General features: G+C 71.2%; 58 protein-coding genes. 30 read left to right on the forward strand and 28 right to left on the reverse strand.

Going from position 1 to position 55,467, the window contains the following annotated elements; translation table 11 throughout:
• Positions 1–25: 25 nt before the first annotated feature.
• The gene (locus ABGB01_RS26570; RefSeq protein WP_347776257.1) at positions 26–1,243 is read right to left on the reverse strand and encodes an MFS transporter; all 1,218 of its coding nucleotides are present in this window, start codon (positions 1,241–1,243) and stop codon (positions 26–28) included.
• Between the two features lie 59 nt (positions 1,244–1,302).
• Between ABGB01_RS26570 and ABGB01_RS26575 the strand changes: the two genes are divergently transcribed.
• Positions 1,303–2,268, forward strand: coding sequence for a DUF5937 family protein (locus ABGB01_RS26575; protein ID WP_347776258.1), 966 nt, complete (start codon positions 1,303–1,305; stop codon positions 2,266–2,268).
• 56 nt (positions 2,269–2,324) lie between these two features.
• On the opposite strand, the gene ABGB01_RS26580 is transcribed toward ABGB01_RS26575, so the two are convergent.
• Positions 2,325–3,347 (reverse strand): terpene synthase family protein, encoded by a 1,023-nt coding sequence (locus tag ABGB01_RS26580; RefSeq protein WP_347776259.1) that lies wholly within the window; start codon positions 3,345–3,347, stop codon positions 2,325–2,327.
• An 8-nt stretch (positions 3,348–3,355) separates the two neighbouring features.
• Positions 3,356–3,901, reverse strand: coding sequence for a hypothetical protein (locus ABGB01_RS26585; RefSeq protein ID WP_347776260.1), 546 nt, complete (start codon positions 3,899–3,901; stop codon positions 3,356–3,358).
• Positions 3,902–4,088: 187 nt separating this feature from the next.
• Here ABGB01_RS26585 and ABGB01_RS26590 point away from each other — a divergent pair, with 187 nt between their 5' ends.
• Entirely contained in the window at positions 4,089–5,450 is a 1,362-nt protein-coding gene (locus ABGB01_RS26590) for a glutamine synthetase family protein (protein ID WP_347776261.1), read from the forward strand.
• Between the two features lie 113 nt (positions 5,451–5,563).
• Here ABGB01_RS26590 and ABGB01_RS26595 read toward each other — a convergent pair whose 3' ends face one another.
• Both ABGB01_RS26595 and ABGB01_RS26600 read right to left on the reverse strand, forming a co-directional pair.
• The gene (locus tag ABGB01_RS26595; protein WP_347776262.1) at positions 5,564–6,181 is read right to left on the reverse strand and encodes an AAA family ATPase; all 618 of its coding nucleotides are present in this window, start codon (positions 6,179–6,181) and stop codon (positions 5,564–5,566) included.
• A gap of 125 nt (positions 6,182–6,306) precedes the next feature.
• A complete protein-coding gene (locus ABGB01_RS26600) occupies positions 6,307–6,960 on the reverse strand; it encodes an ion channel (RefSeq protein WP_347776263.1) in 654 nt (217 codons plus the stop codon).
• Between the two features lie 514 nt (positions 6,961–7,474).
• Between ABGB01_RS26600 and ABGB01_RS26605 the strand changes: the two genes are divergently transcribed.
• Positions 7,475–8,188 carry a hypothetical protein gene (locus ABGB01_RS26605; protein WP_347776264.1) on the forward strand — a complete coding sequence of 238 codons (714 nt, stop codon included), beginning with the start codon at positions 7,475–7,477 and terminating at the stop codon, positions 8,186–8,188.
• Between the two features lie 40 nt (positions 8,189–8,228).
• On the opposite strand, the gene ABGB01_RS26610 is transcribed toward ABGB01_RS26605, so the two are convergent.
• Positions 8,229–9,410 carry a mandelate racemase/muconate lactonizing enzyme family protein gene (locus tag ABGB01_RS26610; RefSeq protein ID WP_347776265.1) on the reverse strand — a complete coding sequence of 394 codons (1,182 nt, stop codon included), beginning with the start codon at positions 9,408–9,410 and terminating at the stop codon, positions 8,229–8,231.
• A gap of 79 nt (positions 9,411–9,489) precedes the next feature.
• Between ABGB01_RS26610 and ABGB01_RS26615 the strand changes: the two genes are divergently transcribed.
• Positions 9,490–10,170: a type 1 glutamine amidotransferase gene (locus tag ABGB01_RS26615; protein WP_347776266.1), complete on the forward strand. Its 681-nt coding sequence runs from the start codon at positions 9,490–9,492 to the stop codon at positions 10,168–10,170.
• 74 nt (positions 10,171–10,244) lie between these two features.
• Entirely contained in the window at positions 10,245–13,172 is a 2,928-nt protein-coding gene (locus ABGB01_RS26620; protein WP_347776267.1) for a bifunctional [glutamine synthetase] adenylyltransferase/[glutamine synthetase]-adenylyl-L-tyrosine phosphorylase, read from the forward strand.
• A 114-nt stretch (positions 13,173–13,286) separates the two neighbouring features.
• Here the strand turns inward: ABGB01_RS26620 and ABGB01_RS26625 are convergent, their stop codons facing one another.
• The gene (locus tag ABGB01_RS26625; protein WP_347776268.1) at positions 13,287–14,639 is read right to left on the reverse strand and encodes a PLP-dependent aminotransferase family protein; all 1,353 of its coding nucleotides are present in this window, start codon (positions 14,637–14,639) and stop codon (positions 13,287–13,289) included.
• Between the two features lie 118 nt (positions 14,640–14,757).
• Here ABGB01_RS26625 and ABGB01_RS26630 point away from each other — a divergent pair, with 118 nt between their 5' ends.
• The 8 genes from ABGB01_RS26630 (at position 14,758) to ABGB01_RS26665 (ending at position 21,344) form a co-directional block, all read left to right on the forward strand.
• The gene (locus ABGB01_RS26630) at positions 14,758–15,699 is read left to right on the forward strand and encodes a hypothetical protein (RefSeq protein WP_347776269.1); all 942 of its coding nucleotides are present in this window, start codon (positions 14,758–14,760) and stop codon (positions 15,697–15,699) included.
• Positions 15,696–16,496: a deaminated glutathione amidase gene (locus ABGB01_RS26635; RefSeq protein ID WP_347776270.1), complete on the forward strand. Its 801-nt coding sequence runs from the start codon at positions 15,696–15,698 to the stop codon at positions 16,494–16,496. Before ABGB01_RS26630 ends, ABGB01_RS26635 begins: the two co-directional genes overlap by 4 nt.
• A complete protein-coding gene (locus ABGB01_RS26640) occupies positions 16,489–17,427 on the forward strand; it encodes an ABC transporter substrate-binding protein (RefSeq protein ID WP_347776271.1) in 939 nt (312 codons plus the stop codon). Before ABGB01_RS26635 ends, ABGB01_RS26640 begins: the two co-directional genes overlap by 8 nt.
• Positions 17,424–18,332 (forward strand): amino acid ABC transporter permease, encoded by a 909-nt coding sequence (locus tag ABGB01_RS26645; RefSeq protein WP_347776272.1) that lies wholly within the window; start codon positions 17,424–17,426, stop codon positions 18,330–18,332. The genes ABGB01_RS26640 and ABGB01_RS26645 overlap by 4 nt, the downstream gene beginning before the upstream one ends.
• Before the next feature lie 8 nt (positions 18,333–18,340).
• Entirely contained in the window at positions 18,341–19,093 is a 753-nt protein-coding gene (locus ABGB01_RS26650) for an amino acid ABC transporter ATP-binding protein (protein ID WP_347776359.1), read from the forward strand.
• 5 nt (positions 19,094–19,098) lie between these two features.
• The gene (locus ABGB01_RS26655) at positions 19,099–19,638 is read left to right on the forward strand and encodes a GNAT family N-acetyltransferase (RefSeq protein ID WP_347776273.1); all 540 of its coding nucleotides are present in this window, start codon (positions 19,099–19,101) and stop codon (positions 19,636–19,638) included.
• 233 nt (positions 19,639–19,871) lie between these two features.
• On the forward strand, positions 19,872–20,564 hold the full coding sequence (locus ABGB01_RS26660) for a phenylalanine--tRNA ligase beta subunit-related protein (protein WP_347776274.1): 693 nt from the start codon (positions 19,872–19,874) through the stop codon (positions 20,562–20,564).
• A 300-nt stretch (positions 20,565–20,864) separates the two neighbouring features.
• A complete protein-coding gene (locus ABGB01_RS26665) occupies positions 20,865–21,344 on the forward strand; it encodes a hypothetical protein (protein WP_347776275.1) in 480 nt (159 codons plus the stop codon).
• 119 nt (positions 21,345–21,463) lie between these two features.
• Here ABGB01_RS26665 and ABGB01_RS26670 read toward each other — a convergent pair whose 3' ends face one another.
• Positions 21,464–22,093: a hypothetical protein gene (locus tag ABGB01_RS26670; protein WP_347776276.1), complete on the reverse strand. Its 630-nt coding sequence runs from the start codon at positions 22,091–22,093 to the stop codon at positions 21,464–21,466.
• Positions 22,094–22,170: 77 nt separating this feature from the next.
• On the opposite strand from ABGB01_RS26670, the gene ABGB01_RS26675 reads away from it, so the two are divergent.
• From ABGB01_RS26675 to ABGB01_RS26685, 3 genes are read left to right on the forward strand one after another with little or no spacing between them, the layout of a single operon-like run.
• Positions 22,171–22,374, forward strand: a complete 204-nt coding sequence (locus tag ABGB01_RS26675; protein WP_347776277.1) for a hypothetical protein — start codon at positions 22,171–22,173, stop codon at positions 22,372–22,374.
• A gap of 44 nt (positions 22,375–22,418) precedes the next feature.
• Complete coding sequence (locus ABGB01_RS26680) at positions 22,419–23,402, forward strand: tyrosine-type recombinase/integrase (RefSeq protein ID WP_347776278.1); 984 nt, start codon at positions 22,419–22,421, stop codon at positions 23,400–23,402.
• 9 nt (positions 23,403–23,411) lie between these two features.
• Positions 23,412–24,431 (forward strand): hypothetical protein, encoded by a 1,020-nt coding sequence (locus ABGB01_RS26685; protein ID WP_347776279.1) that lies wholly within the window; start codon positions 23,412–23,414, stop codon positions 24,429–24,431.
• Positions 24,432–24,689: 258 nt separating this feature from the next.
• Here ABGB01_RS26685 and glnA read toward each other — a convergent pair whose 3' ends face one another.
• Together glnA and ABGB01_RS26695 are read right to left on the reverse strand one after the other, a co-directional pair.
• Positions 24,690–26,114, reverse strand: coding sequence for a type I glutamate--ammonia ligase (glnA, locus tag ABGB01_RS26690; RefSeq protein WP_132512635.1), 1,425 nt, complete (start codon positions 26,112–26,114; stop codon positions 24,690–24,692).
• Between the two features lie 94 nt (positions 26,115–26,208).
• On the reverse strand, positions 26,209–26,376 hold the full coding sequence (locus ABGB01_RS26695) for a hypothetical protein (RefSeq protein WP_347776280.1): 168 nt from the start codon (positions 26,374–26,376) through the stop codon (positions 26,209–26,211).
• Positions 26,377–26,444: 68 nt separating this feature from the next.
• Between ABGB01_RS26695 and ABGB01_RS26700 the strand changes: the two genes are divergently transcribed.
• The 3 genes from ABGB01_RS26700 to ABGB01_RS26710 are packed head-to-tail and all read left to right on the forward strand — an operon-like array spanning position 26,445 to position 28,519.
• Positions 26,445–26,906, forward strand: a complete 462-nt coding sequence (locus tag ABGB01_RS26700; RefSeq protein WP_347776281.1) for an RDD family protein — start codon at positions 26,445–26,447, stop codon at positions 26,904–26,906.
• A 58-nt stretch (positions 26,907–26,964) separates the two neighbouring features.
• Positions 26,965–27,603, forward strand: coding sequence for a helix-turn-helix domain-containing protein (locus ABGB01_RS26705; RefSeq protein ID WP_347776282.1), 639 nt, complete (start codon positions 26,965–26,967; stop codon positions 27,601–27,603).
• Positions 27,581–28,519, forward strand: coding sequence for a hypothetical protein (locus tag ABGB01_RS26710; RefSeq protein ID WP_347776283.1), 939 nt, complete (start codon positions 27,581–27,583; stop codon positions 28,517–28,519). The genes ABGB01_RS26705 and ABGB01_RS26710 overlap by 23 nt, the downstream gene beginning before the upstream one ends.
• Here the strand turns inward: ABGB01_RS26710 and ABGB01_RS26715 are convergent.
• From ABGB01_RS26715 to ABGB01_RS26775, 13 genes are all read right to left on the reverse strand, one after another.
• Entirely contained in the window at positions 28,500–29,264 is a 765-nt protein-coding gene (locus tag ABGB01_RS26715) for a class I SAM-dependent methyltransferase (RefSeq protein WP_347776284.1), read from the reverse strand. The genes ABGB01_RS26710 and ABGB01_RS26715 overlap by 20 nt on opposite strands.
• Positions 29,264–29,944 (reverse strand): DUF4191 domain-containing protein, encoded by a 681-nt coding sequence (locus ABGB01_RS26720; protein WP_132595668.1) that lies wholly within the window; start codon positions 29,942–29,944, stop codon positions 29,264–29,266. The genes ABGB01_RS26715 and ABGB01_RS26720 overlap by 1 nt, the downstream gene beginning before the upstream one ends.
• A gap of 202 nt (positions 29,945–30,146) precedes the next feature.
• Positions 30,147–30,971 (reverse strand): alpha/beta hydrolase, encoded by an 825-nt coding sequence (locus ABGB01_RS26725; RefSeq protein ID WP_347776285.1) that lies wholly within the window; start codon positions 30,969–30,971, stop codon positions 30,147–30,149.
• The gene (locus ABGB01_RS26730; RefSeq protein WP_347776286.1) at positions 30,947–31,333 is read right to left on the reverse strand and encodes a VOC family protein; all 387 of its coding nucleotides are present in this window, start codon (positions 31,331–31,333) and stop codon (positions 30,947–30,949) included. Before ABGB01_RS26730 ends, ABGB01_RS26725 begins: the two co-directional genes overlap by 25 nt.
• Positions 31,334–31,492: 159 nt before the next feature.
• Positions 31,493–32,452: a helix-turn-helix domain-containing protein gene (locus tag ABGB01_RS26735; protein ID WP_347776287.1), complete on the reverse strand. Its 960-nt coding sequence runs from the start codon at positions 32,450–32,452 to the stop codon at positions 31,493–31,495.
• Positions 32,453–32,793: 341 nt separating this feature from the next.
• Entirely contained in the window at positions 32,794–33,723 is a 930-nt protein-coding gene (lipA, locus tag ABGB01_RS26740) for a lipoyl synthase (RefSeq protein WP_347776288.1), read from the reverse strand.
• A gap of 52 nt (positions 33,724–33,775) precedes the next feature.
• On the reverse strand, positions 33,776–34,762 hold the full coding sequence (locus ABGB01_RS26745) for a hypothetical protein (protein ID WP_347776289.1): 987 nt from the start codon (positions 34,760–34,762) through the stop codon (positions 33,776–33,778).
• Between the two features lie 59 nt (positions 34,763–34,821).
• Positions 34,822–35,514 (reverse strand): lipoyl(octanoyl) transferase LipB, encoded by a 693-nt coding sequence (gene lipB / locus ABGB01_RS26750; RefSeq protein ID WP_347776290.1) that lies wholly within the window; start codon positions 35,512–35,514, stop codon positions 34,822–34,824.
• Positions 35,515–35,551: 37 nt separating this feature from the next.
• On the reverse strand, positions 35,552–36,289 hold the full coding sequence (locus tag ABGB01_RS26755) for a peptidase E (protein WP_347776291.1): 738 nt from the start codon (positions 36,287–36,289) through the stop codon (positions 35,552–35,554).
• Positions 36,290–36,331: 42 nt separating this feature from the next.
• The gene (locus tag ABGB01_RS26760) at positions 36,332–37,225 is read right to left on the reverse strand and encodes a TIGR01777 family oxidoreductase (protein WP_347776292.1); all 894 of its coding nucleotides are present in this window, start codon (positions 37,223–37,225) and stop codon (positions 36,332–36,334) included.
• A gap of 278 nt (positions 37,226–37,503) precedes the next feature.
• Positions 37,504–38,943 (reverse strand): 2-oxoglutarate dehydrogenase, E2 component, dihydrolipoamide succinyltransferase, encoded by a 1,440-nt coding sequence (gene sucB / locus ABGB01_RS26765; RefSeq protein WP_347776293.1) that lies wholly within the window; start codon positions 38,941–38,943, stop codon positions 37,504–37,506.
• 38 nt (positions 38,944–38,981) lie between these two features.
• Positions 38,982–40,346, reverse strand: a complete 1,365-nt coding sequence (gene lpdA / locus ABGB01_RS26770) for a dihydrolipoyl dehydrogenase (RefSeq protein WP_347776294.1) — start codon at positions 40,344–40,346, stop codon at positions 38,982–38,984.
• Between the two features lie 50 nt (positions 40,347–40,396).
• Positions 40,397–41,866, reverse strand: coding sequence for a leucyl aminopeptidase (locus tag ABGB01_RS26775; RefSeq protein WP_347776295.1), 1,470 nt, complete (start codon positions 41,864–41,866; stop codon positions 40,397–40,399).
• 105 nt (positions 41,867–41,971) lie between these two features.
• Here ABGB01_RS26775 and ABGB01_RS26780 point away from each other — a divergent pair, with 105 nt between their 5' ends.
• The 3 genes from ABGB01_RS26780 to ABGB01_RS26790 are packed head-to-tail and all read left to right on the forward strand — an operon-like array spanning position 41,972 to position 44,228.
• Positions 41,972–42,319 carry a GntR family transcriptional regulator gene (locus ABGB01_RS26780; RefSeq protein ID WP_347776296.1) on the forward strand — a complete coding sequence of 116 codons (348 nt, stop codon included), beginning with the start codon at positions 41,972–41,974 and terminating at the stop codon, positions 42,317–42,319.
• A complete protein-coding gene (locus ABGB01_RS26785; protein ID WP_347776297.1) occupies positions 42,316–43,281 on the forward strand; it encodes a DUF1648 domain-containing protein in 966 nt (321 codons plus the stop codon). The genes ABGB01_RS26780 and ABGB01_RS26785 overlap by 4 nt, the downstream gene beginning before the upstream one ends.
• Positions 43,278–44,228 (forward strand): CPBP family intramembrane glutamic endopeptidase, encoded by a 951-nt coding sequence (locus tag ABGB01_RS26790; RefSeq protein WP_347776298.1) that lies wholly within the window; start codon positions 43,278–43,280, stop codon positions 44,226–44,228. Before ABGB01_RS26785 ends, ABGB01_RS26790 begins: the two co-directional genes overlap by 4 nt.
• On the opposite strand, the gene ABGB01_RS26795 is transcribed toward ABGB01_RS26790, so the two are convergent.
• Positions 44,217–45,014: an adenosylcobinamide-GDP ribazoletransferase gene (locus tag ABGB01_RS26795; RefSeq protein WP_347776299.1), complete on the reverse strand. Its 798-nt coding sequence runs from the start codon at positions 45,012–45,014 to the stop codon at positions 44,217–44,219. The two genes, ABGB01_RS26790 and ABGB01_RS26795, sit on opposite strands and share 12 nt — an antisense overlap.
• 104 nt (positions 45,015–45,118) lie before the next feature.
• On the opposite strand from ABGB01_RS26795, the gene ABGB01_RS26800 reads away from it, so the two are divergent.
• Positions 45,119–45,919: an ATP-binding cassette domain-containing protein gene (locus ABGB01_RS26800; protein WP_347776300.1), complete on the forward strand. Its 801-nt coding sequence runs from the start codon at positions 45,119–45,121 to the stop codon at positions 45,917–45,919.
• A gap of 133 nt (positions 45,920–46,052) precedes the next feature.
• Here ABGB01_RS26800 and ABGB01_RS26805 read toward each other — a convergent pair whose 3' ends face one another.
• Positions 46,053–47,135 carry a bifunctional adenosylcobinamide kinase/adenosylcobinamide-phosphate guanylyltransferase gene (locus ABGB01_RS26805; protein ID WP_347776301.1) on the reverse strand — a complete coding sequence of 361 codons (1,083 nt, stop codon included), beginning with the start codon at positions 47,133–47,135 and terminating at the stop codon, positions 46,053–46,055.
• A 58-nt stretch (positions 47,136–47,193) separates the two neighbouring features.
• On the reverse strand, positions 47,194–47,775 hold the full coding sequence (locus ABGB01_RS26810; RefSeq protein WP_347776302.1) for an SCO2322 family protein: 582 nt from the start codon (positions 47,773–47,775) through the stop codon (positions 47,194–47,196).
• Positions 47,776–47,965: 190 nt separating this feature from the next.
• Here ABGB01_RS26810 and ABGB01_RS26815 point away from each other — a divergent pair, with 190 nt between their 5' ends.
• Positions 47,966–48,172 carry a hypothetical protein gene (locus ABGB01_RS26815; protein ID WP_347620821.1) on the forward strand — a complete coding sequence of 69 codons (207 nt, stop codon included), beginning with the start codon at positions 47,966–47,968 and terminating at the stop codon, positions 48,170–48,172.
• Positions 48,173–48,237: 65 nt separating this feature from the next.
• Here ABGB01_RS26815 and ABGB01_RS26820 read toward each other — a convergent pair whose 3' ends face one another.
• Positions 48,238–49,239 (reverse strand): aldo/keto reductase family protein, encoded by a 1,002-nt coding sequence (locus tag ABGB01_RS26820; protein ID WP_347776303.1) that lies wholly within the window; start codon positions 49,237–49,239, stop codon positions 48,238–48,240.
• 57 nt (positions 49,240–49,296) lie between these two features.
• Between ABGB01_RS26820 and ABGB01_RS26825 the strand changes: the two genes are divergently transcribed.
• Entirely contained in the window at positions 49,297–50,316 is a 1,020-nt protein-coding gene (locus ABGB01_RS26825; protein WP_347776304.1) for an SMI1/KNR4 family protein, read from the forward strand.
• Positions 50,317–50,361: 45 nt separating this feature from the next.
• Here the strand turns inward: ABGB01_RS26825 and ABGB01_RS26830 are convergent, their stop codons facing one another.
• Entirely contained in the window at positions 50,362–50,946 is a 585-nt protein-coding gene (locus tag ABGB01_RS26830) for a DUF3043 domain-containing protein (protein WP_347776305.1), read from the reverse strand.
• A 150-nt stretch (positions 50,947–51,096) separates the two neighbouring features.
• Between ABGB01_RS26830 and ABGB01_RS26835 the strand changes: the two genes are divergently transcribed.
• Genes ABGB01_RS26835 through ABGB01_RS26855 form a run of 5 tightly spaced genes read left to right on the forward strand, consistent with a single transcriptional unit; the run spans position 51,097 to position 55,431 of the window.
• Positions 51,097–51,921: a PspA/IM30 family protein gene (locus tag ABGB01_RS26835; protein ID WP_347642598.1), complete on the forward strand. Its 825-nt coding sequence runs from the start codon at positions 51,097–51,099 to the stop codon at positions 51,919–51,921.
• Positions 51,918–52,196 carry a hypothetical protein gene (locus ABGB01_RS26840; RefSeq protein WP_132519798.1) on the forward strand — a complete coding sequence of 93 codons (279 nt, stop codon included), beginning with the start codon at positions 51,918–51,920 and terminating at the stop codon, positions 52,194–52,196. The genes ABGB01_RS26835 and ABGB01_RS26840 overlap by 4 nt, the downstream gene beginning before the upstream one ends.
• Positions 52,197–52,200: 4 nt before the next feature.
• The gene (gene htpX / locus ABGB01_RS26845; RefSeq protein ID WP_347776306.1) at positions 52,201–53,100 is read left to right on the forward strand and encodes a zinc metalloprotease HtpX; all 900 of its coding nucleotides are present in this window, start codon (positions 52,201–52,203) and stop codon (positions 53,098–53,100) included.
• Positions 53,101–53,106: 6 nt separating this feature from the next.
• Positions 53,107–53,667 carry a hypothetical protein gene (locus tag ABGB01_RS26850; RefSeq protein ID WP_347776307.1) on the forward strand — a complete coding sequence of 187 codons (561 nt, stop codon included), beginning with the start codon at positions 53,107–53,109 and terminating at the stop codon, positions 53,665–53,667.
• Positions 53,668–53,715: 48 nt separating this feature from the next.
• The gene (locus tag ABGB01_RS26855) at positions 53,716–55,431 is read left to right on the forward strand and encodes an alpha/beta fold hydrolase (protein WP_347776308.1); all 1,716 of its coding nucleotides are present in this window, start codon (positions 53,716–53,718) and stop codon (positions 55,429–55,431) included.
• Positions 55,432–55,467 lie beyond the last annotated feature (36 nt).

Below are 55,467 nucleotides of genomic sequence, written 5' to 3' on the forward strand. Positions count from 1 at the left end.
AGCGACGAAAAGTGACATATGTCGCTCAGCGGCGCCGGATCGCCGGTCCGAGCGCCAGCATGCCGAGCGCCGACACCGCCCCGACGCCGCCCATCGTGAACCACAACGCCTTCGGCCCCAGCTCCAGCAGCGGGCCGCCGAGCAGCGGCGCCAGCACGGCGGCCAGCGACCACGCGAACCCGAACACCCCCGAGTACCGCCCGCGCAGATGCGCGGGGGCGAGCATGGCCACGACGGCGCCGGGGACGCCGGCGACGATGATCTCTCCCGCCGTCCACACCGCGATCGTCGCGGCCAGCCCGGTCGTGCTGGTGACGTACGCCGTCATCGCGAACCCCAGCCCCATCAGGGCCACGCCCGTCGCGAACGTGCGGGCGGCGTCCCTGCGTCCCAGCCACGCCGACACCAGCGGCTGCACGAGGACGATGAGCACCCCGTTCAGCGCCATGGCCAGCCCGAACTGGCCAGGCGAGAGCTTCACGACCTCCGTCATCGCCACCGGCAGCATGGTCATCGTCTGCGCGTAGACCAGCGCGTGGCCCAGCACGACCAGCGTGAACCCCACCATCACCCGGTCGCGCAGCACCACGGCGAAGCCGCCGGCCGACTCCGGCGCGGTCTCCGGCCTGGTCTCCGGCACCGCCCGCCACACCAGCGCGGCGAAGACCACGCAGGACACCGCGTCGATCCAGAACAGCCAGACGAACCCGAGCTCGGCCAGCCGGCCGCCGGCCGTCATGCCGACCGCGTAGCCGAGGTTGATCCCCCAGAACAGCAGGCCGTACGCCCGTGGCCGTTCCGCGGGGGAGATCAGGTCGGCGACCAGGGCGTTCGACGCGGGCCTGTAGACGTCGATCACCAGGCCGAGCGCGAACATGGAGGCCAGGATCGCCGGCAGCGTGGAGCTGTAGCCGAGCGCCAGCATGCTCACGGCGGTGGCCAGCATGCCGCCCGACAACGTGGCCCTGCGCCCGATCCGGTCCGTGAGCACCCCGGCGAGCAGCTGCGACAGCAGCGAGCCCGCACCGTAGACGCCCATCACGAGGCCGGCCGCGGCCAGCGACAGGCCGCGGCTCTGCGTCAGGTAGACGCCGGTGAAAGGGACGACCATGGTGCCCAGGCGGTTCACCAGGGTGCCGCCCCACAGGGCCCAGAACGGGCGGGGCAGCCCGCCCACCATGGACTGGAGGAAGGACGGCTTCCCCTGCGGGTCTGACGGCTTCTCGGTGGCGATGTCTGACACGCAAGAAATCGTGATATTTCAATCTTTGGGGTGCGAACGATTTAGGGGAGACTAAAAGCATGTCGGTTTCCTGGGCGCTCACCCCTGAGGACGTCGCCCGCATCCGGTTCGCGTTCTCGCCCATGTGGGAGCTCGTCACGAGCCTGCGCACCCTCCAGAGGCCCGCCCGGCAGTCACTCCACCTGCCGTGGATCAAGGCCGTCCGGCCCCGGCTCGCGGGGCTCGACCTCAGCGAGCTGTTCGCGCTCGTCCCGCCGACCGGCTACCTGGCCGACTTCATCACTCCACCGCCCGACACGCCGATGCCCGACTTCGCCGCCGAGCTCGACCGGGTCAGGCGTACGCCGCCCGAGACGGCCCGGCGGGAGGCCCTGCGGGTCGAGGGGACCGACCGGGCGGTGATCGAGCGGTTCACGGCCGACCCCGAGGCGGGCGTGGCCAGGGTCGCGCGGGCGCTGGAGGCGTACTGGGAGACGTGTTTCGCGGAGTTCTGGCCGCGCGTGTACGGGCTGCTGGAGCGCGACGTGCTGCGCCGCTCCCGCCTGCTGGCCGAGGGCGGCGCGCGCCAGTTGTTCGCCACGCTCGACCCCGCCGTCACCTGGACGGGGGAGAAGCTGCTCATCGACCGGCCGTGGTGCGCGGACGAAGCGGTGCGCGGTGTCGGCCTGGTGCTGGTGCCCAGCGCGTTCTGGTGGCCGTCGGTCGGAGTGATCGCGCCGCCGTACCAGCCGATGCTCGTCTATCCCGTGCTCGGCGTGGGCACGCTGTGGGAGCAAGGGCCGCCGCCCGCGCCGGGCGCGCTGGCCGCGCTGATCGGCAGGAGCAGGGCGCAGATCCTCCTCGCGCTCGCCGAGCCCGCCACCACCTCGGCCCTGGCCGCCCGCATGTCGCTCACCCCGGGCGCCGTCAGCCAGCACCTCGGCGTGCTCAGCGACGGCGGGCTCGCGGTGGGGATGCGGGTCGGCAAGCAGGTCGTCTACCGCCGCACCCCCACGGGCGACATGCTCGCGTGCGGCGCCGCCTAGCGCCCGGACGCGGTCCCGGGCGCCCTCCAGTACGGACGCGCGCCCGTGAACGTGCGTCAGGCGTAACGCTGTGACTCCAGGAGCCAGTCGAGGTGGGCGCGCGGCGCCGCCAGGTAGGCGCAGGCGACCTTGCTGACGTCCCTGGCCGCCTTCGGCGCGAGATCCGCGAGCGGCAGCCGCCTGGCCGCCTCCTGCATGTCCAGACATCGATCGGCGATCCGGTCCAGCACCCACGCGGTCGCCTCCCGCTCGCCCAGCCCGAGCTGGCGCATCGCGAGCACGACGAAGTTGTGCACGTCGCCGCGCTCCTTCGGCCGGGAGGCGACGTCGTTGCACCACGCGGTGACGTCGCTGCAGGCGTCCACCAGCCGGCGCCAGGGCTCCCCGTCGTGGACCCAGCCCGGCACCTCCACCCGCAGGCACGGCTCCACCAGGTCGTACAGGTAGGGCCCCACCGTGCCCCTGCGGAGCTCGGGATATTCCTCCAGCGTCGGCATCCGGCCGGCCGCCCTGTTGTCGGCCTCCGTGCGGCACGCGTCGTGCTGGCGCTGCAGCCCCACCGCGAACCTCGACCGCCACCGGTCGCTCATCCGCGCGCTCGTCACCCGCCACAGATCGGCGAAGGCCGCCTCCAGCGGATGGCCGGCCGCGCCCCTGAGCATGCCGTCGAAGATGTCCAGCCGGCACGACCCCTCGTCCAGCTCGTCGTCCAGGTGGAACAGCCACGTCAGCCATTGCGCGAACAACGCCGCCGCGGCCGCGTCGAACTCGGCGAAGGCCCGGCCCGCCATCCGGTGGAAACCGACGCCGGGGTCGGCGCGCAGGCCGGTGCGCCTGGCCCAGTCGATGACCGCGGCCTCGATCGCGTACACGGCCGGGTGCATCCGGCACGGCGCCGCCATCGCGGGCACCCGCTCGGTGAGCGGCAGCAGCGCCACGGCGGCCGAGTGGCCCCTGCGCGGCAGGGGCAGCATGGACGTCAGCGCGGAACGCAGCGCGGTGCGCACCGTGGCGAACACGGTGGTGCTCGCGGTGGTGTTCACGCTCGTCTTCACGGTCGTCTTCACGGTCGTCTTCACCGGGGTCTTCACAGCGGTCCGAAGAGCCAGTTGCCCGCGGCGTTGGGGTCGCCGCTCCTGTAGTAGTCGGAAGCGGCCTGGACCAGCCCGTCCACGGTGAGCGTGCCCCTGCCCTCCCTGTCGAGCCGGTCGAACGCCTCGTCCACGTCGTCGTAGGCCACTCCGAACGCGCACAGCAGCGTACGGAACTCGGCGGGGCCGACCTCCCCGTCGCCGTCGACGTCGCACAACTCCGCCACCGCCACCGTCGCCGGCCTGAACACCGGGTCGTAGCGGTCGCCGGTGACGAACGCCGCCGTCATCCCCTTGCGGAAATCCTCCCGCGCGATGCCGGAGTCGCCGTCGCGCTCGAGCGCCAGCGACAAGGTGGACCAGATGCCGTCGAAGCCGCCGACAAGGCTCGCCCCGGTGACCGAGGTGGGGGACTCCCCGAAACCCACCAGAATGCGGGCGCCCAGACCCAGCAGGTCCTCACGCTCGACGACGCCGTTGCCGTTAGCGTCGATGTGGTCGAACGCTCGATCGAGCTTGTGATTGAGCAGGTCGATAGCCACCAATGCCTCCCCCGAGACTGACTGCGTGATCACAGTAAGTCGGGGCGGGCCCTTTGTCAGCGAGGCTCGCACCGGCTTGTTCACGGGCCCCTTCACGGGGCCCCTCCCCGGCACCCCCCGTAACGTGTGCGAAACACGGGCACGGCATGCTGGTAGGAGACCCGTACTGTCGTCTTGAGGGGATGCCGTGGACCGCCAGCAGGAGTTCGTGCTCCGCACGCTCGAGGAACGCGACATCCGGTTCATCCGGCTGTGGTTCACCGACGTGCTCGGCTTCCTCAAGTCCGTCGCGATCGCCCCCGCCGAGCTGGAGGGCGCGTTCGCCGAGGGCATCGGCTTCGACGGCTCGGCCATCGAGGGCTTCGCCCGGGTCTACGAGTCCGACATGCTCGCCAAGCCCGATCCGGCCACGTTCCAGATCCTGCCCTGGCGCAGCGAGACGCCCGGCGCGGCGCGCATCTTCTGCGACATCCTCATGCCCGACGGCTCGCCGTCGCACGCCGACCCCCGCTGGGTGCTCAAGCGCACGCTCGCCAAGTGCGCCGACATGGGCTTCACCTTCTACACCCACCCCGAGATCGAGTTCTTCCTGCTGAAGAACCGGCCCGAGCCGGGCGGGCGGCCAGAGCCGATCGACTCGGGCGGCTACTTCGACCACACCCCCCACAGCGCCGGCCACGACTTCCGGCGCCAGGCGATCATGATGCTGGAGTCGATGGGCATCTCGGTGGAGTTCAGCCACCACGAGGGCGCGCCCGGCCAGCAGGAGATCGACCTGCGCTACGCCGACGCGCTGACCACGGCCGACAACATCATGACCTTCCGCCTGGTCATGAAGGAGGTCGCGCTGGAGCAGGGCATCTGGGCGTCGTTCATGCCCAAGCCGTTCACCGAGCACCCGGGCTCCGGCATGCACACCCACATGTCGCTGTTCGAGGGCGACCGCAACGCCTTCTACGAAGCAGGCACCGACTACCGCCTGTCCAAGATCGGCCGCTCGTTCATCGCCGGGCTGCTCAAGCACGCCGCCGAGATCACCGCCATCACCAACCAGTGGGTCAACTCCTACAAGCGGCTCTGGGGCGGCGCCGAGTTCATCGCCGGTCAGGGCGGCGAAGCGCCCTCCTACGTGTGCTGGGGCCACAACAACCGGTCCGCGCTGGTCCGGGTGCCGATGTACAAACCGCACAAGGGCGGCTCGACGCGCATCGAGTTCCGCTCGCTCGACTCGGCGTGCAACCCCTATCTGGCGTTCGCGCTGATCCTGGCGGCCGGGCTGAAGGGCATCGAGGAGAGCTACGAGCTGCCGCCCGCGGCCGAGGACAACGTGTGGACGCTGACCAGCGCCGAGCGGCGGGCCCTCGGCATTCAGCCGCTGCCCGGGTCGCTCGACGAGGCGATCGCCGTCATGGAGCGCAGCGAGCTGGTGGCCGAGACGCTGGGCGAGCACGTCTTCGACTTCTTCCTGCGCAACAAGCGGGCCGAGTGGCGCGACTACCGCCGCACCGTCACCGAGTTCGAGCTCGGCCGCTACCTGCCCGTGTTGTGAGGATGCCCGTCCAGAGGCGGAGCCTGCTCAGCCTTGGAACTGTGGTGAGCACACACGAACGGCCCGCGCCCGGATCGACACGCCGCGTGGAAAAATATGGCCGCGTCCTGCTGTCATCCGTCGTGGTCGGGTGACGATCCGGTGATCCGGATCTCCCGCAGGCGGTCGCCGTCGCCGCCGTCGAAGGTGATCGCCTCCAGCAGGGCCGCCTCCGCCCTGTCGACGATCAGCCCGCCCGCCGCGGGCTTGGGGTCGCCGCCCTTCACCCGCGCGACCAGGCCGGCCCATCGCCGCTGATGGCGGGCGAACGTGCGCGGCGCCACCACCCGGCCCCTGGCCCGCTGCCCGGCCAGCGCCGCCTCCGGCGACGCGTCCAGCAGGAGCAGGTGCAAGCGGGCGTGGTGCCGCCGCGCCAGCCACGCGAAGCCTCTCAGCACGTACGGGGCGCAGCCCCGGTTGTGGGCGATGACCGAGCGGCCGCCGGCGAGCGCCCCCCGGATGCGGCCCACATGGGTGGCGAACACCAGGGCGCGGCGCACCGAGCCGGGCATCCAGCCGAGCCTGCCGTGCCAGTGTCGCTTGGCCTGCGCCGAGTCGATCACCACGACCGCGCCCGCGGCGACGGGCAGGCTCTCGTCGCCGCCCAGGCCGTACAGGCGGTGGAGCAGGGTGGTCTTGCCCGCGCCCGGGAGCCCGGTCAGGATGACCAGGGATCCGGGCGGGTATCGCAATCTCGACCCTTGCACAGGCCCACCCCCGAATGATCAACGTACAGGTCCCCGTGCCGTGCCGGCGAGGGGACCGCGTGCCTTAGAGACTCGTCGAAGCCGGGCCATGGCGCGCGGCATGGCCGGCATCAGCGGGCCAGGCGTGTGGTCAGGGAGTCCAGCCGATCGTGCAGCCGGGCCTGGTCGTCGCGGAGGCCTGCCAGCTCGTCCACCGCCCCGCGCAGCTCGCTGATTTCGGAGAGGATCTGCGCCACGTCGGCCTCGGTACGCCGCTCCCTGGCGGCGTTGTGCTCGAACCGCTCGACGAACCAGGACGCGATGGCCGCGGTGACCACACCGAGCAGGGCGATCCCCGCCAGCATCAGCCCTGACGCCAGCAGCCTGCCCTCCGGGGTGACGGGGAAGCGGTCGCCGTACCCGACGGTGGTCATCGTGGTGAGCGACCACCACAGGGCGTCGCCGATCGTCTGGATGTTGCCGGCGGGGTTGTCCTGCTCCGCGTCCAGCACGGCGATGCTGCCGACCAGGGCCAGGAAGACGGCGGTGCCGCTCACGTACACGACCGCGCGTAGCCGCAGCGGGAGCTGGATCCGTTCGGCGACCACCTGCAGGAGCAGCAGCGCGCGCAGCAGCCAGAGCGGGCGCAGGAGGGGGAGCACCACAACCAGGAGCGAGGGGATGTTCCTGAGCACGAAGCGTAGGCGGCGGGGAGCCAGGTAGACGCGGATCAGATAGTCCGTGGTGAACAGAAGGTAGGTGCAGACCTGGAGGTACCAGAACATCTGGTCTACGAAGGGCGGAAGGCCGGGCAAGACGATGGGGATCGCCCAGCTGAGGAGAAACGCAGTGCCAATGGTGAGAAGTGCCGTACTCGTGCGGCGCTCCCATGAGGTCAGCCGATCCATCCCGACAGTCTGATGGCATGACCGCCTGTGGTTCTAGGCCGGTATCGGCGGATTGGTCGCGGGAGGCCGACGAGGCGGGATAGGGTGCTGCCCGACGCCTTGATCGGCCTCACTCCCGGCAGCGGTCCGGAGTGAGGCCGATTTTCGTTGCTTCTCACCCCCGGCTCACGTCCGCGCGATGTGGGGCGCCTACCGTCCCTGGTGGGCGTGATGGCCGGCATGGCCGCGCGACGGGCGGGAAGCAACGGACCTCACCGAGGCGTTGTAGGTCGTGTCGATCAGCCGCGAGACCCCCGGCATCTGCGGGAATCGGGAGTCTGGGTAAAATCGGCCTGCCTCTATTGACATTTACGGACTTTTCGCCATATGCGGCGATCTAGGAGGGTGTGGCATGACGACGGCTGCCTTGCAGACCGTGCTGACCGTTCCCGAGCGCTTCCGTGGCCCGGTGGGGGTCGCCAACGGCGGCTGGATAGCGGGCACCATGGCGGAGGCTCTGAACGGTGGCCGATCAGCCGTTGAAGTCACGCTCCACGCTCCCACCCCGCTGGAGACCGAGCTGCGCCTCGAACACGTGGCCAACTCCGTCTCCCTCTCCCACGGCGACCGGCTCCTGGTCGAGGCGATCCCCGTGGCCGAAGACCTGGAGGGCCCCGGTTTCGTGCCGTTCACCGACGCCGCCCGCGCCGAGGCGGGATTCGTCGGCCTGCGGGCGCACCCGTTCGCCGAGTGCTTCGCCTGCGGCATGCGCGAGCCCGGCGACGGCCTGCGCATCTTCCCAGGGCCCGTGGCGGGCTCCGACCTGGTGGCGGCCGGATGGCGGGTGCCGTTCAACGTGACGGATGAGGCCCGCGTTCCCGCCTCGATCGTCGGGGCGGTGCTCGACTGCATCACCGGCTGGGCCCACTTCGGCCCCGGCGAGACCGCGCTGCTCGGGCGGCTCGGCGTGCAGATTCACCGGCCGGTGCACCCCGGCGCACGCTACTCCGTGGTGGCCCGTCCGACCGGCCGCGACGGGCGCAAGATGTTCGGGCAGAGCGCCATCTACGAGGACGACGGCACCCTGGTGGCCGCGGCCCGCGCCACCTGGATCGCCCCACGCTGACCCCGCACCGTCACCGCCGCTCCCTCGCGGACGTGGGCCCTCAAGGCGACAGGCGGGAGACGCGCCGCTGGGCGGCCAGGTCGCCCTCGCGCAGCCGTACACCGTGACCGGGCTCGCGGCCCGGTGTGATGACGCCGTTCTCGATGACGGGCAGCCCGGTGACGAGCTCCCCGTACCAGGTGTGCAGGAAGGCCCTGACCGTCTCCTGGATGAGCCCGTTGGGCTGGCCGCACACGAAGTGCACGCAGCCCGCCAGCGTGGCGGGCCCGGTGCAGTCGTGCGGCGCCACCGGCACTCCGTAGGCGTCGGCGAGGGAGGCGACCTTGCGGGCCTCGGTCAGGCCGCCTGTCCACTGGACGTCCAGGGTGAGGACGTCGACGGCGCCCGAGTCCAGCAGCGGCTTGAAGCCGCGCCGCCCGACGCACGTCTCCCCGGCCGCGACCGGCACGGGGGAGTCGAGGCGGGCGTAGGCGTCGGCGGCGTCCGAGCGCAGCGGGTCCTCCACCCAGAACGGCCGGTACGGCTCCAGCGCGGCCAGGATCGTCTCGGCGGCGGGCCGGCTCCACAGGCCGTGCAGCTCGACCATCAGCTTCATGTCCGGGCCGGCCTCCTCCCGGATCGCGGCGATCACCTCGAGCCCCTGGTCCAGGTCGGCCCGGGAGATGCCGGCGCCGCCCGTACGCTCGGCCGCGGCGTCGAACGGCCATACCTTCATGCCGCCGATCCCCTGCTCGCGCAGGTCGCGGGCGAGCCGGGCCGGGTCGGTGAGGAAGGCGTTCAGGTCCTCGTAGCGGCCGGTGGCCAGGCCCCAGTTGCCGCTCTCCTGCCGGGCCGAGGCGGCGATGTACCCGGGGCCCGCGCACGTGTTGTAGATGGGCATGCCGTCGTGGACGGCGCCGCCGAGCAGGTCGACGAGCGGCAGCCCCGAGGCCTGTCCGAGCAGGTCCCAGAGGGCGAGATCGATGGCGCCGTTGCCGCGCGTCTCGGCGCCGGAGCCCTGGTAGCCGGTGTACGGGGTGAGCAGGCGGGCGACCCGTTCCGGCGTGGGACCGGCCAGGCCGAGCAGGACGGGGGCGACGCTCTCGTGCAGGTACGCCTCCACCGTCAGCGCGCCGAAGAACGCCTCGCCGAGCCCGGTCAGCCCGGTGTCGGTGTGCAGGCGGACGAACAGCAGGTTGGGTTGTACGGCGGGCCGGACGGTCTCGAGGGCGACGATCTTCACGGGTTCCCCTTTCAGCGCTAAGACCGGATATACGCAGGTGACATGGCCACCAAACGAAATTTCCGGATAATGGGCCGATATGAGCGTTACCGTCATCCAGCACGAGGCCGACGCCGGGCTCGGATATCTGGGCGAATGGCTGGGGCTGGACTTCGACGTCGTGCGGCCGTACCTGGGCGATGAGATTCCCGTACGCGCGGGCGACGGGCTGATCGTGCTCGGTGGCGCGGCGGCCGCCTGGGAGGACGAGCGCAGCCCCTGGCAGCCCGCCACCCGCGACCTGCTGCTGCGGGCGGTCGAGGAGGGCACGCCGACGCTGGCGATCTGCCTGGGGGCGCAATTGCTGACCATGGCCTGCGGCGGCGCTGTCGAGCGCGGCGCGTACGGGTTCGAAGTGGGCGCCCGCGAGGTGGCCGCCCTGCCCGATGCCGCCTCCGACCGGCTCTTCTCCGGAATCGGCACGGCCGTGGCCGTGCAGTACCACCAGGACGTCATCACGCGGCCGCCCGGCGGCGCGGTGCCGTTGATGACCGGCTCTCCGTACCCTCACCAGGCCTACCGGCTCGGGGATGCCGCCTGGGCGGTGCAGTTCCACCCGGAGGCCACCCCCGAGATCTTCGCGTCCTGGACCGGCGAGACGGCCCTGGAAGGGGCCGAGGAGCTCGACGCCGAGGTCAAGGCGGCCGAGGGCGACCTCGTCGCGACCTGGCGCCCGGTGGCGAGGGCGTTCGCGGACGTGGTCCGGGATTCCGCCCGCTGACCTGGTGCGGCCACGGGCCGAAACGAAGGTCGGCCTGCTACGGCCCGCGGCGGGGGAACTGCCACTATGGAGGGGTGCCCAGGATCGAATCCACCGCCGCCAGGCTCGCCAAGCTCGGTTTCGCCGACGGCGCCAGGGCGGCCAGGCTCGTCGGCCAGGCAGGAGCCGAGCTGGACGACCTGCTGGAGTCGCTGGTCGACGTGGCCGACCCCGACCAGGCGCTGGCCTCGCTGGCCCGCCTGGCCGAGCGCGACCCGTCCGTGCCGGGAAAGCTACGCGCCGACGGCGAGCTGAGGGCCAGGCTCGTCGCCGTGCTCGGGGTCAGCGAGGCGCTCGGCGAACACCTGGTACGCCACCCGGAGCAGGTGGCGCTGCTCGCCGAACCCCGCCTGGGCGACCCGCGCGAGGAGCTCCTCCGGGCGGTCGGCGCCGACGGGCCGCATGCGCAGAAGCGGGACGGGGCCGGGGCGCTCACGGCGCTGCGGGTGGCCTACCGGGGCAGGGTGATGCATCTGGCCGCGCGCGACCTCACCGGCCAGGTCACGCCGGCGGAGGTCATGGCGGAGCTGTCCGACCTGGCGGGCGCGGCGCTTGAGGCCGCGCTGGCCATCGCGCGGGCCGAGGTCGACGCCGCCGACGTGCGCCTGGCCGTGATCGGCATGGGCAAGTGCGGCGCCCGGGAGCTCAACTACATCAGCGACGTCGACGTGATCTTCGTGGCCGAGCCGCGGGAGGGCGCCGACGAGGCGAAGGCGCTGCGCTCGGCGACCCGGCTGGCCCAGGCCATGATGCGGGCCTGCACCGCGACCACCCCCGAGGGCTCGCTGTGGGAGGTGGACGCCGGGTTGCGGCCGGAGGGCCGGTCGGGGCCGCTGGTACGCACGCTGGCCAGCCACCTGGCCTACTACCGGCGCTGGGCGAAGACGTGGGAGTTCCAAGCGCTGCTGAAAGCCCGGCCGGTGGCCGGCGACCTGGAGCTGGGCGCGGCCTACGTCGAGGCGGTCAACGAGCTGGTCTGGTCGGCGGCCACCCGCGAGCACTTCGTCGAGGACGTGCAGGCGATGCGCCGCCGGGTGGAGGCGCATGTGCGCGCCGAGGGCGAGCGCCAGCTCAAGCTGGGCCCTGGCGGGTTGCGCGACATCGAGTTCGCGGTGCAGCTGCTGCAGCTCGTGCACGGCAGGCTCGACCCGCTGCTGCGCCGCCGGGGCACGCTGCCCGCCCTGGCCGCGCTCTCCCGCGGCGGCTACGTCGGGCGTGACGACTCGCGCGGCCTCGCGGAGGCGTACGCGTTCCTGCGCCGGGTCGAGCACCTGCTGCAGCTGCACCGGCTGCGGCGTACGCACATCGTGCCGGAGGACGAGGCCGATCTGCGCAGGCTGGGCCGGGCGCTGGGCATGCCGGCCGACCCGGTGGGGGAGTTCACCGCCAGGTGGCGGCGGCACGCGATGGAGGCGCGGCGGCTGCACGAGAAGCTCTTCTACCGCCCGCTGCTGCAGGCCGTGGCCCGGCTGCCGGAGTCGGAGGCGCGCCTGTCGACGTCGGCCGCCGCGGCCAGGCTGGAGGCGCTCGGCTACGACGACCCCACCGGCGCGCTGCGCCACCTCGCCGCACTGACCACGGGAGTGTCCAGGCGGGCCGCGATCCAGCGCACGCTGCTGCCCGTCATGCTCGGCTGGTTCGCCGACACGCCCGACCCGGACGCGGCGCTGCTCGGGTTCCGCCAGGTCAGCGACAAGCTGGGCAGCACGCCGTGGTACTTGCGGCTGCTGCGCGACGAGACGGCGGTGGCGGCCAGGATAGCGCGCGTGCTCGGCACCAGCCGCTACGCGACCGGCCTGCTCATGCACGCGCCCGACGCGGTGGCGATGCTGGGCTCGGACGAGGAACTGGCCGTGCGCTCGCGGGAGTCACTGCTGGGCGAGGCGTCCGCCGCGGTGTCACGGCACGCGGGTGGCCCGGAGAACGCCGTCGCGGCCGTGCGGGCGCTGCGGCGCAAAGAGCTGTTCCGTACGGCCGTCGCCGACATCTCCGGGCTCATCGACATCGAGACGGTGGGCACGGCGCTGTCGCGGCTGACCGACGTGACCCTCCAGGCCGCGCTCGACGCCGCGCTCGGCGCCGCTTCTGACAGGGCCGCGCAGGTCACCTCGTTCGCGATCGTCGCGATGGGCCGGCTCGGCGGCATGGAGTGCTCCTACGCCAGCGACGCCGACGTCATGTTCGTGCACTCGCCGCTGCCGGGGGTGGACGAGCGCGAGGCCACCGACGCCGCCCACGCCGTGGCCAACGAGCTGCGCAGGCTGCTGTCGCTGCCCGCCCCCGACCCGCCGCTGGCCATCGACCCCGACCTGCGGCCGGAGGGGCGGCAGGGCCCGCTGGTGCGCACGCTGGCCTCCTACCGCGCCTACTACGCGCGCTGGTCGTCGCCGTGGGAGGCGCAGGCGCTGCTGCGGGCCAGGTTCTCGGCCGGCGATCCCGAGCTGGGCGCCGCGTTCGTCGCGATGATCGACGAGCTGCGCTACCCGCAGCACGGCCTGCCCGACGACGCCGTAAGGGAGATCAGGCGGCTCAAGGCCCGCATGGAGGCCGAGCGCCTGCCGCGCGGCGCCGACCCTGCCCTGCACACGAAGCTCGGCCCCGGCGGCCTGTCCGACGTGGAGTGGGTGGCCCAGCTCCTGCAACTGCGCCACGCGGGCGCGCTGCCGTCCCTGCGCACCACCCGTACGCTGGAGGCGTTGCGCGCGGCCGTGGCGGAGGGGCTGCTCGACCAGGCGGACGAGGAGGTGCTCGCCGAGGCGTGGCGTTTCGCCTCCCGCATCCGAGACGCGATCATGCTGGTCAAGGGCAGGCCGGGCGACAGCGTGCCGCGCGACTCGGGGGAGCGCGGGCTGATCGCGCAGGCGCTCGGCTACCCGCCGGACGGCTCCGAGGACTTCCTCGACGACTACCGCCGCGTGACGCGCCGCGCCCGCCAGGTGGTGGAGCGCGTCTTCTACGCGTGACGGCCCGCCGCGGCCGCCTGGCGGGGGCTTGATCGCTCGGTCCGGCGGTGCCTGCGCCGGCTGACGGGGATCAGGTCGAGGCGCTGAGCCGCGAGCCTGTGGCGGCCGGTGCGATCACGTCGAGGTGCTGAGGCGCGAGCCCGTGGCGGCCAGCGCGATCACGTCGGCCAGCTCCGCGAGCTCGCCGGGGTCGTCGGTGAGCCGGGCCGTGGCGAGGCGCAGGTGGGGGGCGGGTGCGGGGTCGATCACGTAGCGGCTGCCCGGGGCCGCCGAGATCCCGTGAGCCGCGAGGGTGACCAGCGCCGCCGACTCCTCGCGTACCGGTACCCACAACACCAGGCCGTCGCGCCCGCCCGTGCGAACGCCGCGGGCGGACAGTTCCGCGGCCAGCCGCGCGCGCCGGCCCGCGTAGGTGTCACGGGCGCGTTCGACGCCGGCCCGTGCCGCGGCGTCGCCGAGCAGGTGGGCCAGCGCGTCCTGCAGGATCCTGCTGGTCCAGCCGGTGCCGAAGCTCCGCAGCACGCGCACCCGCTCCACGGCCTCGGCCGCCCCGCCGACGATCGCGATGCGCAGGTCGGGGCCGTGGGACTTGGAGTACGACCGCACGAGCACCGTACGGTCGGGGAAGCGCGTCCCCATGCTCACCATCGGCGAGACCGACAGCTCGCCGATCCCGTCGTCCTCGACGATGAGGGTCGCCGTGGGCTCCAGCAGGGCGGCCAGCTCGGCGGAGCGCTCCGGGGTGACGGCGTGGCCGCAGGGCGACTGGCCGCGCGGCTGGTACACGAACGCCACCGGCCTGGCCCGCAGGGCTCTGTCCAGCGCTCCGGGCAGCGGGCCGTCCTCGTCGCAGGCGACCGGGATGATCTGGACGCCGATCGTCTCCAGGATGTCCAGCAGCCGCGCCGCCGTCGGCTCCTCGATCGCGATCCGGTCGCCGGGCAGGGCCGCGGTCTGGCAGAGCAGCTGCACCCCCTCGTAGCCGCCGCCGACCGCGAGCCAGCCCTGCGCGGCGAACGGCCAGTCCGGCTCCACGGCGGCGCGCAACCGCGGCGTGATCGTCTCGCGCGTGTAGTCGTTGAGCCGGTCGGTGCGGGCGGCGGCGGCCAGGGCGGTCTCCAGCGGCGGCAGCAGCGCCGGGTCGGGGGAGGCGATCGCCAGGTCGATGGCCAGCCGGTCGCCGAAGTGGCCGATGCGCTCGTACCGGATGGGGCGCGGCACGTCGGGCGGGCCGAGCACCACCGTGCCCCTGCGGCGGTCGGTGCGGATCATCCCGTGCCGGCGCAGCTCCGACCAGGCCTCGGCGACGGTTCCCGAGCTGACCCGCAGCTCCCTGGCCAGGGCGCGCACGGTCGGCAGGCGGGTGTCGGCGGTCACTGTGCCCTGCCTGATCAGGTCGGTCAGGGCGGTCGCGATCCCGCGAGCGCTCGGTTCGCCGATGCGTTCCGCCAGCCATGCGGCGTCCACTCCACCCCCATGGGTTCCGCAAATCTTTGTTCAGCAACAAAGATCGTCTTGTGTTGGCCTTTCCCCTGAACATATGGTTCATCGCAATTCGGGGCAACTAATGTCGTTTGGGGGGTTTGTGGTCGAGGTTCGGATTCGGCTGGCGGCGCGGGACTGGGACCACCTCGTGCCGGTCGCGACGGGGGCGGTCAAGCCCGAGGGTTTCGCTCTCGACCTCGACTCGCGCGCCGTCACGCCGGACGTGCTGAGCGAGCCGGGGCTGGACGGTGGCGAGACCTCGTTCAGCAGATACGTGCTCGGCCGCGCCGCCGGCGACGACCGGCTCGTGGGCCTGCCCGTCTTCGTCATGCGCGCTTTCCGGCACCGCTGCGTCCTCGTCCGCCGCGACAGCGAGCTGACCTCGCTGGAGGAGCTCAAGGGCGCCCGCGTCGGGCTCACCGGCTGGCCCGACTCGGGCAACACCTGGACCCGCGCCCTGCTCAGAGCCGCGGGCGTGGACCTCGGCGGCATCGACTGGACGGTCGGCCCGCTGACCGCAGGCGAGACCGGCAAGGACAGGACCGGCCCGGTCCCGCTCCCCGGCAACGTCTCGCTGACGGACGAAGGGCTCGCAGAAGGGCTCGCGGCCGGCCGCTACGACGCGATCATGACGCCGTTCATGCCTCCGGAACTCTTCACCCCAGAGAGCCGCCTGCGCCACCTGCTGCCCGACCACCGCTCCGCCGAGCTCGCCTACTACGAGCGGACCGGCTTCGTGCCCGGCATCCACCTGGTCACGCTCAAGCGCGAAAGCGTCGAGCGCCACCCGTGGCTGCCGCAGGCCGTCCAGGACGTGTTCGAGCACTCCAAGCGGCACTGGCTGGCCCGGCGGCGGCTGCTCGCCGACACCACGCCGTGGCTGCTGTCCGACCTGACCGCGACGGCGCTGACCTTCGGCCACGACTGGATGCCGTACGGCGCCGCCCCGAACGCGGCCATGGTCGCCGCCTTCTGCGACGAGCTGCACGCCCAGGGCATCTCGTCCCGCCCCATCGGGACCGAGGAGGTCTTCGCCGCATGAGAATCGCCGTCGGGCAGTTCGCCTCCGCGGAGGACTGGACCCAGAACCTCAAGACCTGCCAGGCCCTGATCGACCAGGCCGTGGCGGGCGACGCCGGCCTGCTGGTGCTGCCCGAGGGTTCGCTCGCGCTCTTCGTCGACGAGCCCGCCCGCATCAGGCAGGCCGCGCAGCCCCTCGACGGGCCGTTCGTCAGCGGGCTGGTCGAGCGCACGCGCGGCTCCGCCACCACCGTGATCGCCGGCGTGCACACCCCCGCCGGCGACGGCCGCGTCCACAACGTCCTGGTCGCCGCCAGGGACGGCGAGCTCGTCGCCACCTACACCAAGCTGCACCTGTACGACGCCTTCGGCCGGCGCGAGTCCGACCACGTCGTCCCCGGCACGAACGCCCCCGTCGTGATCGACTGCGCGGGCTGGAAGGTCGGCATGATGACCTGCTACGACGTGCGCTTCCCCGAGATGGCCAGGCTCCTGGCCGACCAGGGCGCCCAGATCATCGCGCTGCCCACCGCGTGGGTGCGCGGCCCGGCCAAGGAATGGCACTGGGAGGTCATGGTCACCGCCCGCGCCCTGGAGAACACCTGCTACGTGGCCGCCTCCGGCGAGTGCGGCCGGCGCAACATCGGATCCAGCATGGTCGTCGACCCGCTCGGCATCACCCGGGCCCGCCTCGGCGACGCTCCGGGAATGCTCTGGGCCGACGCCTCGGCCGGCGAGCTGGCCGACGCCCGGCTCACCCTGCCCGTCCTCGAGAACCGGCGCTTCGCCGTCGACCCACGATTGGAGCGACATGTCTAGGCACACGACGCCCAGAGGCGTGACGGCCGCCCTGCTCGGCGCGGCCCTCCTGCTGGCCGGATGCGGCGCCAACCCCGAGGAGGCGGAGGGCGTGCTGAACTCCCAGCAGCCCCAGGGCACGACCGCCGCCCAGGCCAAGGACCAGGCGCTGTACGACCGGCTGCCCGACAAGGCCAAGCAGGCGGGCAAGCTCGTCTCGGTGAACAACGGCTCCTTCCCTCCGTACGAGATCGCCGGGGCCGACGGCAGGTCGCTGACCGGCGCCGCCGCCGACATGTCCGAGGCGCTCGGCCAGCTGCTCGGCGTCAAGATCGAGCACGTCACCGTGGACGGCCTGCCCAGCTCGCTCACCGGCATCGCCTCCGGGCGCTACGACTTCGCCATCGGGCCCGTCGGCGACTTCCGCGACCGGCAGAAGTCCAACGACTTCGTCGACTGGGTCAAGGAGTTCGTCGTCTTCGCCGTGCTGAAGGGCAACCCGAAGAAGATCGGCTCCCTGGCGGACACCTGCGGGCTGAGGATCTCCGTCATGGCCGGCGGCTCCGCCGAGAGCGTGATCAAGGGCCAGTCGCAGACGTGCGTCAAGGAGGGCAAGCCGAAGATCAGCGTCCAGTCGTACAAGGACCAGCCCACCTCCGTGCTGGCGGTCAGCTCCGGACGGGCCGACGCGTTCTTCTCCTCCCAGGCGCCGCTCACCTACTTCGTGGAACAGGCCGGCGGCAAGCTCGAACTCGCCGGCAAGGGGCAGTCCAACGGGTTCGACGACCTGTACCAGGGCGCCGTAGTGGCCAAGGACTCGCCGCTGGGGGACGTGCTCAAGGACGGCATCCAGAAGCTGATGGACAACGGCACCTACGACAAGATCATGGACAAGTGGGGCACGTCCGACAACAAGCTCGACAAGGCCGGCGTGAACCTGGCGGAATCATGAGCCTGCCCGACGTCGACGTCGCGGGCGCCGCCCGCACCCGCCACCCGCTGCGCTGGGTCGCCTCGATCGTCCTGCTCGTGCTCGCCGCCCAGCTCGTGAGCCTGCTGGTCACCAACCCCAACTTCCAGTGGGACGTGGTCGGCCGGTACGTCAACGCGCAGATCATCGGCCAGGGCATCTTCACCACGCTGCTGCTCACCGTGATCGCCATGGCCGTGGGCGTCGTCCTCGGGGTGCTCCTGGCCATCGGCCGGCTGTCGGAGAACCCGGTCGCGCGGGCCGCCTGCGGCCTGTACGTGTGGTTCTTCCGCGGCACTCCGGTGCTGGTGCAGCTCGTGCTCTGGTACAACCTGTCGTACCTGCTGCCGGAGATCTCGTTCGGCGTCCCGTTCGGGCCCGAGTTCGTCAGCGCCGACACCAACGTGCTCATCACTCCGCTGCTCGCCGCCATCCTCGGCCTCGGCCTCAACGAGGGCGCCTACATGGCGGAGATCATCCGCGGCGGTCTCATGTCGGTCGACCACGGCCAGACCGAGGCCGCCTCCGCGCTGGGCATGAGCGGCGCCAGGACCTTCCGCAGAATCGTGCTGCCCCAGGCGATGCGCTTCATCATCCCGCCCACCGGCAGCCAGGTCATCAGCATGTTGAAGGCCACGTCGCTGGTCAGCGTCATCGCGCTGGCGGACCTGCTCTACACCGTGCAGTCCATCTACAACCGTACGTTCCAGACCATCCCGCTGCTGATCGTCGCCTGTGTCTGGTACTTGGTGATCACCTCGATCCTGTACGTCGGCCAGTCGTTCATCGAGCGCCACTACGCGCGCGGCGCCACCAGGAACGCCCCGCAGAGTTTCTGGTCGTTCCTGACCTTCCGCCGCCGCCCCACCCCGGAGGTGCCCTCGTGACCGTACCCATGGTCCGCGCCCGCGGCGTGCGCAAACACTTCGGTCACCTGGAGGTGCTCAAAGGCATCGACCTGGAGGTGCGGCAAGGGGAGGTCGTGGTCGTCCTGGGGCCGTCCGGGTCGGGCAAGTCGACGTTCCTGCGCTGCGTCAACCACCTGGAGACCATCGACGGCGGCTCCATCCACGTCGACGGGGAGTTGATCGGGTTCGAGGCGTCCGGAGACCGGGTGCGGCACCTGCGCAAGCGGGAGATCACCCGCCAGCGCAGGGAGATCGGCATGGTCTTCCAGCAGTTCAACCTCTTCCCGCACTTCACCGTGGTGCAGAACGTCATCGAGGCCCCCGTCGGCGTCCGCGGCGAACCCCGCGACCAGGCCAGGGAACGCGCGCACGCGCTGCTGCGCCGTGTCGGGCTGGAGGACAAGGCGGGCGCCTACCCCCGCCAGCTGTCCGGCGGGCAGCAGCAGCGCGTCGCCATCGCCCGCGCGCTGGCGATGCGGCCCAAGCTGATGTTGTTCGACGAGCCGACCAGCGCCCTCGACCCCGAGCTCGTCGGCGAGGTGCTCGCGGTGATGAAGGGCCTGGCGGAGGACGGCCTGACCATGATCGTGGTGACCCACGAGGTCGGGTTCGCGCGGGAGGTGGCCGACCGGGTGGTGTTCATGGACGACGGCGTCGTGGTCGAGTCGGGCACCCCCGCGGACGTGCTCGACAGCCCGGCCAGCCCGCGGACGAAGGCGTTCCTGAGCCGGGTACTCTGACCCGGGTGGACACCGAGCGGCTGATCATGCGCAGATGGCGCGACACGGACCGGGCGCCCTTCGCCGCCATGAACGCCGACCCCGAGGTGATGGAGCACTTCCCCGCGACCCTCACCCGGGAGCAGAGCGACACCATGATCGACCGGATCGAGCAGGGCTTCGACCGGCACGGCTACGGGCTGTGGGCGCTGGAGGTGCGCGAGAGCGGGCTCTTCATCGGCTTCGCCGGGCTGGTCCTGCAGACGTTCGACGCTCCCTTCCTGCCCGCCGTGGAGATCGGCTGGCGGCTGGCCCGCCCGGCGTGGGGGCACGGCTACGCCACCGAGGCGGCCAGGCGGGCCGCCTCGTACGCGTTCGCCGAGGCAGGGCTCGAGGCCATCATCTCCATGACGGCCGTGCGCAACGCGCGCTCGCGTGCCGTGATGGAGCGCCTGGGCATGACCCGCGACCCGGCCGAGGACTTCGACCACCCGAGGGTCCCCGGGAACAGCCCGTTGCGCCGCCACGTCCTCTACCGGCTCAGGCGCGGCACCCGGCAAAGATGATCTCCAGCGTGCGGTCCCGCGGGCCGGGTCCAGCCGGCCGGCAGGGCGGCCTTGATGAGCGGTCCTGGAGAGTGGCGCTGACGAGCGGTCCTCGCGCGTGGCACTGGTGAGCGGCGGGACGGCCTCGGCCGCGCGCGCGTCCGGCGCGTCCGTGTCGCGCCTTCCGCGTTCCCGCACCGGGGTGCGGGTATTGTGATCGGCCCGTCCTCCCTGGCCGAGACGACGAGGTGACCGTGCACTTCCAGCATTCGACCGACATCTGGCGCGACTTTCCCGAGCTGGTCCCGGGGGTGATGTCCGTGGCCGGCGTCACCAGGGACGTCCGCGTGGACGACCGGCTCGCGCACTACCGCGAGATCGCCGCCAAGCGCCTGGCCACTGCCTCCGAGGGCGAGTTGCCGGAGATCAGGGCGTGGCGCCGGGCGTTCTCGGCGATGGGTCTGAAGCCGACGCAGTACCGCTGCGCCTCGGAGTCGCTGCTGCGCCGCTTCAGGAAGGAGGGCGCGCTGCCGCGGTTGCACCCGCTGATCGACCTGTGCAACGCGGTGTCCCTCGCGTACGCGGTCCCGGTGGCCGTCTTCGACGTCTCCCGGATCTCCTCCTACGTCGAGGTCCGGTACGCGGCGGGTGATGAGACGTACGTGACCTTCTCCGGCGAGACGGAGCGCCCGCCGGCCGGTGAGGTCGTCTTCGCCGACGCCGATGCGATGGCCCACGCACGCCGCTGGACCAACCGCCAGAGCGGCCGGTCGGCCGTACGCGACACCACGACCGACGTTCTGATCGTCGCGGAGGCCCTGCACGGCACGGCACGCGCGGACATCGAGGCGCTCACCGCCGGACTGGCCGGTGAGGTGCGCGCCCTCTGGCGGGCGACTCCGGAACCCGTCCTCCTGACCGCCTCGGCGCCGCGCTTCACGTTCTGAGATTTCGCACAGCGCACCTCCGACGCAAAGACCCTAGGAATATGCCCCCAAACCAGTAAATGCTGTCCAGATCATTGTTAGACGTTTGGGTTTTGACGGGACGTTTGGGTTTATAGAGGTAGCTGAGAATATGTGCATGGGTACGTCTGCTTCCGTCGGAGCACCCGAGGTGGGTGCCTGGTTTCGGCTGATCTATCCATGAATGGAAACGAGCTCGTGAATACTAGAAGTCGGCAATCGCGGACGCCGCGCCATGGGCGGTTCGCGGTACTAGCTCTGGCCGGCGCCGTCGCCGGTGGCATGTTCCTTCCACTGGGCCAGGGGGTGGCCAGCGCGAGCGCGGGCTACGTCGCCGTCGAGGCCGGTGGCCCGCCGTCCGCGCCGGTCCGGCACGTCTCGAAGCCGAGGCGCGTCGTGAGGGAGAAGCCGATCCTGCGCAGCCCGCGCTGGCGCCCGCCCAAGATCGACATCATCGTCCACAACCTCAACCGCAACAAGAACAGGCACCGCCGCCACCTCCAGGACGACGTCAAGGTCAAGGTCGTCAAGAAGAAGGACGTCAAGGACCACGACTTCAAGGACCACAAGTTCAAGGACCACGACTTCAAGGACCACAACTTCAAGGACCACGACTTCAAGGACCACGACTTCGAGAACCACGACTTCGAGAACCACGACTTCGAGAACCATGACTTCGACCAGCGCGGCCCCGAGCAGGACGGCGCCAACAACGACCACGACGAGTGGTGGCCGACGGATGGCGATCTGACCGGGTGGTGACCGCGAGGGCGGCTGACACCATGGCCGGGCCGGCGCCCGGTTCCAGGAGCTGAGGCCCGCATCGAGGGCGCACGTGAAAGGCCATCGGCGAAGCAGCCGATGGCCTTTCACGTGCCGTCTCATCTGCGGCGGCCGGTCACCGCAGACGGCGGAAAACCCGCGGCGCGCTGCGCCGTGCGGTCGTGGTGACGGCGCGGTTCTGAAGCGGACTGGAGTAGACGACGCTGGTCGTGACGGAGCCCAGCCCGGAGATCCGGCCGGTGATGTGTTCGAGGTGGCGCGCGGCGGCAGGCGCGGCTCGACCGGGCGGGCCTGCCCGACCGTGCGCGCGGCTGGAGGCGAGCGATGAGGAGCTTGTCCAGGCGGCTGTTGACGTTGCCACGGATGCGCTCCGACCGCAGGTCGGGCCGGTACATGTGGAGTTGGGCGCGCCGCCGTACCGAGCTGGTGCCGATGACCGAGCCGGCTGGGATGTCCGACAGCGGGGTGCCGTCGCGGGTGACGAGCACGTCGTGCACGGTGCGAAGATCGTGGCGGTGGTGAGCGCAATGCCGATCAAGGCTGTCGCCTTTGTCGCGGTTTGCAGGATCGGCTTTGTGCGCACGGATGATCAAAAGGCTGCGTACCGCGAGCGGGTGTGAGGCTCCTTGCTCATGCCCCAACTGCATCGTGGTGCCGTGCCGGCCTTCGAGCGTCGTGATCGAATCGCTATGTTGCCGTCCAGCTCTGCTGATCATTTCCCGTTTCAAGATCGATAAGATCGGAACATAATCCGAGTTATGTTACTCTCAAAAGTGGATCATCCCCTCTGCGAGAGAAGATCATCATGAGCGTGAGATCGTTCCCGCTTACCCTGCGCGTCACGGTGAGCGCAACGACCCCGGACGAGATCCGAGAGCACGCCGTGGCGCGGGCGCTCGACTTCTTCGGCCCCGGAACCGAGCTGGACGTGATCAGCGCCGAAGCCGAGCCCGAGCCGGAGGGCGACGGCCGTTACCGTGCCACCGTCGTCTTCCGGAGAGTTGCCTGATGATCAGGGTTCGTCATCCCGCGCAGCGGCGGCGGTGATGGCGAATGGCTACTGATCTGGCCATCGTCGGGCAGGACGACTCTCTCGCGCTTCCGCTCGACCTGCCGCCGCTGGTCATCGAGATCACGCGCATGTGGCTGGAGACCCGCCGGTCGCCGAACACGCGTGATGCGTACAGGCGGGCGATCCGGGTGTGGTTCGCCTACTGCGAGCGCACCGGGCTGGACCCGCTGGAGATGTCGGTGCGGCACGCCGAGCTGTACGCCCGGTGGATGGTCGAGACGGCAGTCGAGGCCGGGGGCAAACCGCCAACGCCGAAGACGATCGCGCAGCGGATGTCGGCGGTGTCGGCCTGGTACAAGTACCTGATCAAGAACGACGCCGCCCGGTTCAACCCGTTCGCGGAGGCGGACCGGCCGAACATCCCTCGACGTCACTCGGAGACGACGGCGTTGACGGAGGACGAGGCGCACGCACTGGTCGAGGCCGCCGACAAGGACCACGGCCGCGAGCGGCTGCGCACCGCGGCGCTGATCCGGATGCTGGTCCAGCTCGGGCTGCGGATCACTGAGGCGGTGGGCGCGGACATCGAAGACCTGGGGTTTTCGCGCGGCTATCGGACGTTGCGGCTGACGTTGCAGGGCGGCAAGCCGCATTACCGGAAGCTGCCGGTGGAGACGGCGTACGCGCTTGGCCTGTATCTCGGGGAGCGGGCGCGCCAGGCCGGAGTGGAGCTGCGGGACCTTCGAGGGCCGCTGTTCGCGACGGGCTCGGGCCGGCCGCTGCGGCGTGAGAAGGCGTGGGAGCTGGTGCAGCGGATCGCGCGCCAGGCCGGGATCGCGTCGAAGGTGACGCCGCACACGCTGCGGCACACCTGGGCGTCGATCGCGGAGGCGCGGGGCGCGAGGCCGCGCGAGATTCAGGAGGCCTTGGGCCATGAGTCGTTCGAGACGACCCTGATCTACCTGCGCTCCCGGGACCAAGTGGAAAGAGATCCTTCCCAGTTGGTGGCGTCGGCGATCGAGTAGGAGGATGGCGTGCCCAGGTCGAGATCGAGCGCGCTTGACAAGGCAGCGTGGATGCACCACTGCGGCGCGATCAACCTGGGCACGTGGACGGACGCGCTGCCTCCCCTCACTGCGCTGCTGACGGACCCTCGGCGGTACGCGGAAGACTCCATCGTCGATGACCTGAGCAGCGAGCTCGAAGCGAGCAAAGCAGCTGACGGGAGCCTCGGTCCTGCAGCGGCACTAGCGAAGGTGCAAGCCGTCCTCGCGGCTGTGCAGTACGCCGTTCGCGAGGTCAAACCGAACGTTCGGCGGCAGCTCTTGGCGGTGGGTGCTGAAGGCGCGGAGTTCGTCGGCTGGCTTTACCGCGACCTGCGTGACCTGTCTGCGGCGACGTACTGGTACGACCGGGCGATCGAGTGGGCACAGGAAGCCGACGATGCTCCCATGCAGGGCTATGTGCTCCTGCGCAAGTCTCAGCTCGCCTATGACCGGCAGGACCCCCTAAAGGTGCTGACCCTCGCTGAGGCCGCTCAGCACAGCAGCACGCGGCTCCCGGCGGGGGTCCGGGCTGAAGCGCTGCAGCAGCAAGCGTTGGGTTTGGCCATGCTGGGGGAGCCGGTGCGCGACGCCGAGATGAGGCTCGACGAAGCGCGCGAGCTGTTACCTCAGGTCTCGCAGCAGGAGCCGGGGACGCTGGGCAGCTACTTCACGGAGCACATGCTGTTGTTGCGCAGCAGCGCGTGCTTCACCGAGGCCGGCAAGCCCGCCAAGGCGGCGGAGATCCTTGCGGCGATCATCGCCAGCGGCAGCCTGTCGTATCGCGATGTCGGCTATTTCCAAGCTCGTCACGCGGCCGCGCTGGCCCTGATCGGCGAACCAGATGAGGCGGCCACGCTGGGGCTCGCCGCAGCGCGCGTTGCCCGAGCAACTCGCTCGGGACGCACGACAACCGTCTTGGGCGACATGCTGCAGGCGATGGATCGCTGGCGGCGTCGGCCGCCGGTGCGCGCCCTGCAGGATTTTCTAGCTGATCGTCCTGGTGCTTAGGTGATCGTCACGCAGCCATGTGGCGTGGGAGCACCAGCACTACGCGGAGCCTGAAGCGAGCTGAAGATTGCGGAACCGCTATCATCGTCCCGATTAGCAAGAACGGCCCGGCACCGATCTTCGGTGCCGGGCCGTTCTGTTACCTCTCTGTTCCTTCTGACGTTGCTCAGCAACGACAAACAACGACAACTAACGACAAGGTTTTCCCAGCTCAGCGCCCATTTCTGGGAAGATCGCCGAGGCCGGAAAACCGCGTCGTCACACGTCGTAGTAGAGCTCGAACTCGTGCGGGTGCGGGCGCAGCCGGATCGGGTCGACCTCGTTCTCGCGCTTGTACGCCACCCACGTCTCGATCAGGTCGGGCGTGAACACGCCGCCCTCGAGAAGGTAGTCGTGGTCGTCCTCCAGCGCGTTGAGCACGTCGGTGAGCGAGCCCGGCACCTGCGGCACCTGGCGCGCCTCCTCCGGCGGCAGTTCGTAGAGGTCCTTGTCGACCGGCTCCGGCGGCTCGATCTTGTTGCGGATGCCGTCGACGCCGGCCATCAGCATCGCCGAGAACGCGAAGTAAGGGTTGCACGACGGGTCGGGCACCCGGAACTCGATGCGCTTGGCCTTCGGGTTGGAGCCCGTGATCGGGATCCGGACGCAGGCCGAACGGTTGCGCTGGGAGTAGACCAGGTTGACCGGGGCCTCGTAGCCGGGCACCAGACGGTGGTAGGAGTTGACCGTCGGGTTGGTGAAGGCCAGCAGCGACGGCGCGTGCTTGAGCAGGCCGCCGATGTAGTAGCGGGCGGTGTCGGACAGGCCCGCGTAGCCGACCTCGTCGTAGAAGAGCGGCGAGCCGTCCTTCCACAGCGACTGGTGGCAGTGCATGCCGGAGCCGTTGTCACCGAAGATCGGCTTGGGCATGAACGTGACCGTGTGGCCGTATTCGAGCGCCGTGCTCTTGATGATGTACTTGTACAGCATCAGGTTGTCGGCGGTCTTGAGCAGCGTCCCGAACTTGAAGTCGATCTCCGCCTGACCGGCCGTGCCGACCTCGTGGTGCTGCATCTCGACGTCGATGCCGCACTCGATGAGGTTGCGCACCATCTCGGAGCGCAGGTCGGTGAAGTGGTCCATCGGCGGCACCGGGAAATAGCCGCCCTTGTAACGCGGCTTGTAACCGAGGTTGCCGCCCTCGGTCGCCTTGCCGGTGTTCCAGGCGCCCTCGATGGAGTCGATGTAGTAGTAGCCGGCGTTCTGCCGCGTCTCGAAGCGCACGTCGTCGAAGATGTAGAACTCGGCCTCGGGCCCGAAATAGACCGTGTCGGCGATGCCGGTGCCCTTGAGATATTCCTCGGCCTTGCGCGCGACGTTGCGCGGGTCACGGCTGTAGGCCTCGCCGGTCAGCGGGTCGTGCACGAAGAAGTTGATATTGAGCGTCTTGTGCTGGCGGAACGGGTCGACCACGGCGCTGGCCGGGTCGGGCAGCAGCAGCATGTCGGACTCGTGGATCGCCTGGAATCCACGGATCGACGATCCGTCGAACATGAGCCCGTCGGTGAAGACGCTCGCACTGAAGTTCTCTACCGGGAAGGTGAAGTGGTGAGTCGTCCCCGGCAGGTCGGTGAACCTGACATCGACGAACTGCACCCCTTCGTCACTGATGAACTTCAGGACGTCGTCGGCGGAGTTGAACACTCTCGAACCTCCCTGGGGACTGGCCATCATGCCGACGCTAGAGCTTGGCCGTTTCCGTCCGGTGTCTCGATTGTTTCGCACGTGTTACGCGGGGTCACGTGGGCTGCGACGCCTCACATCCCCCGTCGCCGGACGGGATGTCCTCCAGCGCGTACGGGTCCGTGGGCACGCCGGTGGGCGGCACCCTGCCGGCGGGCGAGTCGATGTAGACCGGGTGGATGTGGCCGTCGTCCACGTCGCAACGGGCGGGCGTGGCGTCCATGATGGCGGCTCCGCGACGCGGCCGGGTCACGAAGCGGACCGCCTCATCGGGCGGCTACCGTTGACTTCATGAGCGGCAAGGAACCTCGGTGGACGCAGACGTGGCTGGGCGGGCTCCGCTCCGCCGGGGTCGATCTCGGATATCCGGGGGAGCGCCTCGGGCTGCCCGAGGAGGGCAGCGGGTCGATCGCCGGCTGGGGCCGCAGGATCGCCGCGCTCGTCATCGACTGGATGATCTGCACGTGGGTCGTCGTGCAGCTGTTGTTCCAGATGAACCCGGCGCAGTCGCCGTGGGCGCCGGTGCTCGCCTTCGCCGTGCAATATCTGATCCTGGTCGGGCTCATGGGGCAGACGTTCGGGCACCGCCTGGCGGGCATCAGGGTCGCCGCGATGGACGGCGGAAATCCGCGGCTGCTGCCCGTGGTGGTGCGCACCGTGCTGCTCGCCCTGGCCCTGCCGGCCCTGATCTGGGACCGCGACCACCGCGGGGTGCACGACCGCGTGTCCAACACGATGGTCGTCCGCATGTGAGCCAAGAAAAACCATACCGGGTTCAAAAATGAACCTGGTATGGTTTATGCTGTCTCGCATGATGATGGCGGGGCTCAGGGAGCGGAAGAAGGAGCAGACGCGCCGGCGCATCTCCCAGGTGGCGCTGCGGCTGTTCGACGAGCGCGGTTACGACCAGGTGACCGTCAACGAGATCGCCGAGGCGGCCGGGGTCGCCAAGGTGACGCTGTTCAGCTATTTCCCCGCCAAGGAGTGCCTGGTCACCGACGGGGTGCAGGACGACATGGCCGCCATCGTGACCGGCCGCCCTGAGGGATGCTCGCCGATCGGGGCCCTGCGCGCGCACTACCGGGCGACGGCCGTGCCGGTCGCGAAGGACCTGGACGTCGAGACGCTGATCACCAGGATCCGCGTGATCTCGTCCAGCCCCGCCCTGCTGGCCGCGGTGCACGGAGTCCAGATGGGCCAGCGCCACGAGCTGGCCGCGGCCCTCTCCGGGGGCAGGGAGCCGGATCTGACGGCGCACCTGATGGCCGCGCAGATCACCGCCGCCATCACCACCCTCCAGGAGGCCTTCTTTCACCGGCTCGCCGCGGGCGCGCCGCTGGAGGAGGCGGCCAGGCGGCTGGCCGCAGACGTCGAGGTGGCCTTCGACCTCCTGGAGCACGGGCTGACGCACACGGACGAGGAGAAGCATGAAGAAGGGCATCAACTATGACACCGGGTTCCTCCCGGGTGACGACCTGAGCCGCAGGTCGTTCGACCTCGACGACGTCGAGCGCGACATGCGCACCATCGCCCGCGACCTGCGCTGCGACTCGGTCCGCATCTCCGGCCGCGACCCCGGGCGCATCGCCGCCGCCGCCGAACACGCGGTGGCGGCCGGCCTGGAGGTCTGGTTCGCCCCCTTCCCCGTGGACCTGACGGAGGACGAGATGCTGGCGCTCTTCGCCGAGTCAGCCGGGCGAGCCGAGACACTGCGCCGCGCCGGCGGCGACGTAGTGCTGGTCACCGGCTGCGAGATCACCGCCTTCGGCCACGGCTTCATGGAGGGAGCGGCCTACCACGACCGGCTCAACACGATGATGACCGGCGACGTGACGTGGTGGACGACGCTCATGCAGGTCATGCCGCGCTTCAACACCTACCTGGCGAAGGTGGCCGAGACCGTGCGACCGCTGTTCGGAGGCCGGCTGAGCTACGCCGCCGGGCCGTGGGAGCCGGTCGACTGGGCGCCGTTCGACGTGGCGGGCGTGGACGCCTACCGCGCCGCGTACAACGCGCACGACTTCACCGACGAGCTGCGCGCGCACTTCGAGCCGGGCAAGCCGGTCGCCGTCACCGAGTTCGGCACCTGCCCCTACCAGGGGGCGGGCGAGCGCGGCGGCTCGGCGTGGGTGGTGCCGGAAGGCGCGGTGCGCGACGAGGGGGAGCAGGTCCGCTATTACACCGAACTGATGGACATCTTCGAGCAGGAGGGCGTCGACACCGCCCTGTGGTTCACCTTCGCCGCCTACAACAGGACCGGCGAGGCCGACCTCGGCTCGTACGGCGTGGTCAGGATGCTCGACGAGAAGAGGTGGGAGCCCAAGGAGGTCTTCCACGCCATGGCCGCTAGGAACGCGAGCAGCTGAAGATGGCCGTGCCCGGGAGGTGACGGCCGCGCAGCGGGCTCCAGCCACCCCACACCCGCTCGTGCCCCTCGGGCCATTCGGGCTCCAGCAGCCCGGTGACGGTCAACCCCGACGTCACCAGCAGATTCACCCAGTCGCCCATCGTGCGGTGGTGCTCGACGTACGTCACGGTGCCGTGATCGTCGCGCTCCATGTAGGGAGACCGGTCGAAATAGGGCCGGTCGGATGTCAGGCCGCGCGGCCCCGGATCGTCGGGGAACGCCCACCTGATGGGATGGCTCACCGAGAACACGAACCGGCCACCCGGCCTGAGCACCCTGCGCACCTCGCGGAACACGGCGAGGGGATCGGCCACGAACGGCAGCGCTCCGTACGCCGAGCAGGCCAGGTCGAAGGACGCCCCGGCGAACGGCAGCGACTCGGCGTCGGCCTGCAGCACGGGAACGCGCAGGCCGGTGTCCAGGTCGATGCGCCTCGCGTGGAGCAGCTGGCGGTGGGAGATGTCGAACGCGGCGACCTCGGCCCCCTGAGACGCCAGCCACCTGGCGCACTGCGCCGCCCCGCAGCCGATCTCGAGCACGCGCCGGCCGCGCACCTCCCCGAGGAGGTGCGCGGCGGCCTCGTCCACGCCTTCCGGGCACCACACGAACCCGCTGTCACGCAGGAAGCCGCCGTGCTCGACCTGGTAGTCGTCGGCGTTGCCGTCCCACCAGCCGCGATTGGCCCGCGACGAGACCGACGGCACTAGCGCATCTTGGGGCCGCGCGGCATGCGGGCGCCCTTGGGCATCGGCCCCTTGGGCATCGGCATGTTCTTCGGCAACGACCGCAGGCGGTCCTTGACCTCGTTGACCGAGGGCTTCTTCAGATTGCGCGGCAACTTCATGATGTGGCGCTGCAGCTTGCTGATCGGCACCTGCCCTTCGCCGTCACCGCACTGGATGTCGTAGATCTCGACGCCCAGCACCACCCGCGCGACCCGCTTCTTCTCGGCCGCCAGCATCTTCGCCACCCGGTTGCCCGGCCCCTCGGACACCAGCACGACGCCCGGATAGCCGACCACGAGATGGATCAGGTCCTGGTCGCGGTTGACCGCGATGGCCGGGGTGACCTGCCAGTTGCCCCGCATGCCCTGCAGCACCGCCGCCGCGGCGCCCGTCTGGCCGTGCAGGATGGAGTATTGGGCCTTCTGCGCCAGCTGCCCGAACACCACCAGGCCGACGGTGAACGCGGCCAGCACGCCGATGAACACCGAATACCACAAGTAGTCCGTGACCAGACCGATCACGACGACCACGGCCAGCGTGCCCACCGCCGAGAGGAAGACGATCGGCATCCCCTTGGGATTGGCCTGCTTGATGATCTTCGCGATCATGCGGAGCTGCTTGATGCGCCCCGGCTTCTCTGGGTCCTCGGACTTCGCCATGCTCAGAAGGATACAAACCAACTGGTGCCGGATGGAAAACGCGGCCCGGCCGTTGTCCCTTCCAAGCTGGATCGTGACCTACGCCGACCGCACGCCGACCGCACGCCGACCGCACGCCGACCGCACGCCGACCGCACGCCGACCGCACGCCGACCGCACGCCGGGCGCCCGCCGACCCTACGCCGGGCCTTCGCCGACGTCCTCACGCGGCGACGAAGAACTCCAGCAGCTCGGGCACCAGCGCCTCCGGCGCCACGTTGTGCGCCTGCCCACCCAACACGCGGTGCACCGCCCCCGGCACCGCCGCCGCCACCGCCTGCCCCGCCCGAGCCATCCACGCGGGACTGGCCTCGCCGTTGAGCACGAGCGTCGGCTGGGTGAGTGCCGCCAGGCCGGCGGGCAACCGGTTGCCCGGCCCCATCACGGCCGCCTCGTAGGCGAGGGTGTGCGCGACCGCCTCCATCGGCGCCCAGGACGGCGACGCGCGCATCCCGGCGACGGCCTCGGGCGGCGCCTCGGCGGCCTCCACCATGAACCGCTCCACCGCCTCGCCCCGCCTGCCCGCCCGCACCAGGGCGTCGAGCTGCGCCGCGAAGTCGTCCGGCAGCGGGGGCGCGCTGTCGTCCACGTGGTACGGCGGCTCCCACAGGGCCAGCTTGGAGATCTCCGGGTGCACGGCCGCCGCCTCGATCGCCAGCGCGGCCCCCGACGAGCCGCCGAACACCATGGCCGTGCCGCCCGCCGTGCCGCCCGCCGTGCCGATGACGGCGGCCAGATCCTCGACCTCCCGCTCGACGGCGTACGGCCCGGTGTCGCCGCTGTCGCCGCGGCCCCTGCGGTCGTAGTTGACGACCGTGAACCACGGGGCCAGGGCGGCCGCCACGCTCGCCAGCGTGGCGTGCCCCCTGTCGGTGAAGGCTCCGTTGACCAGGACGAGGACGGGTCCCGAGCCGTACCGGTCGAAGGCGATGGCGGTGCCGTCCGCCGAGGCCGCCTTGCCGCTCAGCCGGCGGGCTGGATCAGGCACAACGCCTCCCAGTGGTGGCCGTCGTGGTCGGCGAAGCCGCGCTGGTAGCGGAAACCGTCGTTCGGCTGCACGCCCGCGGGCGTGGCGCCGAGCGCCAGCGCCTTGTCCACCAGCTCGTCCACCCGCGCCGGGCTCTCCACGCCGAGCACCAGGATCGACTCGGTGGCCTTGGCGGCGTCGCCGACGTCCTTGGTGATGTACTGGGCGAACACCGGCTCCGTGAGCAGCATGACCTGCGTCTCCTCACTGATGATCACCGATGCCATGTCAGGGGACGCGCCGAACAGCTGGAAGCCGAGGCCGGTGAAGAACTCCTTCGACCGCTCCAGGTCCTTGACCGGGAGGTTCACGAAAAGCTGCATGTCCGAGACCCTTCATCGTTGGGGAGGAACACCCTTGAGTCTGCCGACCGGTGGCTCCCGGGTCTTGGATCTGCATGCCAGGCGACTTGACGTTCAGCGCACTGCGCTCAGAGCGGACCGGCACACATGCTGCTCAAAGCGCGCCGGTCCGCATGCTGCTCAGAGCATGCCGGCGCGGCGGTACTCCGCGGGCGGCATCCCGTACGCGCGCCGGAACAACCTGCTGAAGTGCGCCGAGTCGGGCAACCCCCACCTGGCTCCGACGCTGCTCACGGACAGGTCGCGCATCGCGGCGTCGGCCAGGTCGGCGCGGCAGCGCTCCAGACGGCGCTGGCGGATGTAGGCGGCCACCGTCGTGTGCTCCTGCTCGAACAACCGGTGCAGATAGCGCACGGAGATGTGGTGGGCGGCGGCGACGGTGGCGGGGTCGAGGTCGACCTGGCCGAGGCGTTCCTCGATGAAGGCGCGGACGCGCAGCAGCAGCGTGCGCCTGCGCGTGTCGGGCACCAGGGCCTGGGCCTGCTCCATCCGCTCGGCGACGGCGGTGCCGATCAGGTCGAGCACCACGGTCGCCAGCCTGGCGGCACTGGCCGGCTGGTAACTCTCGAGGTCGAACGCCACCCTGCGCAGCAGCGGGGCGGCGAGCGCGGCGGCGCCGGTCTCCGCCGTGATGGGCAGCGCCGTCAGCTCGGACATGGCGCCCGGAGGCAGGGCGAGCAGGTCGTGCGGCAGGCTGAACACCGCGAGCTGCACCGCCCCGTCGTAGGCCAGCTCGTACGGGCGGGTGAAGTCGTAGATGGCGAACTCGTCGCGGCGGAGCTGGGTGGCCCGGCCGTCCTGGGAGATCCGCGGGCTGCCTGACACGGCCAGCACGACCCGGTAGACGTCGGGGTTGTCGCGGCGGATCAGGCCGGGGGTGCGGTGAACGCTGTGCGGGGTGGAGGTGCGGACCCTGCCGACTCCTACGGAGCCGAGCTGGCCGAGCTCCATCTCGCCCCGCAGCGGGGCGTCGGGGTCGATGCGCAGGTCGAGCGGGCCGAGCGTGTCACACACGAGAGCCCGCCAGGCGTCGTGGCGGCTCTTGGCGGGTAAGTCGCTGGTCCTGATCAGCACGGCCATCAGAGCCGCCTGAAGGGACCGTCGCCTTCGGGCGATGGGGGCATCGGGAGCGGGAGGGACGCCAAGGCGCGAGCGTGCATGGGCAGAACCTCAGACATTGTCGCCACCTCCGGATAGGTTTGAGCTTGTGCTTTCGGGCATCGGTCAGGGCTTGGCCGTTGTCTCCGCGCAAGCGGGGCGAGAAGCCGCTCCTTCGGGGAGCGGAGGAGTCACGCCCGTCATCCTCCCGTCGGGCAGCTCAGGTCATGCTAACGCCGACGAACACGGCAGAGCGGGCACGGCAGTGCGGCACAGACGTGACAGGGCCCCGGGCGGTGCGCGCCCGGGGCCCTGCCGGCCGCTCAAGCGGTCTGGCGTGCCTCGATGGCCTGCTTGTAGAGCCTGCCCGCCCGGTAGGACGAGCGGACCAGCGGCCCGGACAACACACCGGCGAACCCGATGGCCTCGGCCTCGGCCTGCAGCTCGACGAACTCCTCCGGCTTGACCCACCGCTCCACCGGGTGGTGGCGCGGCGTCGGCCGGAGGTATTGGGTGATCGTCAGCAGGTCGGTGCCGGCGGAGTGGAGGTCGCGCATGGCCTCGGTGATCTCCTCGCGCGTCTCGCCCATGCCCAGGATCAGGTTGGACTTGGTGACCAGCCCGGCCTCGCGAGCCGTCGTGATCACCTGGAGCGAACGGTCGTAGCGGAAGGCCGGGCGGATGCGCTTGAAGATCCGCGGCACCGTCTCGACGTTGTGCGCGAACACCTCGGGCCGGCTGGAGAAAACCTCCTCCAGCTGGTCACGGTCGCCGTTGAAGTCGGGCACCAGCAACTCGACGCCGCAGCCGGGCAGCAGCGCGTGGATCTGGCGCGCGGTCTCGGCGTAGAGCCAGGCGCCGCCGTCGGGCAGGTCGTCGCGGGCCACCCCGGTGACGGTGGCGTAGCGCAGGCCCATCTGCTGGACGGACTCGGCCACCCTGCGGGGCTCGTCGCGGTCGTATTCCTTGGGTTTGCCCGTGTCGATCTGGCAGAAGTCGCAGCGGCGCGTGCACTGGTCGCCGCCGATGAGGAAGGTGGCCTCGCGGTCTTCCCAGCACTCGTAGATATTGGGACAGCCCGCCTCTTCACAGACCGTGTGCAGACCCTCCCGGCGCACCAGCGACTTGAGCTCGGTGTATTCGGGGCCCGTCTTCAGCTTGGTCTTGATCCACGGGGGCTTGCGCTCGATAGGGGTTTCGGCGTTGCGCACCTCCAGGCGGAGGAGCTTTCGGCCTTCAGGAGCAACGGTCACGTTCTCAGCTTACGTCTCCCGCGAACCGCGCTGTCCGAGGGGGCGTACGCGCTCACGTGACCAGGCCGAACCCGCCGATCGCCCGGGTGTAGTGGAGGAGCAGCTCCTCGTCGATCCGCTCGGACTCGTGGGCGCCCAGCAGCTCGGAGTGCGGGACGGAGGTGAGCACGCCGTCGTCGGCGAGCCGGAACCTGGCCAGCGCGTTCTGCCTGATCGACGTGACGCTCTCGCCGCGCAGCGCCGCCGCCTGCATCGGCGCCAGGTAGCCGCCCCTGGCCGCCAGCTCCTCCAGTGCCGCGACCTCCCCGGTGGAGGCGGCTCGCAGCGTCAGCGCCCGCCGCCGGGCCAGGACACGGTGTTCTCCGGCGCGCGCCAGCCTGGTCAGCGTGTACTCCAGCAGCAGCAGCGGCACGCCCAGCACCCGGCCGAGCAGGCGGCCGAAGAAGCCCGCCACCTCGTACGTGGTCCCCGGATGGTCCAGGGGGCCCAGGGAGGAGGCGGCGATCGCCGTCTGGGCCTCCTCCCTGACCCGGAGCGGCTCGGCGCTCAGCAGCGCGTCATGCCACGCCGCCAGGGTGTCCAGGGCGCCGTTCACCACCAGCTCACCGCCGGTCGGGGTCTGCGCGTACGCCGCGGCCAGCAGGGCGGCCCGCTGCCTCGGCGGCAGCGCCAGCCACAGCGGCAGGCCGACCAGCAGGACCGGGGTGCGCAGGAGTCCGGCGCGGACGTACCGGGTTTCCGTGGCCAGGTCCATGACCGCCACCTTCGCGGGGCGCCTGACGCCCACCCGGTCGGCCACCCGCTCCGCGGCGGCGTACAGCTGGGGAGCCTTGGCGCGGCCGAGCACCTCGGCGTCGGCGGGCAGCCCACCGCCCAGGCGTGGCCGCAGTGCCCACCCGATGGCCACGCTCGCGCCGCCGAACACCCACGCGATCAGGGAGCCCGGGTGACTGAGGATGATCCAGCCGCCCAAGGCGACGAACGCCAGCGTCAGCAGATGCACCACGAGCGCGAGGAGAAAAGCCAGGATGGACGTCACAGGCGCGAGCTTAAGCCGGAAAACGCCCATATTTCTGGCACGGTCAGGTGTCGGAACGGTTACCGGCGGAGGAGATCCTCCTCGTGCAGGTCGTACGGCTCCATGCCGAGCGCTTCGGCCAGCCGCTTCTCCGCGATCGGCATGACCTCCTCGACCACGATGCGGCGGCCCGTCTCCGCCGACAGCGAGGAGACGCCCACGCCGGGGATGCCGCACGGCGTGATGCGGTTGAACCAGCGCGGGTCGTTGGCGCAGTTGAGGGCGAAGCCGTGCATGGTGACGCCGCGCGTGACGCGCAACCCGACCGCGCCGAGCTGGCGGTCGGGCAGGCCGAGGCTGGGCTCGCCGGCGGCCCAGACGCCGCCGCGTCCCCGCACGCGCCTGGCCGTGACGCCGAAGTCGGCGCAGATCTGGATCATCACGTCTTCGAGGCGGCAGGCGTAGGCGACCACGTCGGTGATCGCGACGATGGGGTAGGCGACGAGCTGCCCGGGGCCGTGCCAGGTGAGCCGGCCGCCCCGGTCGACGTCGATGACCGGGGTGCCGTCGGCGGGTCGCTCATGCGGGGCGGTGCGCTTGCCCGCGGTGTAGACCGGCGCGTGCTCCAGGAACAGGACGGTGTCGGTCAGCTCGCCGGCGACCCGCTTGTCGTGCACCCAGCGCTGCAGCGACCAGGCCTGCTCGTAGGGGACGTCGACACCTAGGCGGACGATGGCGAGTGCGTGGGGATCGTCCCCGTGGATGGGGCGCATGAGCCTATTGTGCCGTTCCCTTACCTTCGAAGGGTAATCAGGGGGTCAGCAACCGTGGCTCGATCCTGAGCTCCTTGACCCCGCCGGCGCCGTCGTGCTCGACCTTGTAGGCGTAGCCGCCCGGCTCGACGGTCACGGCCTGGATGAACTCGGTGCCCACGTAGTGCAGCGCGACGCCCTCGTCGGCGGCGTATCCGCCGGGCAGCTCGCCGTCGGCCACCGACCTCTGCAACAGCTCGCGGCGCTGGGGGTCGGAGTCGTAGTGGACGCCACACGAGTAGGGGAGCAGGGCCATGCCCTCGGCCCACACCTGCAGCTCCGGGCCGAAGGAGTCGGTGTTGCCCCCGACGTGCCAGCACAACGCGCCCGCGCTCTGCCCGGACAGCACCACGCCCGCCCGCCACGCCTCGTCGAACGCCTCGTCCAGGCCGTGCAGCCGCCACAACGCCATCAGGTTGGCGACGCTGCCGCCGCTGACGTAGATCATGTCCTGGTCGAGCATCCAGGCCCGGGGATCGGGCACGTTGGGCATCGGGAACACCGTCAGATGGCTCAGCTCGACGTCCCACCCGGCGAAGGCGCCGTACATCTTCAGCAGCCAGTCGCTCGAGTCGCCGAGCGCCGTGGCGACCAGGCCGAGCTTCGGGCGGTCCTGTCCGGTCAGGTCGAGGCCGTAGCGCAGCAGCGGGCTCGCCTCGATGAAGCTGTAGCGGTTGCTCGGGCGGAACGATCCACCGCCGATGGCGAGGATGTGCGACTGTCCTGACCGGCTCATGTCAAGAATCTCCCGACGTGCTGAAAGTAGTGGAACGGCATCCTAGAGTACGGCGCTGAGCGCCTCATCGAGACTGGTATGCGTGAAGCGGTAGTCAGAGGCGGACAACTTCGCCGGCAGGATCCGGTGGCCGGGGAGCAGCGCCTCGCGGGCGAACTCGCCGAGCCCCGCGGCCAGCGCGAACGCCGGCACGGGGAGCGGCATCGTGCTTCTGTGCAGGGCTTTGCCGAGCGTTCTTGTGAACTCGGCGTTGGTGACGGGGGAGGGCGAGGTGAAATTCACCGGCCCGTCTACGTCCTGATTTTTCAGGACATGGAGTGCGGCCCCCACCCAGTCGTCCACGCTGATCCACGACCAGTACTGCTTGCCCGACCCGAGCGGCGCCCCCAGCCCCATCCTGAAGATCGGCAACATCCTGGCCAGCGCACCGCCCCGGCGGCTCAGCACGAGCCCCGTACGCGCGAACGCGGTCCTGATCCCCGCCTCCCCGGCCCGCTCAGCCTCGCCCTCCCACGCCGCGCACATGTCCGCCAGGAAACCCTCGCCCCGGCCCTGGCTCTCGTCGATCACCCGATCCCCTGTGTTGCCGTAGAAATCGACTCCGGACGCCGACAGGAGGACCCTGGGCGGCGCCTCCAGCTCCCGCAGGGCGTCGACGAGCACCCGGGTGCCCTCCACCCGGCTGGCGACCAGTTCCCGTTTGTACGCCTCGCTCCACCGCCGGTCGCCGATCGACGCCCCGGCGAGATGGACCACGCCGTCGGCGCCCTCGAGCGCGGCCAGGTCGATCACCTGCTCCCGCGGTTGCCAGAAGGCCTCACCGGCTCCGCGGGGCTCCCGGCGTACCAGCCTGACGACCTCCCGGCCCTCGGCCCGCAGCGCTTCGACCAGCGCCGAGCCGAGCAGCCCCGACGCACCCGTCACGATGATCGCCATCATCCCAATGTACGCCGCCGCCTTTCCTGCGGCGTGCCGCCACTCACACGTGTCGCCCGGCCCCGGCACGGGAGGCGGCGGCATGCCGCGCGCTGTCGCGGGGCGCCCCGTTCGCGACGTCGTGGCCCGCCAGGGAGCCGTGCGGGTTGCCGTCGGCGAGTGGCCCTCTCGCGTCCGGGAGTCGTTCGAACCCCTGTGCCCGGGCTCCCGATCGAGGAGGGTGACATGCGGACGCCGGGCGGCCCGTGAGGACCGCCCGGCGTCACGACATGCTGTGGCTACGCGAGCCCGAGCTGGGCCTCGAAGCGGCCCTCCTCGAGACGGCGCTTGACCGTCGTCAGGAAGCGCGCCGCGTCGGCGCCGTCCACCAGCCGGTGGTCGTAGGTCAGCGCGAGGTAGACCATCGACCGCACGGAGATGGCCTCGCCCTCAGGCGTGTCGATCACCACGGGCCGCTTCACGACGGCGCCGGTGCCGAGCATGCCCACCTGCGGCTGGTTGAGGATCGGCGTGTCGAACAGGGCGCCCCGGCTGCCGGTGTTGGTCAGCGTGAACGTGCCGCCGGTGATCTCGTCAGGGGTCACCTTGTTGGCGCGGGTGCGCTCGGCCAGGTCGGCCGTCTTGCGGGCGAGCCCGGCGAGGTTGAGGTCGCCGGCGTTCTTGATGACCGCCGCGATCAGACCGCGCTCGGTGTCGACCGCGATGCCCAGGTGCTCGACGTCGAAGTAGGTGACCTCCATGGTCTCGTTGTTGATCGTCGCGTTGAGCTTCGGGTGCTGCTTGAGCGCCTCGATGGCGGCCATCTCGAAGAAGGGCATGAAGGACAGCTTGACGCCCTCGCGGCGGAAGAAGTCGGCCTTCGCCTGCTCGCGCAGCCGCGCGATCTTGGTGACATCGACCTCGACCACGGTGGTGAGCTGGGCCGCCGTCTGCAGCGACTCGACCAGCCGCTTGGACATCGTCTGGCGCAGGCGCGACATCTTCTCGGTGCGGCCGCGCAGCGTCGTGTCGACCTCCACCGGCTCGGGCGCCGCGGCCGGAGCCTGGGCCGCCGGCGCCGGAGCGGCGGCGGGCTGGGCGGCTGCGGGCGCCGGCGCGGCCTGGGCGGCCTGCTCGCGCTGCGTCTTGGCCGCCTCGAGCACGTCCTGCTTGCGGATGCGGCCGCCGACGCCGGTGCCCGTGATCGAGTCGAGGTCGACCCCGTGCTCGTTGGCGAGCTTGCGCACCAGCGGCGTCACGTAAGGGCTGTCGCCCGACGGGATCGGGGTGGGCTCGGCGGCCGGCGCCTGCCGCTCCGGCGCGGGCGCCTGCGGGGCGGGCTGCGGAGCCGGGGCGGGAGCCGGGGCGGACTGCGCCGGAGCCGGCTGCGGGATCGAGGAGGCGGGAGGAGCCGGCGCGGGCTCGGGCTCGGGCTCGGGCTGCGGGGCCGGCTCGGCGGCCGGGGCCGCCTCGGGAGCCGACGCGGTGGCGCCCGCCTGGCCGTTCTCGTCGATGACGGCGAGCTCGGCCCCGACCTCGACCGTCTCGTCCTCGGCCACCACGATCTTGGTGAGGACGCCCGCGGACGGCGACGGGATCTCGGTGTCGACCTTGTCGGTCGACACTTCGAGGAGCGGCTCGTCAGCCTCGACGCGCTCGCCCTCCTTCTTCAGCCAACGGGTTACGGTGCCCTCGGTCACGCTCTCGCCGAGCTGGGGCATCTGTACGGAGACCGGCATCGTTATTCTTCTCTCGCGTTCTGATCTCGAGGGCTGGACTAGTTGTGTACGTGCAACGGCTTGCCGGCCAGGGCCAGCATCGCCTCACCGACTGCCTCGGACTGCGTCGGATGTGCGTGGACGAGCTGGGCGACCTCTGCGGGCAGCGCCTCCCAGTTGTAGATCAGCTGGCCCTCCGTGACGAGCTCGCCGATGCGCCTGCCCACCATGTGGACACCGATGACGGGGCCGTCCTTCTGGGCGATGACCTTCACGGCACCCGAGGTGCCGAGGATCTGGCTCTTGGGGTTGCCCGCCAGGTCGTAGACCTGCTCGACGATCTCGATGCCGCGCTCGGCCGCCTGCGCCGAGGTGATCCCGACGGAGGCCACCTCCGGGTCGGAGTAGGTGATGCGCGGCACGCCCGCGTAGTCGATGGGCGGCGGGTTGAGGCCGGCGATGTGCTCGGCCACCATGATCCCCTCCGCGAAGCCGGCGTGCGCGAGCTGCAGCGTCGGGATGAGGTCGCCGATGGCGTAGACGCCCGGCACGGACGTCTGGCAGTGCTCGTCGACCACGACGGCGCCGCGCTCGATGGCGATGCCCTGCTCCTCGAAGCCCATGCCCGAGGAGACGGCGCCGCGGCCGACCGCGACGAGCAGGAGCTCGGCGTCGAGGGTCTTGCCGTTGGCGAGTGTGACGACCACACCGGTTTCCGTGGTCTTGGCGCCGTCGAAGAAGACGCCCAGCTCGTATTTGATGCCGCGGCGGCGGAAGGCCCGCTCCAGCAGCTTGGAGCTGGACTCCTCCTCGGCGGGAAGCAGGTGCGGCAGCGCCTCGACGATCGTGACCTCGGCTCCGAACGAGCGGTAGACGCTGGCCAGCTCGACGCCGATCACGCCACCGCCCAGCACGATCACCGAGCTGGGCACGTGGTCCATCGTGAGCGTGTGCTCGCTGGTGATGACGCGCTCGCCGTCGATCGCCAGGCCGGGCAGCGTCTTGGGGGCGGAGCCGGTGGCCAGGACGACGTTGCGGCCTTCGTAGACCTCGGAGCCCACCTGGACCCGGCCGGGGCCGGCGAGGCGGCCCTCGCCCTCGACGATCGTCACGCCGGCACCCTTCAGCAGGCCCTGCACGCCCTTCCACGCCCGCGTGACGATCTTGTCCTTGAACGCGTGGACGCCCTGGACGTCGATGCCGTCGAAGCGCGCCTTGACGCCGAAGGACTTGCTCTCGCGGGTCTCGTCGGCGACCTCGGCGGAGTGCAGCAGGGCCTTCGTGGGGATGCATCCCCTGTGGAGGCAGGTGCCGCCGATCTTGTCCTTTTCGATCAGGACGATCGACTTGCCCAGCTCGGCCGCCCGGAGCGCGCAGGCGTAACCGCCGCTGCCGCCACCTAGGACGACGATGTCATAGGCCACAGGAAGGCTCCTTGTCGGGGTGTTGTGATGCCCTCATCTTTTCATTTGTTTCAGATGCTCGCGTGCCGCTCTGCCAGTCCGATGAGCGTGCGGGTGATCGCACCGGTGCCGCCCTTCGGGATGTAACCGTACGGCTCACCCTTGTTGAACGCGGGCCCCGCCATGTCGATGTGGGCCCAGCGCACTCCTTCGGGCACGAACTCCTTCAGGAAGATGCCCGCCGTCAGCATGCTGCCCCACCGCTCGGGCTGCAGGTTGGCGAGGTCGGCGATCGGTGAGTCGAGACCCTTGCGCAGCTCCTCGGGCAGCGGCATGCCCCACGCGCCCTCGCCCGCGGCCTTGGCGGCCTCGAGGACGAGCTCCCTGACGGCGTCGTCGTTGGCCATGACGCCGGCGGTGCGCCAGCCCAGCGCCACGATCTGCGCGCCGGTGAGGGTGGCGACGTCGACGATCACGTCGGGGCCGTCCTCGGCGGCTCTGGCGATGCCGTCCATGAGCACCAGACGGCCCTCGGCGTCGGTGTCGAGCACCTCGACCGTCTTGCCGCTGTAGCTGTGGATGACGTCGGAGGGGCGCTGCGCGGTGCCGCTGGGCAGGTTTTCCGCCAGGCAGAGGTAGCCGATCGCGTTGACGGGCAGGCCGAGCCTGGCGATGCCGATCAGCGCGCCGAACACGGCGCCCGCGCCGCCCATGTCGGACTTCATCCAGTCCATCGAGGCCGACGGCTTGAGCGACAGGCCCCCGGAGTCGAACGTGATGCCCTTGCCCACGAACGCCAGCGTCTTGCTCGCCTCGGGATGGGTGTAGGAGAGGCGGACCAGGCGCGGCGGGTTGGCCGAGCCCTGACCGACCCCGATGAGGCCGCCGTAGCCGCCGTCCTTGAGCGCCTTCTCGTCGAGGACCTCGACGCTCAGCCCCGCCTCGCCGCCCGACTGCTCGGCGATCTCGGCGAACTTGGCCGGCCACAGGTCGGAGGGCGGCGTGTTGACCAGGTCGCGCACCAGCGCGACGGACTCGGCCAGCACGCTCGCACGCTCGGCCACGCCCTCGGGCTGGCCGGAGACCACGGTGAGCTCGGAGACGGGCGGCTTCTGCTCGCCGTCGGTGCGGTAGCGGGAGAACGTGTACGCCCCCAGCAGCGCGCCCAGCGCGACGGCCTCGGCCTCGTCGGGGCTGTCCGCGGGCAGGACGAGCGCGGCGCGCGCGGTGCCGGCCAGTGAGCGCACGGCTGCGCCGGCGGCCCGGCGCAGGCCGTCGGCGTCGGGGGAGTCGCCCAGGCCGACCGCGACCAGCAGTGGTGCGGCGGTGGCGCCGAACGTCGGCAGCTTGGCCAGCTCGCCCGCCTTGCCGGTGAAGGCGACGGCTGCGAGTGAGGCGGCGAGCTTGCCGCCGAAGGCCGTGTCGAGGGACTCGTCGCCCGTCACGGGCCGGGGGCCGTCGGGGCCGGACCTGAAGCCGACGATCAAGGCGTCGGTGTCGAAGGAGACGGGATCTGCTGAGTTCAACCGCACAGTGGTCACGTAAACCGATGCTATCCACGGTTTCTCGGTACTCACAAACAGGGGTTCATCCTACCAATGACGCTGCGCCCGTTTCTGTGACATGGTGCTAGTGTCATTGGCATCATGTTGCTGACGCTCGATCTGAATGACGCCAGGCCGCTGCATGAGCAGGTGGCCGGCGCCATCCGGCGCGCCATCGGCGAGGGCTCCTATCGCCCTGGCGACCGGCTGCCACCGGCCCGCGACCTGGCCCAGGCGCTCGGCATCAACCCCAACACCGTGCTGCGCGCGCTGCGCGACCTGCGGGACGAGGGCCTGCTGGAGTTCAGGAGAGGCAGGGGGGTCAGCGTCGCGGGCCGCGCGGACGGGCGCGCCCTGCTGGTGCAGCGGGCACGTGAGCTGCTGGAGGAGGCCAGGAAGCACGGCTACGGCCGTGACGACCTCATCGCCATCTTGGAGGAAGTGCCATGAACCCCCGAGTCATCGCCGCGGCCTGGGGCCTGCCGGTCACCGTCGCGTTCGTCCTGGTCCCCCTGGCGGTGCGCGACCGGCTGCCCGACCCGATGGCCACGCACTGGGGGAACGGTGGCAGGGTGGACGGTTCGATGTCGTTCTCCGGGTTCGTCGCCATGGGGCTGCTGCTCTGGGGAGTGCCCTGGCTGGCTCTGCTGGTCGGCAGCGGGTGGGCGCACGCGCGCAGGGAAGGCCGGATGTTCTGGTGGGGCACGCTGGGCTTCATGAGCGTGTTCGCGCCCGGTGTGAGCCTCAGCACTCTGGTCGCGAACCTCGACGTACCCGTCTGGACGGCGGCGCACCTGACGGCCTGGCACGTCATCGCCACCCTCGCGGGATCCGCCGCCGCGGCCGTCGCCGCCGGTTACCTCGCCAGGGGTGAGCCCGGCCAACCGCCTTCCGCCGACGCGCGCCCGCCGCGGCTGCGGCTCAGGGAGGGAGAACGCACGGTCTGGGTCAGCCGTGTCACCAACCCGTGGCCGGCCGCGGTCGCCGCCGCCGCGGGCGGAGGCGTGGGCGTGCTGGTCGTGCTGCGTTTCCTCGGGTCCGGGGCGGGCGCCGTCCTGGGCGTCACGCTGCCCGCGCTCGTCATCGTGCTTCTCCTGGGGCTGCTGTCCGCCTCGGTCGCCGTCAGGGTGAGCGGCGACGGGGTGGCGATCGGGTTCGGCCCGTTCGGCTGGCCGGCACGCAGGATCCGGCTGCGGAAGATCGACGTGGCGCTGTCGGAGACCCGCCATCCGAGCCAGGTCGGCGGCTGGGGCTTCCGCGGGCTCCCCGGCAGCGCCACCATCATGTTGCGCGGCGGGGAGTGCCTGATCATCAGGTACCGTTCCGGCGGTCAGCTCGCGATCAGCATCGACGACGCCTCACGCGGCGCATCCCTTATCAACGCCCTCATCGCGGAGCGAGTGGAACAATGAACAGATCTCTCCCCATCTTCATCGTCCTCGCCTTCGGGCTGTCCTGGGCGGTCGCGCTGCCCCTGTGGTTCGGCGGGGGCCTCGGCTCGCCGCTGCTGCCCCTGCTGGCCTCGGCCATGATGTTCACGCCCACCGCGGCGGTGCTCGGCGTGTGGGCCGTCACGCGCACGCCCGCCAGAGAGTGGGCCCGCCAGACCGGGCTCACGCTCGGCGAGCGCGGGAAGCGCACCGGGCTGCTCGTGCTGGCCACCTGGCTCGGGGTGCCCCTGCTGGCGCTCCTCGCGATGGGGCTCAGCGCCGCCGTCGGCCTGGTCGCGCTCGACCTCGACCGGCTCAGCCTGCTCAGGGCGGCCCTGCAGGCCCGCGGCATGGAGATCCCCGGCGAGCTCGGCACGGTCGCGGCGCTGCAGATCGTGGTGGCGATCGTCGCCGGCCCCCTGCTCAACGCGATCCCCGCCCTGGGGGAGGAGTGGGGCTGGCGCGGCTGGCTGCTGCCTCGCCTCACCTCCACGAACGGCATGCTCGCCGGCCTGCTGCTCTCCGGCGCGATCTGGGGCGTCTGGCACGCCCCGCTCACCCTGCTCGGCTACAACTACCCCAGCCTGAGCTCGTGGGCGGCGCTGTTCTTCATCGGCTTCTGCGTGCTGGCCGGGGTGCTGATCGGATGGCTGCGGCTGCGCACGGGCAGCGTGTGGCCCGCGGTCGTCGCCCACGGCTCGCTCAACGCGGTCATGCCGCCCATCCTGCTGCTCGGCGACGCCGCCGCGCCACCCAACGAACTCCTGGTCGGGCTGACCGGACTGGTCGGCTGGGTCGTGCTGGCACTGGCCGGCGCGGCGCTGCTCCGCTTCTTTCCGGTACGCCAGGAGCCGGCGGGCCGTACACCGCCCGTCGCCGCCGGGCCGCGCACTTCGGCGAGCAGCGCACACCACGACTCAGCCGAGTAGCGCGCACACCACCAGCGTCGTGGCCGTGCCGGTCTCCACGAGCGCGCCGAGCACGTCGCCGGTGATCCCGCCGAGTCGCCGTCTGGCGTGCCGGAGCAGCAGCAGGGCGGCGCCGAGCCCCGCGAGCAGGCCGGCCGGCAGTACGCACGTCCAGCCCGGGCCGAGCCCGGCGGGCAGGCCGGCCGGCAGTACGCCCGCGCAGCCTGCGCCGAGCAGCGCGGCCACGGTGACGAGCCACGGCGCGAGCGGGCGTACCGTGCCCGCGACCATCGCGCCGAGCCCGCCGGGCCGGGCGGCGGGCACGCCCGCCCGGCAGGCCCACACCAGCGCCAGCCGTCCCGTCGCGCAGGCGGTCACGAAGGCGGCGTAGCCGGCGTCGGCGGCCGCGGCCACCTGGATGAGCAGCGTGAACACCAGCGCCATCACCCCGAACGGCCCGATGTCCGATTTTTTCATGATGTCGAGCGCCTGAGCGGACGGCCTGCCGCTGCCCAGCCCGTCGGCGAGATCGGCGAGCCCGTCCAGATGCAGCCCCCGGGTCAGTACGGCGAGTGACCCCGCCGCCAGCGCCGCGCCCAGCAGCGGCGGCCCGTGCAGCAGCGAGACCAGCGGCAACGGCAGCCCGGCGACGAGCCCGAGCACCAGCCCGACGGCCGGCGCCAGCACCATCGCCCGCCCCGCGACCTCCCGGTCCACCCGCTCCACGCGTACGGGGAAGACGGTCAGCGTGCCGGTCGAGAACCGCCAGCCGTCCGCGAACCGTCGAACCCTGACAAACTTGCTCACCGGACCGCCGCCCTCTCCTCGTGCCTGCGAGAGACCGTAGCGCCGGTACGCGTTCGTATTTCACATCGGTAACGGACGATCCCGGTGCCCACTAGTCTGTCGGGATGCACGTGCTTGAACTCGAAGGCGTAGGCGTCCGCGTTGTCGGCAAGGCGCTGCTCGACGGCATCGACTGGCAGGTCGGCTACGGCGACCACTGGGCCGTCCTCGGCCCCAACGGCGCGGGCAAGACGACGCTCCTCTCGCTGGCCGGCGCCGTACGTCATCCCAGCGAGGGCACGGTCAAGGTGCTCGGCCACCCGCTCGGCCGGGTCGACGTGCGAGAGCTGCGCCGTCACATCGGCCTGGTCGCCTCCAGCCAGCGGCTGATCGACGAGGAGCTGATGGAACAGGAGGGCGCGACCGCGCACACCGTGGTGCTCACCGGTCACACGGGGACAAGCGCCCCGCTGTGGGACAAGTACGGCGACATTGAGCGTGACCGGGCCCACCGGCTGCTCGCGGACCTGGGCTGCAAGGAGCTGGCGGAGCGGCCGTTCCGCGTCTGCTCGCAGGGGGAACGGGCGAGGATCCGGGTGGCCAGGGCGCTCATGGCCGACCCGGCGGTGCTGCTGCTCGACGAGCCGTTCGCGGGGCTCGACCTGCCCGCCAGGGAAGACCTCATCGCCGCCGTCGAGGAGCTCGCCACGACCAGGCCCGTGCTCACCACCGTGATGGTGACGCACCACCTGGAGGAGGTGCCCGCGACGACCACCCACGCGATGTTGATGGGCGACGCCAGCGTGCTCGCCGCCGGCCCGGTGGACGACGTGCTCACCCCCGCCAACCTCTCCGACTGCTTCGGCCGCTCCCTGCACGTGGACCGCGTGGACGGCCGCTGGTACGCCCGGGCCGCACGCTCCTGACACCGCAACCGACACCGCCCTCCTTCCTGGCACCGGCTCTGACGCGGCCCATCCCGGCCCGCCCTCGCAGGCGCTCGCGTCGGTGTTCGCATCCGCGTCCGTGTGGATGATCCGGCCGGTGCCTGCGTCACCGTCAGAGCTCCAGCGGCCGCCCGGCCACCACCAGGGCCACGTGCTCGGATTCGGCGGCCAGGCGCTCGTTCAACCGCCCGAGCACGTCCCTGAAAGCGCGTCCGGCGGCGGTGGCGGGCACCACGCCCAGCCCCACCTCGTCGGACACCGCCACGATCCGTTCCGGGGCCTGCCGCCACGCCGCCACGAGGTCGTCGCAGCGCGTGGCCACGGGCGCGCGGTCGCCCTCCCAGGCCCCGTGCTCGTCGAAAACCGCCGCCACCCAGGTCCCCAGCCCGTCGATCAGCAGCGGTGTGGTGGCGCGCCTGATGGCCGTGGCCAGGTCGGTGGTCTCGGCGGTGGCCCAGTGAGCGGGTCGCCGCGCCCGGTGCGCCCGTACCCGTTCCGCCCACTCGCCGTCCTCTCCGCCGGCCGGGCCGGTGGCGACATAGGTGACGTACGGCTCCGCCACCAGCCGCAGCTCCGCCTCCGCCGACTTGCCCGAGCGTGACCCGCCCAGCAACAACGTCCGCCGCGGCGGGCCCACCCGGCCGCTCGCTCGCTCGTCCGCAACGCCGTTCGCCCGCTCGTCCGCGGAGTCGTTCAGCCGAGGGCTCGAAGGGTCGCTGCGCGGGCGGTTCGGCGGACGGCACGCCAGTTCGGTCCCGTCCGGGACGGCGATCGCTCCCCACAGCCGCAGGCGCCTGGCCAGTTCCTCCTCCGACCGGACCCGGTGGTCGAGCCCGACGGCCACCACCAGGGTCGCCTCGTCGGCCAGCCCCGCGCGCCGTAGCTCGCCGAGCCGCTCCGGCCGGTCCAGCAGGTCGATCAGCACGACGTCGTAGCGCGCCGGCCCGGCCGCCGGGGGCGTTCGTCCCGCCGGCAGGTGAAGGAGCGCGGAGCCGTCGGGGCCGGCCAGCCCCAGACCGCCCGCGAGGGGCAGGTAGCCGTCGGGCGGGCCGGTGAAGGGATAGCGGACCACGCCGTCCACGACCAGCTCGAACGGGCGGCGATGACCGGCAGGCAACCCGGCGCACGAGGCGCACCCGCAGCCGGGCTCGGGCCAGCCGGCGCCGCCCGCTGTGCCGTTGATGAGGAGCTTCACCGCGCCGAGCGTACAAACCCGCATCCGCTCCCGCTCGCCCGGGTGCACGACCTCGGGGTCAGCCGCCGGCCTTCACCGTGGTGCGGCGGCGGGTGGCCACCAGGGCGCCGCCTCCGAGCAGGGCCAGCGCGCCCGCCCCACCCGCGATCAACGTGACCGGCACGCCGCCCTCGGAGGCGGCGGCGGGGACGGCGGCGTCGAGCGCCGTGCCGCCCTTCTCCCTGCCCGGATAGTCGTCGACCGCGACGACGTCACCGCCCGCGTTCACCCGGACCCTGCTTATGGAGGCGAGGAGCCGGGCGGCGGTGGCGGACTCGGCGTCCGCGACGCACGTGGCCGACGGTTCGGCGGGCGGCTGTTCGCCGGGGTAGGCGTCGGAGCCGGCCTCGCCGAAGTCCACCGCCACGACCACGCGCTTGTGCCCGGACGCGGCGGTGTCCTTGCCGCACACGGCCTGGAACGAGGGCAGCTCCCCGGCGGGGGGTTCGCCCGCCGTCCCGTCCGGGGCAGCCGAGAAGCGCCAGCCGATGACGGAGCCGTCCGGCGGCGAGTCGCCGGGCGCGGCCGCCAGCCAGGCGGTGCCGTCGCTCTGCCAGACGCTCCACCCGCGCGCGGCGCCGGGGTCGGCCGCGCCCGGCACGGGGTCTCCGGGGGAGACGGGCGGAGCGGCGAGGGCAGAGCAGGGGAGGGAGACTGAGGCGGCCGCCCCGAGGGCGACTCCGGCCGCAACACGAAACGCGCGCAGCATCGATGGACCTCCAAGCTCGGGAGTAGGGTTCCAGTGCCTGCGGAGGGTGCGCCGGCGAACCCGCGGAAAAGGAGCGTATGGCATGACATGGCGTTGGCGTTATGAAAAGGCAAATGGTGGTGAGGTAACGGATCGTCCTTTGCCGCGAGAGGTTTTTCCGAGCCAGGCGGACGCGGAGTCGTGGCTCGGCGAGAACTGGCGTGACCTGCTCGAATCCGGGGTGGAGCAGGTGGCCCTGCTCGAGGAGGATCGCGTCGAATACGCGGGAATGTCATTGCGTCCGGAGTGAATGAAAGAAACACGAAAACCCCTTGAGCGCATTCGTGGCTCAAGGGGTTTTTGCTGTTTCTGTGGTTAGGGGCGGGTGCGGGGGCTCTCGGTCTTGGAGGGGTCGCGCTCCACGACCGGGCCGAGCACGTCGTCGATCCGCCGCAGCACGTCGGCATCCAGCTTCACGCCCGACGCCCGTACGTTGTCACGCACCTGCTCGGGGCGGCTGGCGCCGATGATGGCGCTGGAGACGTTCGGGTTCTGCAGGACCCACGCGATGGCCAGTTGCGCCATGCTGAGCCCCAGGTCCGCGGCGATCGGCTTGAGCTCCTGCACGCGGGTCAGCACGTCGTCCCTCATCCACCGGGCGATCATGTTGCTGCCGCCGCTCTTGTCGGTCGCGCGCGAGCCCTCAGGGGGCTGCTGTCCCGGCAGGTATTTCCCGGTGAGCACGCCCTGGGCGATCGGCGACCAGACGATCTGGCCGACGCCCTCCTTCTCGCTCAGCGGCACGACCTCGGACTCGATGATCCGCCACAACATGGAGTATTGAGGCTGGTTCGACACGATCCGGTCGAAGCCCATCTCGTCGGCGATCTTGAGGGCCTGGGCGATCTGCTCGGCCGTCCACTCGCTGACGCCGACGTAGAGAACCTTGCCCTGGCGTACGAGGTCGTCGAAGGTCTTGAGCGTCTCCTCGAGCGGAGTCTCGTAGTCGAAGCGGTGGGCCTGGTAGAGGTCGACGTAGTCGGTCTGCAGGCGCCGCAGCGAAGCGTGGATCGACTCGGTGAGGTGCTTGCGCGACAGGCCGCGGTCGTTCCTGCCGGGCCCGGTCGGCCAGTAGACCTTGGTGAAGATCTCCAGCGACTCCCTGCGTACGCCCTTCAGCGCCCGGCCGAGCACTTCCTCGGCCTTCGTCGCCGCGTACACGTCGGCCGTGTCGAACGTCGTGATGCCCTCGTCGAGTGCCGCCTGAACGCACTGCTTGGCGGCGTCCTCCTCGACCTGGGAGCCGTGGGTGAGCCAGTTGCCGTAGCTGATCTCGCTGACCACGAGACCGCTGCGGCCGAGGTGTCGGAATTCCATGCGTCCGACCTTAATCCCGGCACGTGGGGTGATCCGTTTCGGGATAGGGTGCGCGACGTGCTGAAGCTCGTACGGCTGGCGCTCACGGCCGCCGTCGTGACCGCCGTCGCGGTCCGGCTGCGCCGCCGCGCCCGCATGCCGCAGACCCCGCTCCCGCCCCCGCCGCCGCGGCAGCCGGAGGGCAGGGCCGGGATGGGCCCGGCGTGGGCCGGCATCGCGCTGATCGTGGCGGTCACCCTGGTGGCCGCGCTGGTCCCCACGGAGGCGCAGGAGGCGTCCTCGGCCCGGGCACGGACCCACCAGGCGGAACAGGACGCCCTCACCGCCGCGCTGCCGGTGTCCGAGAACGACGTTCAGCCCCCGACACCGCTCCCCACCGGCCCCGCCGTCACACCGCTCCCCACGCCGGCCCCGACCGGCCCGCCGGTGCCGGTCGCCGACCCCAGTTGTGCGCCCGAGCCGCGCCCGGTGCGGGTGCGCCCGATCGATCCGAAGGTCAGGCGGGCCGTGGACCGCCAGTGGCGGCGGATCGAGCGGTGGCTGAAGGCGAACGCGCCCCGCACGTACAAGACGCTCGGAGCGCCCGGCAGGGCCCGCACGATCGCGATCGCCGAAGCCCAGATGGGCGTCGACTTCCCCGACGACCTGCGCGCCTCGCTCCTGCGTCACAACGGCTCGCGAGGAGCGCGGGCGTTCGGTTTCGGGTTCTCCTACGACGGCGCCGCCAACCTCAGCATCCGCCGGATCAGGGACGCCTGGCGGTCGGAGTGCTCCTGGAACCACACCGACCTGGGCCCCGGTCTCGCGAACGAAGCCTGGAACGGACGCATGATCCCGTTCGTGCTCTTCGAGGAGCGCAACAGTGAGGACGGGGTGTACGCCGTGGTCGATTCCGCGGAGGGCACCGTCGGGTGGAACGACACGATCTCCGGCATGGCGCCCCGGCTGCCGTCCTACTACGCGCTGATGCGGGCCGTCGCCGACGCCCTGGAGCAGGGCACGGCGGTCGAGGGCTGGCAGCCGGCGGTCAGGGGAGGCGTGCTGCGCTGGAACAACACTGAGTACAGCAATCCATAATTTTCCCGATTTGTCGGAATCTCCCGGAAAATCGGGAAAATATGGTTATCGCTTGGGCTGCACCGGCCTGCCGCCCGGCAGAACCTGCGGCGGAGGGAAGCGCAGCTTGCGGATCTGCAGGGCCCGCATGGCCGCGTAGAAGCCCACGCCCCTGAGGCTCTCGTCCGGCATCTTCTCCGCCACCTGCCGCTTCACCTTCCAGGCGACATAGACGGAGGTGAACAGCACGCCGATCATCATGATCGGCCAGCCGACCGCGATGACGAGGTTGAGCACCTGCGCACGGATCTCCGCCGGCCAGGGAACCCACGTCGCCAGCAGGATCAGTAGCGAGAACGGCAGAAAATACTGGCTCGGCAGGCGGCGGGAGTCGACCCAGTCGCGCGCGAACTTGCGCGCGGGGCCCTTGTCCCTCGCGGGGAAATAGCGCTCGTCGCCGGCGAGCATGCCCCGGCGGGCTTTATCGCGCTCGGCGGCCTGCTTGGCCCGCATCTGCCGATAGGCCTCTTTGCGGTCTTTCGGCGCGGAGACCGGCTGGCGCCGTTTGCCTTCGGCATCCCGGCGCTTGGGTGTGGGACGACCTTTGCCCTTGGGCTTAGGATCGTCAGTGGGGGCGGGGGTATCGTCCACGGAGGTTTGGGAACGGCGTCGCAACACGACGTCAACCCTACCTGGACTGCAACTTAGTGACGCCCTCGCGCGTTATGCGTAGGGTAATCCCAAGGCGGCTGCGCTGCATTGGGAACACCAGCACGACCTAGAAGGGGACGGCCGACGCGCATGAGCGTGATGAAGAGACTTTCGATGATCTTCAAGTCGAAGGCCAACAGGGCTTTGGACAAGATGGAGGATCCGCGCGAGACCCTCGACTACTCCTATCAGCGGCAGCTGGAGCTGCTGCAGAAGGTGCGCAGGGGCGTGGCCGACGTCGCCACGTCACGCAAGAGGGTGGAGCTGCAGATCACCGGCCTGGAGAAGCAGGCCCAGCGTTACGAGGAGCAGGGCCGCAAGGCGCTGTCCGTGGGGCGTGAAGACCTCGCTCGTGAGGCGCTGCAGCGCAGGTCCAATCTGCAGGCGCAGATGGCCGACCTGAAGGTGCAGCACGACAACCTGCAGGCCGAGGAGGAGAAGCTGACCACGGCTTCCCAGCGGCTGCAGTCCAAGGTCGACTCCTTCCGCACGAAGAAGGAGACGATCAAGGCCACCTACACCGCCGCCGAGGCGCAGACGCGCATCAACGAGGCGTTCTCCGGCATCTCCGAGGAGATGGGCGACGTCGGCCTGGCGATCCAGCGCGCCGAGGACAAGACGGCGTCGATGCAGGCCCGCGCGGGCGCCATCGACGAGCTGCTGGCCAGCGGCGCGCTCGACGACTACAGCGGCACCAAGGGCGACGACATCCAGGCCGAGCTCGACCGCATGGGCGGCGGCATGGACGTCGAGCTCGAGCTGGCCAGGATGAAGTCCGAGCTGGGCCAGGGCCCGGCGCCGCAGGGCGCCATCGAGCAGGGCCAGCCTCAGCAGCAGCCGCAGCAGGCCCCGCAGCAGGCACAGCAGCAGCCCGGCCAGACCCAGCAGCTGCGTCAGCCAGGGGAGGGCGCATGATTGTCAGGATCATGGGCGAGGGTCAGGTGGAGATCTCCGCCGACGACATCTCGGTCCTCAACGAGCTCGACACCGAGCTGGAGGCGGCCATCGACGCGGGCGACGAGAAGTCGTTCCGCGTCAAGCTGCACGCACTGCTCGACAAGGTGCGCCACGTGGGCAAGGCGCTCCCCGACGACAGCCTTGAGCCGTCAGAGCTGATCCTTCCCCCCGCGGACGCCTCGATCGAGGAGGTCCGGGAGATGCTGGGCGACCAAGGCCTCATCCCGGGCTGAGCCCGTGCGTACGCGGTTCGCGTCCGACCGCGGCCTGACCAGCCGCATGGTCGTGACGATGTTCCTGCTCGGGCTGCTCTACGTGGTGTTCGTCGGCGTCCTGATCGCCTTGGGCGTGCGGGCGCTGACCGTGCTGGTTCTGGCAGGGGGTCTGCTGCTGGTGCAGTATTTCCTGTCCGACCGCATCGCGCTGTTCGCGATGGGAGGGCGGGAGGTCTCGCCGCAGGAGGCCCCCGAGTTGCACGGCCTGATCGACCGGCTGTGCGCGCTGGCCGACATGCCCAAACCGCGGGTGGCGATCGCGGAGTCCGACGTCCCCAACGCGTTCGCCACCGGCCGCAACCAGAAGAACGCCGTCGTCTGCGTGACGACCGGCATCCTGCGGCGGCTCGAGCCGCAGGAGCTCGAGGGCGTGCTCGCGCACGAGCTCTCCCACATCGCGCACCGTGACGTGGCCGTCATGACGATCGCCTCGTTCCTCGGCATCGTGGCGGGCCTCATGACGAGGTTCGCCCTCTACACCGGGCTCGGCGGCCGCCGCAACGGCGGCCAGGGCGGCGTGCCGATCGGACTGATCATCGTTCTGGTCTCCGTCCTCGTGTACGCCATCAGCTTCCTGCTCACCCGCGCCCTGTCGCGCTACCGGGAGCTGGCCGCCGACCGCGCGGGCGCGCTGCTCACCCAGAGGCCGTCGGCCCTGGCCAGCGCGCTGGTCAAGATCACCGGCGACATGGCCAGGATTCCCACGCGCGACCTGCGCGAGGCCGAGCCGTTCAACGCCTTCTACTTCGCCCCGGCGCTGGCCCCCGGTGAGACGCTCGCGAACCTGTTCTCCACGCACCCGCGGCTCGAGCGGCGGCTGGAGCAGCTGACGAACATCTCCAAGCAGCTCGGAAGGGGCTGAACCCGCATGGGCTGGCTCGATGCGCTGCTCGGCCGGTCGAAGCCGGTCAAGCCCAACCTCGACGCGCTGTTCGCGCTGCCGTCCGCGGCCGTGACGCTGCAGGCCGCGACCGGGCTCACGCCCACGGGCCTCGGCTCGGTGGCGTTCAGGGCCGCTGAGGGAGGCGCGTTCGCCACGCTCGAACGCGACGTCAAGGCGCTGCTCGGCGAGCGCGTCGAGGAGTCCGACGACGGCTACGGCTACACCTGGCTGCTGGTGCGCCGCGCCCCCGACGCGCTCAGTGACCTGGTCACCGAGCTGCACGCGGTCAACTCGTCGCTGGAGTCGGCCGGGTTCGGGCCCTCGCTGCTGTGCTCGCTGGTGTCGTTCGCCGCCCCGGAGGACGGGCGCCGGCTGGCGGTCGTCTACCTGTACAAGCGGGGCACGTTCTACCCGTTCGCGCCGCTGTCCGGGCAGCGGCGCGACAACGCGCTCGAACTGCAGGCCAGGGGCGCGCTGGAGGGTGAGCTGCCGCTGGAGAAGGACCTCAGCCGATGGTTCCCCGTCTGGGGTGCGCCCGGCCTCTGACCAGGGGGCGTTTCCGGCGATAATCACCCACAGTGGTCTAATGTTCACGTGGAGCGAAGACTGGTCGTGCTTGCGGCATCCGCGCTCATCGTGGCGGCGGTGCTGGTCAGCGCGTGGATCACCGGTCAGTTCACCACGCCGGCGGTCGACAGGGCCCATGGGTACGTCAGCGAACTGGCCGCCCGCGACCAGCCGTGGACGCGCCTGTTCCGGGTCAGCGACGGGCTGGCCGGACTGGCGTGCGTGTCCGGCGTGCTGCTCCTGCCGAGGACGGCGCGCGAGTGGCGGGGCTGGCTGGCGGTGGCCGCGTTCGGGCTGTTCACCCTCGCCTCGGGAGTGTTCCCCCTCGACTGCGCGGCGCTGAGCGACCCGGTCTGCGGGCTGCGGGAGCCGTCCTGGTCGCACCGGGCGCACACGCTGGCGGCGGCGCTCTCCACGGTCTGCGGGCTGGCGGCGATGGTGCTGCTCGGCGCGCGGTGGCGGTCGTGGGTGTCGTGGCTGTTCACCTGGCTCAGCGTGGCCGCCACGCTGCTCACGGTGGGCGCGCTCGCGGCGGGGCAGGGGGTGGGGATCGCGCACCGGGCCCAGCTCACGATGTTCGCGATCTGGCTCGTGTACGCGGCCCTGCACCTGCTCGTGTCGGACGACCACCAGACGCCGGTCCCCAACCTGGCGCCCGCGCCCATCTCGCGGGCCCACGATGCACGACCCACGCCACCCGCGCCGGGCATCGCGCCGGGCATCGCCCCGGGCGCGGCAGGGGAGGCCGCGGCGGGCGTGCCGCCGTACGCGGACCTTGGCGAGGTGCTGGCCGCGGGCCCCGGCATGGCGCTGAACGCGGGCCCCGGCGTCGCCCTCGGCGCGGTGGCGGGCGTGCCGCCGGGCACGGGCGCGCGGGGAAGGGCGCCGGGCATGAGGCCGGACTTCGGCGCGGTGGACGGGTACGGGCCGCCCCACGTGGTCGAGCAGGGGACCGGGCCCGCGGTGCTCATCACGGCGGGCGCCGCGGGCGCCTGGTTCCACTGGGACGCGGTGGCCGCGCAGCTCGGAAGGCGTCACCGCGTCATCCGCTTCGACCGCCCGGGGCTCGGCCTCAGTCCACGCTCGCCGGCCCCGCCCACCCTGTACGCCGAGGTCGCCAGGCTGGCCGCGCTGGCCCCCGCCCACCCCGAACAGGTGACGGTCGTCGCCCACGGCGTGGCCTGCTGGCACGCGGAGGCGTTCGCCAGGCTGCACCCGCTCTGCGTGGCGGGGCTCGTCCTCGTGGCCCCGGCCTGCGCCAGGGAGCGGCGGCCGCTCGCGCTGGCCAGGTCCGCGGGCCGGTGGCTGCCCGCCCTGGGCGGCACGTGGGGGGCGACCGCGCTGGCCCGCCTGATCGGCCCCCCGGCGCACCGGCTGTTCGCGGGCTGCTCCGACCCGGCGGGCGTCTACAGCATGGGCAAGGTGCCGGCCGCCGTCGTGGGGGAGTGGCTGGCCCGCCGCGACATGGCGGCCGACCTGCACCGGCTCAGGGAGGAGAAGCCGGTCCCCGGCGTGGCGGTCACCGTGATCAGCACGGGTGGGCGGGACGCCTGCCAGGAACGGCTCGCGCGAGACCTCGCGGCCGAGCTCGTACGCCTGCCGGCCGTCGGCCGCCAGGTGCCGCTCGAAGCCCCGGAGGCGATCGTGGACGCCGTCTCAGGCCTACGCGGCTCATCGGCTGGTGGGACGACGAGCACCTGGCGGTCTGGCGCACCAGGGGATCCGGGTACGAGGCCGTGGTGATCGACCTGTCCGGCCAGGTCGGCCGGGTGCCGGCGA

It is taken from the genome of Nonomuraea sp. B5E05, from assembly GCF_039880665.1.
GTDB lineage: Bacteria > Actinomycetota > Actinomycetes > Streptosporangiales > Streptosporangiaceae > Nonomuraea.

Bases quoted from the DNA above. Each gene is read 5' to 3' on its own strand.
- ABGB01_RS26575 (WP_347776258.1), top strand. From the start codon at position 1,303: ATGTCGGTTTCCTGGGCGCTCACCCCTGAGGACGTCGCCCGCATCCGG.
- ABGB01_RS26600 (WP_347776263.1), bottom strand. From the start codon at position 6,960: ATGTTCTGGTACCTCCAGGTCTGCACCTACCTTCTGTTCACCACGGAC.
- ABGB01_RS26605 (WP_347776264.1), top strand. From the start codon at position 7,475: ATGACGACGGCTGCCTTGCAGACCGTGCTGACCGTTCCCGAGCGCTTC.
- ABGB01_RS26615 (WP_347776266.1), top strand. From the start codon at position 9,490: ATGAGCGTTACCGTCATCCAGCACGAGGCCGACGCCGGGCTCGGATAT.
- ABGB01_RS26635 (WP_347776270.1), top strand. From the start codon at position 15,696: ATGAGAATCGCCGTCGGGCAGTTCGCCTCCGCGGAGGACTGGACCCAG.
- ABGB01_RS26640 (WP_347776271.1), top strand. From the start codon at position 16,489: ATGTCTAGGCACACGACGCCCAGAGGCGTGACGGCCGCCCTGCTCGGC.
- ABGB01_RS26645 (WP_347776272.1), top strand. From the start codon at position 17,424: ATGAGCCTGCCCGACGTCGACGTCGCGGGCGCCGCCCGCACCCGCCAC.
- ABGB01_RS26650 (WP_347776359.1), top strand. From the start codon at position 18,341: ATGGTCCGCGCCCGCGGCGTGCGCAAACACTTCGGTCACCTGGAGGTG.
- ABGB01_RS26665 (WP_347776275.1), top strand. From the start codon at position 20,865: ATGTTCCTTCCACTGGGCCAGGGGGTGGCCAGCGCGAGCGCGGGCTAC.
- ABGB01_RS26675 (WP_347776277.1), top strand. From the start codon at position 22,171: ATGAGCGTGAGATCGTTCCCGCTTACCCTGCGCGTCACGGTGAGCGCA.
- ABGB01_RS26680 (WP_347776278.1), top strand. From the start codon at position 22,419: ATGGCTACTGATCTGGCCATCGTCGGGCAGGACGACTCTCTCGCGCTT.
- ABGB01_RS26695 (WP_347776280.1), bottom strand. From the start codon at position 26,376: ATGGACGCCACGCCCGCCCGTTGCGACGTGGACGACGGCCACATCCAC.
- ABGB01_RS26700 (WP_347776281.1), top strand. From the start codon at position 26,445: ATGAGCGGCAAGGAACCTCGGTGGACGCAGACGTGGCTGGGCGGGCTC.
- ABGB01_RS26705 (WP_347776282.1), top strand. From the start codon at position 26,965: ATGATGATGGCGGGGCTCAGGGAGCGGAAGAAGGAGCAGACGCGCCGG.
- ABGB01_RS26710 (WP_347776283.1), top strand. From the start codon at position 27,581: ATGAAGAAGGGCATCAACTATGACACCGGGTTCCTCCCGGGTGACGAC.
- ABGB01_RS26720 (WP_132595668.1), bottom strand. From the start codon at position 29,944: ATGGCGAAGTCCGAGGACCCAGAGAAGCCGGGGCGCATCAAGCAGCTC.
- ABGB01_RS26730 (WP_347776286.1), bottom strand. From the start codon at position 31,333: ATGCAGCTTTTCGTGAACCTCCCGGTCAAGGACCTGGAGCGGTCGAAG.
- ABGB01_RS26735 (WP_347776287.1), bottom strand. From the start codon at position 32,452: ATGGCCGTGCTGATCAGGACCAGCGACTTACCCGCCAAGAGCCGCCAC.
- lipB (WP_347776290.1), bottom strand. From the start codon at position 35,514: ATGCGCCCCATCCACGGGGACGATCCCCACGCACTCGCCATCGTCCGC.
- ABGB01_RS26755 (WP_347776291.1), bottom strand. From the start codon at position 36,289: ATGAGCCGGTCAGGACAGTCGCACATCCTCGCCATCGGCGGTGGATCG.
- ABGB01_RS26760 (WP_347776292.1), bottom strand. From the start codon at position 37,225: ATGGCGATCATCGTGACGGGTGCGTCGGGGCTGCTCGGCTCGGCGCTG.
- sucB (WP_347776293.1), bottom strand. From the start codon at position 38,943: ATGCCGGTCTCCGTACAGATGCCCCAGCTCGGCGAGAGCGTGACCGAG.
- ABGB01_RS26780 (WP_347776296.1), top strand. From the start codon at position 41,972: ATGTTGCTGACGCTCGATCTGAATGACGCCAGGCCGCTGCATGAGCAG.
- ABGB01_RS26785 (WP_347776297.1), top strand. From the start codon at position 42,316: ATGAACCCCCGAGTCATCGCCGCGGCCTGGGGCCTGCCGGTCACCGTC.
- ABGB01_RS26790 (WP_347776298.1), top strand. From the start codon at position 43,278: ATGAACAGATCTCTCCCCATCTTCATCGTCCTCGCCTTCGGGCTGTCC.
- ABGB01_RS26800 (WP_347776300.1), top strand. From the start codon at position 45,119: ATGCACGTGCTTGAACTCGAAGGCGTAGGCGTCCGCGTTGTCGGCAAG.
- ABGB01_RS26815 (WP_347620821.1), top strand. From the start codon at position 47,966: ATGACATGGCGTTGGCGTTATGAAAAGGCAAATGGTGGTGAGGTAACG.
- ABGB01_RS26820 (WP_347776303.1), bottom strand. From the start codon at position 49,239: ATGGAATTCCGACACCTCGGCCGCAGCGGTCTCGTGGTCAGCGAGATC.
- ABGB01_RS26835 (WP_347642598.1), top strand. From the start codon at position 51,097: ATGAGCGTGATGAAGAGACTTTCGATGATCTTCAAGTCGAAGGCCAAC.
- ABGB01_RS26840 (WP_132519798.1), top strand. From the start codon at position 51,918: ATGATTGTCAGGATCATGGGCGAGGGTCAGGTGGAGATCTCCGCCGAC.
- ABGB01_RS26850 (WP_347776307.1), top strand. From the start codon at position 53,107: ATGGGCTGGCTCGATGCGCTGCTCGGCCGGTCGAAGCCGGTCAAGCCC.